General features: G+C 67.1%; 50 protein-coding genes and 1 tRNA gene (1 of these 51 only partly in view). 29 read left to right on the forward strand and 22 right to left on the reverse strand.

Annotated features, from left to right (window positions below):
- The first annotated feature begins 98 nt into the window (after positions 1-98).
- The 5 genes from yacG (at position 99) to PMI02_RS15915 (ending at position 6,515) form a co-directional block, all read left to right on the forward strand.
- Positions 99-290, forward strand: a complete 192-nt coding sequence (gene yacG, locus PMI02_RS15895) for a DNA gyrase inhibitor YacG (protein WP_007684666.1) — start codon at positions 99-101, stop codon at positions 288-290.
- Positions 291-411: 121 nt separating this feature from the next.
- Positions 412-487, forward strand: a tRNA-Phe gene (locus PMI02_RS15900).
- 232 nt (positions 488-719) lie between these two features.
- Complete coding sequence (locus PMI02_RS15905) at positions 720-1,895, forward strand: efflux RND transporter periplasmic adaptor subunit (protein ID WP_052025616.1); 1,176 nt, start codon at positions 720-722, stop codon at positions 1,893-1,895.
- A gap of 7 nt (positions 1,896-1,902) precedes the next feature.
- Positions 1,903-5,103, forward strand: a complete 3,201-nt coding sequence (locus PMI02_RS15910; protein ID WP_007684669.1) for an efflux RND transporter permease subunit — start codon at positions 1,903-1,905, stop codon at positions 5,101-5,103.
- Entirely contained in the window at positions 5,100-6,515 is a 1,416-nt protein-coding gene (locus PMI02_RS15915) for an efflux transporter outer membrane subunit (RefSeq protein ID WP_007684671.1), read from the forward strand. Before PMI02_RS15910 ends, PMI02_RS15915 begins: the two co-directional genes overlap by 4 nt.
- Before the next feature lie 37 nt (positions 6,516-6,552).
- On the opposite strand, the gene PMI02_RS15920 is transcribed toward PMI02_RS15915, so the two are convergent.
- From PMI02_RS15920 to PMI02_RS15930, 3 genes are all read right to left on the reverse strand, one after another.
- Positions 6,553-7,596, reverse strand: coding sequence for a dihydrodipicolinate reductase (locus PMI02_RS15920; RefSeq protein ID WP_007684673.1), 1,044 nt, complete (start codon positions 7,594-7,596; stop codon positions 6,553-6,555).
- Positions 7,597-7,723: 127 nt separating this feature from the next.
- Positions 7,724-9,946, reverse strand: a complete 2,223-nt coding sequence (locus tag PMI02_RS15925) for a TonB-dependent receptor (protein ID WP_007684675.1) — start codon at positions 9,944-9,946, stop codon at positions 7,724-7,726.
- Between the two features lie 140 nt (positions 9,947-10,086).
- Positions 10,087-11,772, reverse strand: a complete 1,686-nt coding sequence (locus tag PMI02_RS15930; RefSeq protein ID WP_007684677.1) for an MFS transporter — start codon at positions 11,770-11,772, stop codon at positions 10,087-10,089.
- 240 nt (positions 11,773-12,012) lie between these two features.
- On the opposite strand from PMI02_RS15930, the gene PMI02_RS15935 reads away from it, so the two are divergent.
- Positions 12,013-13,266, forward strand: a complete 1,254-nt coding sequence (locus PMI02_RS15935) for an acetyl-CoA C-acetyltransferase (protein WP_007684679.1) — start codon at positions 12,013-12,015, stop codon at positions 13,264-13,266.
- A gap of 23 nt (positions 13,267-13,289) precedes the next feature.
- Positions 13,290-13,790 (forward strand): MarR family winged helix-turn-helix transcriptional regulator, encoded by a 501-nt coding sequence (locus PMI02_RS15940; protein ID WP_007684681.1) that lies wholly within the window; start codon positions 13,290-13,292, stop codon positions 13,788-13,790.
- Positions 13,791-13,921: 131 nt separating this feature from the next.
- On the opposite strand, the gene PMI02_RS15945 is transcribed toward PMI02_RS15940, so the two are convergent.
- The gene (locus PMI02_RS15945; RefSeq protein ID WP_007684683.1) at positions 13,922-14,230 is read right to left on the reverse strand and encodes a hypothetical protein; all 309 of its coding nucleotides are present in this window, start codon (positions 14,228-14,230) and stop codon (positions 13,922-13,924) included.
- Between the two features lie 336 nt (positions 14,231-14,566).
- Between PMI02_RS15945 and PMI02_RS15950 the strand changes: the two genes are divergently transcribed.
- From PMI02_RS15950 to PMI02_RS15975, 6 genes are read left to right on the forward strand one after another with little or no spacing between them, the layout of a single operon-like run.
- On the forward strand, positions 14,567-15,796 hold the full coding sequence (locus PMI02_RS15950; RefSeq protein WP_007684684.1) for a CaiB/BaiF CoA-transferase family protein: 1,230 nt from the start codon (positions 14,567-14,569) through the stop codon (positions 15,794-15,796).
- A gap of 36 nt (positions 15,797-15,832) precedes the next feature.
- Positions 15,833-17,059 (forward strand): CaiB/BaiF CoA-transferase family protein, encoded by a 1,227-nt coding sequence (locus PMI02_RS15955; protein ID WP_007684686.1) that lies wholly within the window; start codon positions 15,833-15,835, stop codon positions 17,057-17,059.
- Positions 17,060-17,115: 56 nt separating this feature from the next.
- On the forward strand, positions 17,116-17,406 hold the full coding sequence (locus tag PMI02_RS15960; RefSeq protein ID WP_007684688.1) for a hypothetical protein: 291 nt from the start codon (positions 17,116-17,118) through the stop codon (positions 17,404-17,406).
- Positions 17,407-17,440: 34 nt separating this feature from the next.
- Positions 17,441-18,940 carry a class I adenylate-forming enzyme family protein gene (locus PMI02_RS15965; protein WP_007684690.1) on the forward strand — a complete coding sequence of 500 codons (1,500 nt, stop codon included), beginning with the start codon at positions 17,441-17,443 and terminating at the stop codon, positions 18,938-18,940.
- Positions 18,924-20,126, forward strand: coding sequence for a CoA transferase (locus PMI02_RS15970; protein WP_007684692.1), 1,203 nt, complete (start codon positions 18,924-18,926; stop codon positions 20,124-20,126). Before PMI02_RS15965 ends, PMI02_RS15970 begins: the two co-directional genes overlap by 17 nt.
- Complete coding sequence (locus PMI02_RS15975) at positions 20,120-21,544, forward strand: amidohydrolase family protein (RefSeq protein WP_007684694.1); 1,425 nt, start codon at positions 20,120-20,122, stop codon at positions 21,542-21,544. The genes PMI02_RS15970 and PMI02_RS15975 overlap by 7 nt, the downstream gene beginning before the upstream one ends.
- On the opposite strand, the gene PMI02_RS15980 is transcribed toward PMI02_RS15975, so the two are convergent.
- Positions 21,479-22,183, reverse strand: a complete 705-nt coding sequence (locus tag PMI02_RS15980; RefSeq protein ID WP_238539096.1) for an enoyl-CoA hydratase/isomerase family protein — start codon at positions 22,181-22,183, stop codon at positions 21,479-21,481. The two genes, PMI02_RS15975 and PMI02_RS15980, sit on opposite strands and share 66 nt — an antisense overlap.
- Before the next feature lie 585 nt (positions 22,184-22,768).
- Between PMI02_RS15980 and PMI02_RS15985 the strand changes: the two genes are divergently transcribed.
- Positions 22,769-23,584, forward strand: coding sequence for a helix-turn-helix domain-containing protein (locus PMI02_RS15985; RefSeq protein ID WP_007684697.1), 816 nt, complete (start codon positions 22,769-22,771; stop codon positions 23,582-23,584).
- Positions 23,585-23,651: 67 nt separating this feature from the next.
- On the opposite strand, the gene PMI02_RS15990 is transcribed toward PMI02_RS15985, so the two are convergent.
- Positions 23,652-24,992 carry an amidohydrolase family protein gene (locus PMI02_RS15990; RefSeq protein WP_007684700.1) on the reverse strand — a complete coding sequence of 447 codons (1,341 nt, stop codon included), beginning with the start codon at positions 24,990-24,992 and terminating at the stop codon, positions 23,652-23,654.
- 57 nt (positions 24,993-25,049) lie between these two features.
- Positions 25,050-25,796, reverse strand: coding sequence for a DUF2889 domain-containing protein (locus PMI02_RS15995; protein WP_007684702.1), 747 nt, complete (start codon positions 25,794-25,796; stop codon positions 25,050-25,052).
- Between the two features lie 345 nt (positions 25,797-26,141).
- Here PMI02_RS15995 and PMI02_RS16000 point away from each other — a divergent pair, with 345 nt between their 5' ends.
- The 3 genes from PMI02_RS16000 (at position 26,142) to PMI02_RS16010 (ending at position 32,056) form a co-directional block, all read left to right on the forward strand.
- Complete coding sequence (locus PMI02_RS16000) at positions 26,142-28,325, forward strand: acyl-CoA dehydrogenase (protein ID WP_007684704.1); 2,184 nt, start codon at positions 26,142-26,144, stop codon at positions 28,323-28,325.
- A 13-nt stretch (positions 28,326-28,338) separates the two neighbouring features.
- Positions 28,339-29,160 (forward strand): enoyl-CoA hydratase/isomerase family protein, encoded by an 822-nt coding sequence (locus tag PMI02_RS16005; protein WP_007684705.1) that lies wholly within the window; start codon positions 28,339-28,341, stop codon positions 29,158-29,160.
- 61 nt (positions 29,161-29,221) lie between these two features.
- Complete coding sequence (locus tag PMI02_RS16010) at positions 29,222-32,056, forward strand: pitrilysin family protein (protein ID WP_007684707.1); 2,835 nt, start codon at positions 29,222-29,224, stop codon at positions 32,054-32,056.
- On the opposite strand, the gene PMI02_RS16015 is transcribed toward PMI02_RS16010, so the two are convergent.
- Positions 32,057-32,935 (reverse strand): oxaloacetate decarboxylase, encoded by an 879-nt coding sequence (locus PMI02_RS16015; RefSeq protein ID WP_007684709.1) that lies wholly within the window; start codon positions 32,933-32,935, stop codon positions 32,057-32,059.
- A gap of 91 nt (positions 32,936-33,026) precedes the next feature.
- Complete coding sequence (locus PMI02_RS16020) at positions 33,027-33,704, reverse strand: HAD-IA family hydrolase (protein ID WP_007684710.1); 678 nt, start codon at positions 33,702-33,704, stop codon at positions 33,027-33,029.
- A 60-nt stretch (positions 33,705-33,764) separates the two neighbouring features.
- On the opposite strand from PMI02_RS16020, the gene glmU reads away from it, so the two are divergent.
- Positions 33,765-35,159 carry a bifunctional UDP-N-acetylglucosamine diphosphorylase/glucosamine-1-phosphate N-acetyltransferase GlmU gene (gene glmU / locus PMI02_RS16025; protein ID WP_007684712.1) on the forward strand — a complete coding sequence of 465 codons (1,395 nt, stop codon included), beginning with the start codon at positions 33,765-33,767 and terminating at the stop codon, positions 35,157-35,159.
- A 62-nt stretch (positions 35,160-35,221) separates the two neighbouring features.
- Here glmU and PMI02_RS16030 read toward each other — a convergent pair whose 3' ends face one another.
- Positions 35,222-35,929 carry a tetratricopeptide repeat protein gene (locus PMI02_RS16030; RefSeq protein ID WP_157222551.1) on the reverse strand — a complete coding sequence of 236 codons (708 nt, stop codon included), beginning with the start codon at positions 35,927-35,929 and terminating at the stop codon, positions 35,222-35,224.
- Positions 35,930-36,182: 253 nt separating this feature from the next.
- Here PMI02_RS16030 and PMI02_RS16035 point away from each other — a divergent pair, with 253 nt between their 5' ends.
- From PMI02_RS16035 to PMI02_RS16060, 6 genes are all read left to right on the forward strand, one after another.
- A complete protein-coding gene (locus PMI02_RS16035; RefSeq protein ID WP_007684718.1) occupies positions 36,183-37,013 on the forward strand; it encodes an AIM24 family protein in 831 nt (276 codons plus the stop codon).
- Between the two features lie 117 nt (positions 37,014-37,130).
- On the forward strand, positions 37,131-37,532 hold the full coding sequence (locus PMI02_RS16040; protein WP_007684719.1) for a ribbon-helix-helix protein, CopG family: 402 nt from the start codon (positions 37,131-37,133) through the stop codon (positions 37,530-37,532).
- Positions 37,529-37,909, forward strand: a complete 381-nt coding sequence (locus tag PMI02_RS16045) for a PIN domain-containing protein (RefSeq protein ID WP_007684723.1) — start codon at positions 37,529-37,531, stop codon at positions 37,907-37,909. Before PMI02_RS16040 ends, PMI02_RS16045 begins: the two co-directional genes overlap by 4 nt.
- Before the next feature lie 18 nt (positions 37,910-37,927).
- Positions 37,928-39,751, forward strand: coding sequence for a glutamine--fructose-6-phosphate transaminase (isomerizing) (gene glmS / locus PMI02_RS16050; RefSeq protein WP_007684724.1), 1,824 nt, complete (start codon positions 37,928-37,930; stop codon positions 39,749-39,751).
- 63 nt (positions 39,752-39,814) lie between these two features.
- Positions 39,815-42,178: a bifunctional diguanylate cyclase/phosphodiesterase gene (locus tag PMI02_RS16055; protein ID WP_007684726.1), complete on the forward strand. Its 2,364-nt coding sequence runs from the start codon at positions 39,815-39,817 to the stop codon at positions 42,176-42,178.
- Positions 42,179-42,534: 356 nt separating this feature from the next.
- Entirely contained in the window at positions 42,535-43,482 is a 948-nt protein-coding gene (locus PMI02_RS16060; RefSeq protein WP_007684728.1) for an MBL fold metallo-hydrolase, read from the forward strand.
- A gap of 24 nt (positions 43,483-43,506) precedes the next feature.
- On the opposite strand, the gene purQ is transcribed toward PMI02_RS16060, so the two are convergent.
- On the reverse strand, positions 43,507-44,184 hold the full coding sequence (gene purQ, locus PMI02_RS16065) for a phosphoribosylformylglycinamidine synthase subunit PurQ (protein WP_007684731.1): 678 nt from the start codon (positions 44,182-44,184) through the stop codon (positions 43,507-43,509).
- Complete coding sequence (purS, locus tag PMI02_RS16070) at positions 44,184-44,420, reverse strand: phosphoribosylformylglycinamidine synthase subunit PurS (RefSeq protein WP_007684732.1); 237 nt, start codon at positions 44,418-44,420, stop codon at positions 44,184-44,186. Before purS ends, purQ begins: the two co-directional genes overlap by 1 nt.
- A 183-nt stretch (positions 44,421-44,603) precedes the next feature.
- Between purS and PMI02_RS16075 the strand changes: the two genes are divergently transcribed.
- Both PMI02_RS16075 and PMI02_RS25960 read left to right on the forward strand, forming a co-directional pair.
- Positions 44,604-45,509, forward strand: coding sequence for an SDR family NAD(P)-dependent oxidoreductase (locus tag PMI02_RS16075; protein ID WP_007684734.1), 906 nt, complete (start codon positions 44,604-44,606; stop codon positions 45,507-45,509).
- 79 nt (positions 45,510-45,588) lie between these two features.
- Complete coding sequence (locus PMI02_RS25960) at positions 45,589-46,257, forward strand: DUF4328 domain-containing protein (protein ID WP_007684735.1); 669 nt, start codon at positions 45,589-45,591, stop codon at positions 46,255-46,257.
- 25 nt (positions 46,258-46,282) lie between these two features.
- Here PMI02_RS25960 and PMI02_RS16085 read toward each other — a convergent pair whose 3' ends face one another.
- The 5 genes from PMI02_RS16085 to PMI02_RS16105 form a co-directional block, all read right to left on the reverse strand.
- Positions 46,283-47,011, reverse strand: a complete 729-nt coding sequence (locus tag PMI02_RS16085) for an EF-hand domain-containing protein (protein WP_007684736.1) — start codon at positions 47,009-47,011, stop codon at positions 46,283-46,285.
- 45 nt (positions 47,012-47,056) lie between these two features.
- Entirely contained in the window at positions 47,057-47,437 is a 381-nt protein-coding gene (locus PMI02_RS16090) for a DUF2794 domain-containing protein (RefSeq protein ID WP_007684737.1), read from the reverse strand.
- Positions 47,438-47,442: 5 nt separating this feature from the next.
- On the reverse strand, positions 47,443-48,177 hold the full coding sequence (epsC, locus tag PMI02_RS16095) for a serine O-acetyltransferase EpsC (protein WP_007684738.1): 735 nt from the start codon (positions 48,175-48,177) through the stop codon (positions 47,443-47,445).
- Positions 48,178-48,262: 85 nt separating this feature from the next.
- Positions 48,263-48,910, reverse strand: coding sequence for a hypothetical protein (locus PMI02_RS16100; RefSeq protein ID WP_007684739.1), 648 nt, complete (start codon positions 48,908-48,910; stop codon positions 48,263-48,265).
- Positions 48,911-48,923: 13 nt separating this feature from the next.
- Positions 48,924-50,210 carry a hypothetical protein gene (locus tag PMI02_RS16105; RefSeq protein ID WP_007684740.1) on the reverse strand — a complete coding sequence of 429 codons (1,287 nt, stop codon included), beginning with the start codon at positions 50,208-50,210 and terminating at the stop codon, positions 48,924-48,926.
- Positions 50,211-50,280: 70 nt separating this feature from the next.
- Between PMI02_RS16105 and purM the strand changes: the two genes are divergently transcribed.
- Both purM and purN read left to right on the forward strand, forming a co-directional pair.
- The gene (purM, locus tag PMI02_RS16110) at positions 50,281-51,384 is read left to right on the forward strand and encodes a phosphoribosylformylglycinamidine cyclo-ligase (protein ID WP_007684741.1); all 1,104 of its coding nucleotides are present in this window, start codon (positions 50,281-50,283) and stop codon (positions 51,382-51,384) included.
- Positions 51,377-52,339, forward strand: a complete 963-nt coding sequence (gene purN / locus PMI02_RS16115) for a phosphoribosylglycinamide formyltransferase (RefSeq protein ID WP_007684742.1) — start codon at positions 51,377-51,379, stop codon at positions 52,337-52,339. Before purM ends, purN begins: the two co-directional genes overlap by 8 nt.
- Positions 52,340-52,342: 3 nt before the next feature.
- On the opposite strand, the gene PMI02_RS16120 is transcribed toward purN, so the two are convergent.
- From PMI02_RS16120 to PMI02_RS16135, 5 genes are all read right to left on the reverse strand, one after another.
- Complete coding sequence (locus PMI02_RS16120; protein WP_007684743.1) at positions 52,343-52,588, reverse strand: hypothetical protein; 246 nt, start codon at positions 52,586-52,588, stop codon at positions 52,343-52,345.
- Between the two features lie 97 nt (positions 52,589-52,685).
- Positions 52,686-52,826, reverse strand: coding sequence for a hypothetical protein (locus PMI02_RS27220; RefSeq protein ID WP_007684745.1), 141 nt, complete (start codon positions 52,824-52,826; stop codon positions 52,686-52,688).
- A gap of 131 nt (positions 52,827-52,957) precedes the next feature.
- Positions 52,958-53,380, reverse strand: coding sequence for a nucleoside-diphosphate kinase (gene ndk / locus PMI02_RS16125; RefSeq protein WP_007684747.1), 423 nt, complete (start codon positions 53,378-53,380; stop codon positions 52,958-52,960).
- A 127-nt stretch (positions 53,381-53,507) separates the two neighbouring features.
- Complete coding sequence (locus tag PMI02_RS16130) at positions 53,508-53,945, reverse strand: DNA polymerase III subunit chi (RefSeq protein ID WP_007684749.1); 438 nt, start codon at positions 53,943-53,945, stop codon at positions 53,508-53,510.
- 23 nt (positions 53,946-53,968) lie between these two features.
- Positions 53,969-55,432 carry a leucyl aminopeptidase gene (locus PMI02_RS16135; protein WP_007684752.1) on the reverse strand — a complete coding sequence of 488 codons (1,464 nt, stop codon included), beginning with the start codon at positions 55,430-55,432 and terminating at the stop codon, positions 53,969-53,971.
- 95 nt (positions 55,433-55,527) lie between these two features.
- On the opposite strand from PMI02_RS16135, the gene PMI02_RS16140 reads away from it, so the two are divergent.
- Positions 55,528-56,901: the 5' portion of an LPS-assembly protein LptD gene (locus PMI02_RS16140; RefSeq protein WP_007684753.1), read on the forward strand. It continues 1,002 nt past the right edge of the window; only the first 1,374 of its 2,376 coding nucleotides appear in the window; it begins with the start codon at positions 55,528-55,530; the stop codon falls past the right edge of the window.

A 56,901-nucleotide genomic window follows, 5' to 3' on the forward strand; every position in this document is an offset into this window, starting at 1 on the left:
TGGCTTGCCCAGCTCGCCCGCCGCTCGGGCCGCGCGCTGCGCTGGAACGAGGATCGCACCCTTGCGCTCGGCGGCGGATTCGCGCAGGCGATCACGTCATGACGATATCCGGACGCAAGTGCCCCATCTGCGGCAAACCCCGCTCGGAAGAGCACACTCCCTTCTGCTCGAAGCGCTGCCGCGACCGCGATCTGCTCCAGTGGCTGCAGGACGGCTATGCCCTGCCCGGTCCCCCGGCCGATCCGGACGTCGATCCCGACGCCTTTCCGGGCAATCCACAGGACGATTGAAATTTCGCCCCCTTATTGAAATATCATCGTCATTAGGGGGTTGCCAAGGCGCGCCGCCTTCGTCATAGGCCCGCTCCACCAACCGCTCGCCGGTCCTTTCGGGGGCCGCAGCCGAAGCGATGCCCGGGTAGCTCAGTTGGTAGAGCATGCGACTGAAAATCGCAGTGTCGGCGGTTCGACCCCGTCCCCGGGCACCACTTTCCCTCCTCGGTCACTCTTCTCCGCACGGCGGCAATTCGCCAGTCACCCGCCACGTCGGGCCGTGCATCGACGTCGGGATGGGCCATTTGACGCATGGTCGCAAATTGTCGCACCTGCGAAATGTGCCCTTGCGAGGTTGCCGCATTGCTTCAATAGGACGAAGCAAGACCCAAGAAGGCGTGCGAATTGAAAATCCTGTCCCCTAATGCCCTCCGCGTGCGGCATCGCATGCGCTTGCCTCTGCTCTTGCTGGCAGTGGCAACCCTTTCTGCGTGCTCGGGCGAATCGGGCAAGGATCAGGGCGAGAAACCCGCCGCCGCCGTCGGCTACATCGTCGCGGCGACGAGCACCGTTCCCGTGGGCGTCACTCTCAGCGGCCGCACCGTGGCCTTCGAGACCTCCGAAGTCCGCCCGCAGGTGACGGGCGTGATCCGCAAGCGCTTCTTCACCGAAGGCAGCCTGGTCAAGGCGGGACAGCCACTGTTCGAGATCGACCCGAGCCTCTACCGCGCCGCGGTGAACCAGGCGCAGGCGAACCTGTCCAGCGCCCGCGCCTCGGCCGAGGCCGCCTCCGTGAAGGCCGATCGCTACCGCCCGCTCGCGGACATGGAAGCCATCGCCAAGCAGGACTACACCGACGCCCTGTCCGAAGCGCGCGTCGCCAAGGCCGCGATCGCCCAGAATGCCGCGACGCTCGACACCGCGAAGATCAACCTGCGCTTCACCACCGTCCCCGCGCCGATCAGCGGCCGCATCGGCCGGTCGCTGATCACCGTCGGCGCCCTCTCCAGCGCGACGCAGGCCGATCCGCTCGCGGTGATCCAGCGGATGGACCCGATCTACGTCGACATGCAGCAGTCCGCCAACGAACTCACCGCTCTGCGGCGCAGGCTGGCCGAAGGCGGCGTGCTTCCGGGTAGCACCGACGTGCGCCTGCAGCTCGACGGCGGCACGATGTATCCGCTGACGGGAACCGTCCAGTTTTCCGAAGTCACGGTCGACCAGACCACCGGCACCGTCACCCTGCGCGCCCGTTTCCCCAATCCGGACGGCGCGCTGCTGCCCGGCATGTTCGTGACCGCCATGTTCAACCAGGCGTCCGATCCCAACGCGATGCTGATCCCGCAGAACGCCGTCCAGCGCGACTTCGATGGAAGCGCCTACGTCATGCTGGCGGGAGCGGACGGCAAGGCCGTGCGCCGCAAGGTCACCGCCGAGCGCACTTACGGTGCCAGCGCGGTCGTCACCGGCGGCCTCAGGAAGGGCGACAAGGTCATCGTCCAGGGACTGAACGGCCTGCGCCAGGGCGCGGCCATCAGGGCCGTCCCCAGCACTTCCGAGCAGCAGGTAGCTCCTCCGAAGGGCGACCAGGCCGCTGGCGGCGCCGCGAAGAAGGGCGGCTGACCCTTACATGTCGCGGATATTCATCGACCGTCCGATCTTCGCCTGGGTGCTGGCGATCATCGTCATGCTCGCGGGCCTCGGCGCGCTCAACTTCCTGCCCAACGAGCAATACCCCGACATCGCGCCGACCCAGGTCAACATCCGCGCGAACTACCAGGGCGCCTCGGCCCAGACGATCGAGAATTCGGTCACCCAGATCATCGAGCAGCAGCTGACCGGCATCGACGGCCTGCTGTACTTCAGCTCCTCGTCGAGCAACCGCGGCCAGGCCAGCATCAGCGCCGTCTTCGCCAAGGGCACCGACCCCGACATCGCGCAGGTCCAGGTCCAGAACAAGGTGCAGTCGGCTCTCCCCCGCCTGCCCCAGACGGTGCAGGCGCAGGGCGTCACCGTCACCAAGTCGAACCCCGACCAGCTCCTGCTCGTCGCGGTCTACGACGAAACCGACACCCGATCGAACCAGGACGTGTCGGATTACCTGACCTCGAACATCCAGGACCCGCTCTCGCGCGTGCAGGGCGTCGGCGACGTCAACGTGTTCGGCGCACCGCACGCGATGCGCATCTGGCTCGACCCGCGCAAGCTCGCGGCGGTTGCACTGATGCCGAGCGACGTGACTTCCGCGATCACCGCGCAGAACACCGAGGTCGCCGCCGGCGAAGTGGGCGGGTTGCCCGCACCGGCTGACCAGGCGATCAACGCCGTCGTCACCGCCGGATCGCGCCTGCAGACCGAGGCGCAGTTCCGCAACATCGTCCTCAAGACGAACCCCGACGGCTCCACCGTGACCATCGGCGATGTTGCCCGCGTGGAGATCGGCGCGGAGAACTACAGCTCGGTCAGCCGCGTCAACGGCCATCCGGGCGCGGGCATCTCGATATCGCTGTCCCCGGGCGCCGACGCGCTCGCCACCGCCGAGGCCGTGAAGGCCAAAGTCCAGGCGCTGGCGACCGACTTTCCCGACGGGGTGAAGTACATCTACGGCAGCGATTCCACCGAATTCATCAAGCTCTCGGTCGAGGAGGTAGAAAAGGCGCTGTTCGAGGCGATCGTCCTCGTCGTGATCGTCATGTTCGTGTTCCTGCAAAGCTGGCGCGCCACGCTGATCCCCGCGATCGCGGTCCCGGTCGTGCTGCTGGGCACTTTCGCGATCTTCTACATCGCCGGATTCTCGATCAACACGCTGACACTGTTCGGGCTCGTTCTCGCCATCGGCCTGCTCGTCGACGACGCCATCGTCGTGGTCGAGAACGTCGAGCGCCTGCTGGAAGAAAATCCCGGCATGTCCCCGCGCGAAGCGACCATCAGGTCGATGGAGGAAATCCAGACCGCGCTCATCGCGATCGCCCTGGTCCTCTCGGCGGTGTTCCTGCCGATGGCGTTCTTCGGCGGCTCGACGGGCGTCATCTACCGTCAGTTCTCGCTGACCATCGTCGCGGCCATGGTGCTCTCGGTGCTCGTCGCGCTGATCCTCAGCCCGGCGCTCACCGCGACCCTACTCAAGCCCAAGGTGCCCGAACACGAGCGCGAACCCAACTGGATCGAGCGCAAGCTCCCCTGGCTGGCGCGCGGGTGGGAGAAGTTCCACGTCTGGTTCAACACCGGCTTCGAGCGCATCACCGACTCCTACGGCCGCCAGGTCGAACGCGTGGTCGAACACAAGTGGCGCTGGCTGGGACTGTTCGCGATCACCTGCGTCGCCACCTTCTTCATGTTCCAGCGCCTGCCCACCGGCTTCCTCCCCAACGAGGACCAGGGCAACATCATGATCCAGTGGCGCCTCCCCGCGGGCACGCCGCGCGCGCGCACGGAGGAAGTGCAGCGCCAGGTCGAGAAGTACTTCATGACCTACGAAAAGAACAATTTCGCGGGCATGTTCACGATCTCCGGCGGCGGCCAGGGCGCGGCCGGCCAGAACAGCGGCCAGGGTTTCGTCAATCTCACCGACTGGTCGCAGCGCACCGATTCCAAGGACAGCGCCGACGCCATCGTCAAGCGCGCTGCCGGTGCGTTCCGTAACCTGCGCGACGCACAGGTATTCGCTCTCGTGCCCGGCTCGGTGCGCGGCCTGGGCACGTCCTCCGGCTTCACCCTGGAGCTTCAGAACGCCAATGCGCTGAGCACCGACAAGTTCGCCGAGGCCCGCGACAAGCTGCTCGCTGCCGCCAACGGCAACCCGCAGCTCTCGGGCGTTCGCCTGAGCAACCTGCCCGACGTGTCGACCCTCAAGATCGACACGAACACCCGCGCGCTCACGGCCTACGGTCTGACCCCGGCGAACGTGAACTCGACGCTGTCCACGGCCTGGGGCGGCTCCTACGTCAACGACTTCATCGACAAGGGCCGTGTCAAGCGCGTCTACGTGCAGGGCGACGCCCAGTTCCGTTCGCGACCCGAGGACCTCGCACAGTGGTTCGTGCGCGGCTCGGGGGGCCAGATGGCGCCGTTCTCGGCGTTCTCGACGATCGGCTGGTCCACCGCGCCCAGTTCGACCTCGCGCTTCAACGGGCTGCCGGCGTTCGAGTTTTCGGGTGACGCGGCATCGGGCGTCAGCTCGGGCACGGCGATGAACGTCATGGAGCAGCTCGCCTCCGACATTCCCGGTGTCAGCGTTGCGTGGGCTGGTTCCTCCTATCAGGAGCGGCTGTCATCGGGTCAGGGCCCGGTGCTTTACGCCCTGTCGCTGCTCGTGGTGTTCCTGTGCCTCGCCGCGCTCTACGAGAGCTGGTCGATCCCGGTCGCCGTCATCCTCGTCATTCCGCTCGGCCTGCTGGGCGCGATCGCCTTCGTGACGCTGCGGGGGCTCGAGAACGACGTCTATCTCCAGATCGGCCTGCTGACCACGATGGGTCTCGCCGCCAAGAACGCGATCCTCATGATCGAGTTCGCCGAACAGGCCGAGCGGCAAGGCAAGCGCGTCATCGACGCCGCGCTAGAAGCCGCGCGCATCCGCCTCCGCCCGATCCTGATGACCAGCTTCGCGTTCATCTTCGGCGTGTTGCCGCTGGCGATGGCGACCGGAGCGGGCGCCAACAGCCGCGTCGCCATCGGCACCGCGGTCGTCGGCGGCATGCTCACCGCGACGCTGCTGGCGATCTTCTACATCCCGCTGTTCTTCGTGATCGTGCGCCGAAGCGTGCGCGACGGTCTCGCGAAGGCCCGCGAGAAGCTGCGCGAACGCCGTGAGCGTTCGGGAGACCCCGCATGAACCGCATTTCGCGGCTGCTGACCGCAGTGCTCCCCGCCCTCGCCCTGGGCGCCTGTTCGCTCGCGCCCAAGTACGTCGCCCCGACCCCGCCGGTGCCGACGTCCTGGCCGGTCGGCGATGCGTACCTGACGCAGAGTGAAGCCTCGCTGCCGCTGGTGTCCTACGAGGACGTGTTCCGCGATCCTCGCCTGCAGGCGCTGGTCGAGCAGGCGCTGGCGAACAACCGCGACCTGCGCGTCGCGGCCGCCAACCTCGCCGCGGCGCGCGCGCAGGTCCGTGTCACGCGGGCCAACCAGTTCCCCGCAGTGGGCGTGAGCGGCTCGGCCACCGACAACGAAACCGGCGGCGGTTTCGGCCAGAACGGCATGAACTATTCGTTGCAGGGCGGTATCTCGAGCTTCGAGATCGACCTGTTCGGCAGGCTCGCCAACGCCACGCAGGCCCAGCGCGATACCGCGTTGGCCACCGAAGCCGCAGCGCGCACGGTACGGCTCGGCCTCGTCGCCGACCTCGCGCTGGCCTGGGCGACATACGCCGCCGATCGCGATCTGCTGGCGATAGCCCAGTCCACCGCCGCGATCTCGATGGACACCGTGCGCCTTTCGACCGCCCGCCTCAAGGGCGGGGTCGCGCCGCGCACCGAACTGCGGCAGGCCGAGCAGGTGCTGGAAACCGCCAATGGCGACGTCGCCTCGCAGAAAGCGCTGCTGGCGCAGGACATCAACGCCATCCGCCTGCTGGTCGGCGCCGATTTCGACCAGTCGCTGCTCCCTGCCGGTATCGATGAGGTCAATGCGAGCCTGTCAAAATTGCCCGCCGGCATGGACACCCAGGTCCTCCTGCGCCGCCCCGACGTGGTGCAGGCCGAATACGAACTGCGCGCCGCCAACGCCGACATCGGTGTCGCCCGGGCAGAGCTGTTCCCCACGATCTCGCTGAGCGCGCTGATCGGTTTTGCCAGCACCTCGATCTCCTCGCTGTTCGACGGCGCTTCGCGCACGACGACGCTGGGCGCCGATGGCAGCTGGTCGATCTTCAACGCCGGCGGCCGCACCGCCAACGTCGAGGTCAGCAAGGCCCAACGCGACGCCGCGTTGGCGACCTACGAAAAGGCGATCCAGAGCGCGTTCAGCGAAGTGGCCGACGCGCTCGCCGATCAGGGCACTCTCACCGAGCGCCTGCGCGCGGCATCGGCGTTCACCTCGGCCGCGCAGGATACTGCGCGGCTTACCGAGGCGACTTACCGCCGCGGCATCGCCAGCTCGCTCGACAACCTCGACGCCCAGCGCAGCCTTTATTCGGCGCGCCAGGCCGAGATCGCCGTGCGACTACAACAGGCCGGCAACCGTGTCGCATTGTACCGCGCGCTCGGCGGCGACCAGGCCACGGCGCCGGCGGACCGCCCTCGGTAACAGACGTCCCTGGCCCGGCCGGGGACGTCTTCGCGCTTCAACCGTAGAGCGGCACGATCTGCGGCAGATCCACGGTGGTGCGGATGCCCGGCGCGGCGGCACAGACGGCCGGGATCGCGTTGATCGGCCGGTGCGCCGTCAGCCCCGGTGTATAGGCCGCGTAGTCCTCTTCCGAGACCGGGAAGTAGATATCGACCTTCACCGGCGTGTCGCCCTCGGTAGTGATGCGCCAGCCGGATTCGCGCAGCGCCCAGTCATGCTCGATATCGGCGGTCACGTACCAGTTCGCGCGGAAGCGCAGGACGGCACGGCCCTTATGTTTGCAGGTGATCGTGGTACGCATGGCGCCCACCGTGCCCGCCGGGACCTTGCCCGCCGCAATGTCGAGGTCCTGCTTCGTGGGTGACAGTTCGCCCACCGCCTCGATCTCGTCGCAAGGCAGGCCGATGGCCTCGGCGATCTGCGAGAGCGAGCTGCCGAAGTCACCCTTGAGATGCTCTGCGCGGCGCTGGTCGAACGGGGCCATGGGCGCGGCGAAGCCCATGATGTGAAACAGCATGTCGGGCGAATTGCGGCTGGACACATCGGCGTATTCGTCGATCGTCAGCAGCCCGTGCTCGCGCTGGAGCGAGAGCAGCGGGATCGCCAGCGCTTCGGTGACGAAGCCGGGGCTCGAGCCGGTCGAGTATATGGAGGTGCCTCCCTTGGCACAGGCTTCCTCGATGCGTGCACGTCTGGCGGCGTCCATCATCGGCGGGTAGTGGAAGTCGCCGCGCGTGGTGACCACGTTCTTGCCCGAGGCAAGCAATGCGCAAAGCGCGTCGTAGTCGGTGCCTTGCGGCATGAACAGCACGCAGTCGGCATCGAGCGCGACGATCTCGTCGAGCGAGTTGGTCGCCTTGACGCCCGTATCGCCGCCGGTGCCGGCCAGTTCGCCCGCATCCTTGCCGACTTTGTCCGGCGAACTGACCCATAGACCGACCAGTTCCATCCGAGGATGCTCGATCACCGTGCGCAGCGCGCGGCTGCCGACGTTGCCGGTCGCCCACTGGACGACGCGCCAGGTCTTGTCTTGCGCCATGTGCTCTCTCCCTTTTCCCATACGACAAGCGCCGCGCCGGGCGTCCCGGGCGGCGCTGCCTTTGCGTCATTTGCTCAAGCGCGCCGACGCCGGGCAATCCCCGCGTGGGAACGCCCGGTGCGGCACCTCAGAACTTCACGCCCGCTTCGATGCCGTAGGTCGCCGGCTTGTTCCAGTTCGCGCCGATGCCGAAGCTGGAGTACTGGGCCTGCGTCAGATAGCGGCTGTTGGTGACGTTGTCCCCGTAGAGCGCGACGTAGAACTTGTCGCTCGGGGCGCTCCACTGCGCGCGCAGGGCCAGGGTGGCGTAGCTGCCCTGCTCGAACTGGATGCCCGAGGGGCCGAAGAAGAACTTCGAGGAATAGAACAGGTTGCCCGAAAGCGCGAGTTCGCCGCCTGCCAGGTCCGTCTCGTAGCGCGAACCCAGGAAGGCGGTGAACTCGGGCGTGCGCTGCATCGTCACGTCCTCGAGCGTGGTGGGGGCCACGACGAAGGTCACGCCGCTGGCGGCGCATCCGGCTGCGGTCGCCGGATCGAGTTCGGCGCAGCGCACGTAGACAGGTGCATCGTTGAACTTCTTGTAGCGCGCATGGACCCAGGCAGCGCCCGTCGAAACCTGGAACGCCGGCGTGATCTGGTAGCGGGCCGAGCCTTCGAGGCCGTAGATTTCGGAAGTCGCGGCATTGATGATCTCGGCAGTACCGGTGCGGAAGATGGAGACCTGCAGGTTCTTGTAGTCGTAATAGAACGCCGCGCCCTCGAACGAGAGGCCCCTCGCCTCGTACTTGAAGCCCACTTCGTAGGCGTTCACGTCCTCGGGCTTCACGTCGTTGCAGGTGTAGTTGGTCAGCGCGATCTGGCACGAGCCGCCGACGTCCGAGATCGCCGCCTTGTAGCCCTTGGTGAACGAGGCGTAGATGCTGGTCTGGTCGGTCGGCTTGTAGCGCACGACGACGCGCGGGGTCAGCTTGTTGTTGGAGATGTCCGGCACCGGCATTTCCACCGCAGTGAACTGCTGGTTCCAGTACGCATCGACGATCTTGTCCTTCGAGTACCGCGCGCCGGCCGTCACGAACAGTTGCGGCGTGATCTCGTAGGTGGCGTCAAGAAAAGCCGCATAGCTCTTGACCGTCGTGCTCGAGCCGCCGAGCCGGATACGCGAATTGGCGTCGTTGCCGAAGTTGTCGAGGTAGGTGAGATAGGTGTCGGTGTTCTCGAAGTAGAACAGCCCGGCAGTCCACTGCAGCTTGGGCCCCGCCTTCGAGGTCAGCAGCAGTTCCTGGCTCCAGGTCTCGTTGATGTTGGGGAGGCCGAGCTGGAAGATGTCGGCGCCCGAATAGTCGAGATCCTGCGACGCGTTGGCTTTTTCGCTCCGATACTGGCTGTAGGACGTGAGGTTCGCGAAGCCGATGTCGGCGGTGATGGTTCCCTGGACGACGTCGCTGTTCGAGCGGAAGAATTCGCCGACGGAGCCGGTGGTGATCTTGTTCTTCGCGGTCGTGAACGGACCCGCGAAACCGCCGAAAGGCGCGCCGAGGCCGAAGTCCTTGGTGTCCAGCGACGAGGCCAGCAGCGGCGATGGGTCGTCGGTGGAGCCGTGCTTGTAGCGCAGCAGGACTTCCACGTTGTCCGAAAGCTCCGCCTTCAGGCCAAGGCGCACCGACCAGTTCTCATACTCGCCGACGCGCTTGCCGGTCACGGCTTCGTGCTGCCAGCCGTCACCGTGACGATACTGCCCTTCGACGCTCAACGCCACGCGATCGGAGATTACGTAGTTGGTGAAGGCCTCGGCGCGGGCCTCATTATAGCGGCCGTAGCTGACGCGGCCTTCGAAGCTGTTGCCGTTGGTCGAAGGCTCGCGCGTGGAGACCAGGATCGCGCCGCCCGTCGTATTGCGGCCGAACAGCGTGCCCTGCGGTCCCTTGAGGACCTGGATGGAGTCGACGCTGATGAGATCGAAGTCGGCCGCCAGCGGGTTGGGCGAATAGAAACCATCGACGTAGATGCCGACGTTGCCGCCGCCGCCCGAGGTGGTCACGGCTGTACCGATGCCGCGAATGGTCGGCTGGAAGAAACCGCCCGCGAAGTCGAACCGAAGCGCAGGGGTCACTTTGCCGATGTCGGCGAGCTGCTGGACGCTCGCGGTCTCGAGCGCTTCGCTGGACAGGTTGGTGATCGAGATCGGCACGTCGACTTGCGCTTCGGCGCGGCGCTGTGCGGTCACGATGATCGCGCCTTCGTCGACCGAGGCGGCGTCCTGCGCCTCAGCCTGCGCGAAGACCGGCAACGGCGCCAACGCCGACAGCCCGACCAGCGCAAAGACGGACGCACAATTCCTTGTGTTTTTCATGGCTTTCCCTCCCAGGATATCTTTTGCCGCCTCTTATACGGAGGCTTTGGCTCAGTTCCAGAAATGAACTGGACAGGTGTCAAAATATCGCAACGGCAGATTTACGCAACCGTTCTTGGGAACGCCGTACTCGCAGCACCTCAGGGGGCGATGTAGCCGATGGTCTCCTGCTGCGGATCGTAGGATTCGGCCTTCCAGCGCACCGATCCGAACGGCCGTTCGAGCCGGCGGCGCACGCGCCGACCGTGGTGGCTGCGGTTGAAGCCGTCGGCCTGGGCTTGAATGTCGAAGTCCGACTGGGTATAGCGGCCGCGCATGCGCAGGTAGTCACCCCAGGTCGGGCAGTGGTAGCGCTCGGTCCAGAGCGCCGGGTTCTCGATGTCGCGCGCGATCGTCCAGTCGAAGGCGCCGATGCGTTTGCGAACCTTCTGCATCGTCGTCATGACCGCGTAGAATTCGCGGGCACGGTCGGGATCGACGTCGTATTCGACTTCGACCACCACCGGTCCCGAGCGCAAGGTCAGCGCCAGCGATGCCGCGGGTTCGTGGCCGATCTCGACCGAGTCCATGTCGGCCTCGGGGTCCTTGGCGACGGGCAGCAGCACGCCCAGCAGCGAACTCGCTCCCACCGCGATGCCCGAGGCGACGAGCGCGAAGGCAACGTCGTGCGAGGCGGCGACGACGCCCCAGGCCCACGCTCCGATGCCCACACCAGCGGTGATCGCCGAGGAGAACAGCGAGAGCGCCCGCGCTGTCACCCAGCGCGGCGCGGATAGCTGGACGGTCACGTTGAGCATCGCCACGGTCAGAATGTTGCAGGCGCCGACGACAAGGAACGCGATGCAGCTCAGCACGAGCGAATGGCTGAAGCCGATCAACACCAGCGCGATTCCGGTGCCAACGGCGAACAGGCGCAGCGCCCACTCGGTCGAGATGGCAGCGCGGATCTGGGCAACGAACAGCGCTCCGGCCACCGCTCCGACACCCTGCGCGCCGAGCAGGATGCCGAAGGTCGCGGCATTGCCGGCGAGCAGGTCCTTGGCGATCAGCGGGGCAAGCGCAGAGGCTGTGGCGGTGGTGAAACCGAACACCATGACGCGCAGCAGCGCCGTGCGCACCGAAGGCGCATGCAGTGCGTAGCGCGCGCCGGTCAGGATAGCGCGGTCGATGCGCTCGGGCGGCAGGCGCGAGGGCACATGTTTGCGCTGCCAGAAGAAGAACGCGGTCAGCAGCGGAATGTAGAGCAGCGAGGTCATGCCGAACACGGCCTTGACCCCGTAGAGCACGACGATGACGCCGCCCAGCGCCGGGCCGAAGCTGCGCGCGACGTTGTAGCTGATCGTCCCCAGCGCCACCGCCGCCGGCAGGTGCCCGCGCGACACCTGCTCGGGGATCGACGCCTGCCAGGACGGCGAGAACAGCGCCACGCCGCCGCCGATGAGCACGCAGAAGCTCAGCAGCACCCACGGCGTCGTCAGGCCCAGGAACGTGATCGTCGCCAGCACCGCCGCGCTGATCGCGCTGAAGGCGAGGCCCGTCATCGCGATCCGGCGGCGGTCGAACATGTCGGCTATGGCCCCGGCCGGGAGCGTCACCAGCATCAGCGGGATCATCATCGCCGTCTGCACCAGCGCGACCATGCTGGGGGAGTTGCTCAGCCGGGTCATCTCCCACTGAGCGCCGACGCCCAGGAACAGCTGCCCGAAGTTCGAGAACAGGCTGGCTATCCAGATGTTGCGGAACGTGCGTTCCCTCAGCGGCGCGAATGCCCCGCCGCCGGCGTCGTCCGCCCTCGGCTCCTGCTTGGCCCCTGCACTGCCCGCCATGGCCACTTCGTCCCTTGTTCTCTTGTTGGCCGACGATCTTGTCCGCCGCGCAGCCCCCGTCAAGCCGGGCATCGCGAAGACGATCGATTGACGTGGAGGACCGCCATACCAATATACTAACCAATGTTAGCAATCGCCGCGGCGATAGGGTCCGGGCGCCCGATTGCAATTCGCCGGGTGCCCCCGCATGACCCTCTCAAAATGGCGCTTTGCCGCGCGATCGAACTTCAGGAGACCCTTGTGACCGAAGCCTACATCATCGATGCCGTGAGGACCCCGCGTGGCCTTGGAAAGATGGGCAAGGGCGCGCTCTCGCAGATGCATCCAGAGCATCTGTCCGCCACGGTCCTCGCCGCGCTCAAGGAGCGCAATGGCTTCGACACCGCCGAAGTGGACGACGTGATCTGGGGCGTGTCTGCGGCGATGGGCCAGCAGGCGGGCGACATCGGGCGCATGGCCGCGCTCGACGCGGGCTACGACGTCAAGGCCGGCGGCGTCACTCTCAACCGGTTCTGCGGATCGAGCATCACCTCGACCAGCCTCGCCGCCGCGATGATCAAGTCGGGCATGGCGGACCTCATGGTTTCGGGCGGCATGGACATGCTCTCCTACGCCAACATGTACGGCATGAAGATGCGCGAGGCCGGGCTCGGCAGCGCCGGCATGGGCGCGGGCAACCCCCGCCTCCAGGCCAAGCATCCGCAGTCGAACCAGGGCGTCGCCGCCGACGCGATCGCCGCGATGGAAGGCATCACCCGCGAGGAACTCGAAGCGCTCGGCGTCGAAAGCCAGCGCCGCGCCGCGCTCGCCATCGCCGAGGGCCGCTTCGACAAGTCGACCATCGTGGTCAAGGACGACGAGGGCAACGTGATCCTCGACCACGAGGAATATCCCCGCCCCGAAACCACCGCCGAAAGCCTGGCCGGCCTCAAGCCCGCGTTCGAGATGTTCTACAACATGCCCTCGGCGCCCGGCGGCAAGACTTATGTCGAACTGATCAACCAGGTCTACCCTGACGTGGAGATCAAGCCGATCCACCACGTCGGCATTTCCTCGGGCGTGGTCGATGGCGCCTCGGCGATCCTGCTGGCGTCCAAGGACTATGCCGATGCGCATGGCCTCAAGCCGCGCGCGCGCATCGTCGCCATGGCCGAAACCGGCGACTGTCCGACGCTCATGCTCAATGGCCCCGTACCTGCAACGCGCAAGGTCCTCGCCAAGGCGGGCCTGACGGTCGACGACATCGATGTTTTCGAGGTGAACGAAGCCTTTGCCGTCGTCGTGGAGAAGTTCATCCGTGACCTTGGCCTCGATCGCGCTAAGGTCAATCCGAACGGGGGCTCCATGGCGCTCGGCCATCCGATCGGCGGCACCGGCGCGATGCTCATCGGCACTGCGCTCGACGAACTTGAACGGACCGGCGGGCGTTATGGCCTCATCACCATGTGTGCGGCGGGCGGCATGGCCCCGGCCATCATCATCGAGCGCGTCTGACGGCGCCCAACAAGGAGCAATGCGTGGCCACCGAGGCGGATAATACGACGACGGACAAACCCGCGGGCAAGATCAGCGACCCGTTCAACATGCGTGACGAAAGCCCGACGCGTCAGGTCGGCCTGCGCATGACCATCGTCGCCCGGCTGCAGCGCAACAACTTCGACCGCAAGGTCGCCGCTCTCAATGTCACGCGTTCACAGTGGGCGATGATCGCGATCGTCGCCCGGTATCCGGGCTCGACCCAGCGCACCATCGCCGAATACCTCGAGATGTCGGAGGCTTCGGCCGGCCGCCTGATCGACCGGCTTTGCGCCGACGGCCTGCTGGAACGCCGCGACCGCCGTGACGATCGCCGGGCCCGCGCCGTCTACCTGACCGAACAGGCCAAGCCCCTGCTCGACCAGCTCGGCGTAATCGCCTCCGAGAGCGAGAAGCGCATGTTCGCGGGCTTCTCGGACGAGGAAGTCACGCAGCTGCTCGATTTCATGACCCGAATATACGAGAACGTCAGCCGCGGCTGACGACCAAAGGCGCCCAGGGCAACGGCTCGGGGCGCCTTTTTTGTGTGCGCCAAACGCGCGCGTCAACGGTACAAACGAAAAGGGCGGCGCCATCGGCGCCGCCCTTCGTCTTGAGAGGTAACTCGCGAGGCTTACTTGGCCGCAGCGATTTCCTTCTTCGACAGCGACGAGGTCACCTTGCCGGCGACGTCGCTCAGGCTCGAAGCCGGAACGGTCACGAGGCGGCCGTTGAGGATCACCTGCGGGTTGCCCTCGGCAGTGACGCGGTAGATCGGCGCGATGCGGTAGCCGTCGGCGGCATAGAGCATCTTGCCGGCGTTCAGGGCAACCGGCGACGCGGCTTCTTCGGTGGCTTCACGAACCTGGGTGGTCTCGGCGAAGGCAACAGCCGGAACAGCGGCGATGGTGGCGAGGGCGAGGATCGATGCAAACTTCTTCATGGTGTGTCTCCGAATCTGCGAGCCTGGGGTAGGTGGTCTCTGGAACTTACTAAGCTAAGTTAGTATCTCGTCGCGCAAGGGTCAATTGCAATTGTTGCAAGTTTACGCGCGCTTTCATCAACGTTATCGCTGCTGCGTAAACTCCCGTCTGCCGCTCTGCTGGCGAGGCCCGGAATGGCGGATAACCGCGCCCTTTCGGCCATGATCGTCCGCACGATGGGGTCGCCGGTTGATCCTCCCCGGCTTTGCGCGCACATCGAACGGACACGCGGAAATGGCCGTAAAGCGGGCCGTTGACGAGAAATCACAAAGATAAAGACTAGGGACTGGCAGCAGATGTCGACAAAGGTCATGGAGGGCGTGCGCGTCCTCGAAGTCGCACAGTTCACCTTCACGCCCGCCGCCGGCGGCGTGCTGGCCGACTGGGGCGCCGACGTCATCAAGATCGAGCATCCGGTGCGGGGCGACACTCAGCGCGGGTTCCTCAACATGGGCGGCGTCACTCTCGACCCGCTGCGCCACACCCTGTTCGAGCACCCAAACCGCGGCAAGCGCAGCGTCGGCATCGACCTGTCCACGCCCGAGGGTCAGGAAGTGCTCTACGAACTCGCCAAGCAGTGCGACGTGTTCCTCACCAACTACCTCCCGCAGGTGCGCCAGAAGAATAAGTTCGACGTCGAGCACATCCGCGCCGTCAACCCGAACATCATCTACGCCCGCGGCTCGGCGCTGGGTAACAAAGGCCCCGAGCGCGAGATCGGTGGTTTCGACGGCACCTGCTTCTGGGCGCGCAGCGGCGTGGCCTATTCGATGACGCCCGAGGAACTGGGCGCTCCGCTCTCGCAGGGCATCCCCGCGTTCGGCGATTCCATCGGCGGCATGTTCATCGCCGGCGGCATTTCCGCGGCGCTCTATCATCGCGAGAAGACCGGCGAGGCGACCGAACTCGACGTCTCGCTGCTGAGCACCGCCGCCTGGGCTTCGGGCGCGCTGATTGCGCAGGTCGCGGAGACCGGCGTGCTCACCCGCAACCCGATGCCGGGTTCGGGCGGCGCGGCGCGCAACCCGTTCATGGGCAACTACCAGACGAGCGACAACGGCACGATCAACCTCTGCACGATCTCGCCCACCGGCCACATCGCCAGCCTGTTCACCCACCTCGGCGTGCCCGAGGCGGCCGAGGACCCCCGCTTCTCGGAACCGCGCGCACTGTTCGAGAATGCCGGCGCCGCGAGCGACATCCTCGTCAAGGCCTTCGGCGCCCAGACTTTCGAATATTGGCGCCAGAAGCTCAAGACCTACTCGGGCCAGTGGGCGCCGGTGCAGAGCTTCCACGAACTGCTGACCGACGAGCAGGCCAACGCCAACGACATGATCTTCGAGGTCGAGGGCGCCGATGGCGGCGCCCCGCTGAAGCTGGTGCGCGGGCCGGTGCAGTGGAACGGCGAAGCGGTCGAAACCACCCGCTCCCCCCAGGCCTCAGAGCATACCGAACTGGTGCTCATGGAAATGGGCATCGAGTGGGACAAGATCGAGGAATGGAAGGCCAAGGGCGCGATTGCCTGAGGCTTTCGCCGCACCTTTGAGAAGGCAAGACCGCACATGAAGCAGGTGATGAAAGGCGTCCGGGTGCTCGAAGTCGCCCAGTTCGTCTTCGTCCCTGCGGCGGGTGCGGTGCTGGCCGAATGGGGCGCCGACGTCATCAAGGTCGAACATCCCGTGCGCGGCGACACCCAGCGAGGGATGCTAACGATCGCCGGCGCCAAGCTCGATCCCGTCGTGAACCCGATGCTGGAGCATCCCAACCGGGGCAAGCGCAGCATCGGTATCGACGTCGGCACTGAGGAAGGCCAGGCGCTCATCTACGAACTGGCGAAGACCGCCGACGTCTTCCTCACCAACTACCTGCCCTCGGCCCGGCAGAAGCTGAAGATCGACGTCGAGCACATCCGCGCCGCCAATCCGGACATCGTCTACGCGCGCGGCACCGGCTATGGCGACAAGGGCTCGATGCGCAACCGCGGCAGCTTCGATGCCACCGCGTTCTGGATCCACTCGGGCCTCGGCGACGCGCTGACCCCGCAGGAATTCGAAGTCCCGCTGACCATGGGCGTCGGCGGCCTCGGCGATTCCATCAGCGGGATGTACCTCGCCGGCGGCATCGCGGCAGCGCTCTACAACCGCACGCAGACCGGCGAGACTTCGGAGGTGGACGTGTCGCTGCTGAACAGCGCGATGTGGTCAATGGGTCAGGTCGTCGCGCCTTACCTGCACACCGGCAAGCAGATGCGCGTAGGGATTCCCAAGACCGGAGGCGCGGCGGTCAACCCGTTCATCGGCCATTTCCGCACGCAGGACGGCCGCGTGATCAGCCTCTTCATCATGGTTCCCGGACCGTACATAGCCGACACCTTCACGCACCTTGGCGTGCCCGAGGCCGCCGAAGACCCGCGCTTCGCGGACGCCCTCTCGCTCATGGCCAACAGCGAGGCGGCGAGCGCGATCATCACGCAGGCCATCGCCGCCCGGACCTTCGCCTACTGGTGTGAGCACCTCAAGACCATGCGCGGCCAATGGGCCGCCGTTCAGACCCTGCTAGACCTCGGCGACGATGCGCAGGCCATCGCCAACGACAGCTTCATCGAGGTAGACCCGATCGACGGTTCCGCCCCCATGCGCATCGTGCGCAGCCCCGTGCAGTTCGACCACGAAGCCTTCGCAACGTCGCGCGCACCGCAGCTATCCGAACATACTGAGACGGTATTGCTCGAACTGGGCCTTGAATGGCCCGAGATCGAGCGCCTAAAACAGTCCGGTGCCATCGCGTAGAAAAACGCAGCGCCCAGCCGGACATGACGCACACACGAGAGACAAGGAAATCTGAGATGAAGCCTGGAACCCGCCTGAAGAGCGCCGCCTGCGACACCGAGGTCATGGTGATCCGCGCCGCCGACGGCCAGATCGAATGCGGCGGCTCGCCGATGGGCGAGGCCAAGCCCGCCGAGGCAGCGCCGCTGGCCGCCGATTTCTCGGCAGGCACGCTGATGGGTAAGCGCTACGTCGATGCCGACGGTAAGTACGAACTGCTCTGCGTGAAGCCGGGCAAGGGTTCGCTCTCGGTCGACGGGACCGCGCTTGTCGTCAAGGACGCCAAGCCGCTTCCTGCTTCCGACTGACCTCCCCTCTTCCCGACAGGCACACCGAAAACCGATGAACATCGCTCTCCTTCTCGAAATGGCCGCCGAGGCCACCCCCGACCGCATCGCCCTCGTGTGCGACGGCAAGCGCTGGACTTACGGTGACCTCCTCGCCGCCGCGCGCGGGAGCTTCGAGCTGATCCAGGAAAGCGGCGCCGAATACGTTGCGCTGCTCGACGAGAGCAGCGAGGCGGCGGTGATCGCGGTGTTCGGTGCTGCCCTGGCCGGGGTTCCCTATTGTCCGCTCAACTACCGCCTGCCCGACGCGGACCTGGCCGCCCTCCTCGGCCGCATCTCGCCCGCGCTGGTGATCGGCGACGAGGAGCGCGTGCTGCGCATCGCGGGTGACCAGGACCACACCGTCCTGGCGCGCGAGGAGTTCACGCTCAAGGCGCAGGAAACCGTACCGGGCGACGACGCGCGCGAATACGATCCCGGCGAGGGCGTGGCGATCCAGCTATTCACCAGCGGCACCACCGCCGCACCGAAGGCGGCGATCCTGCGCCACGCGAACCTCATAGGCTACATCCTAGGCACCGTCGAATTCGCCAGCGCCGATGAGGCCGACGCCGCGCTCGTGGTGGTTCCGCCCTACCACATCGCCGGCATCTCGGCGCTGCTGTCGTCGATCTACGCCCAGCGCAAGATCGTGATGCTGCCCAACTTCTCGCCCGAAGGCTGGCTCTCGCTGGTCGAGGGCGAGACGGTCACCAACGCCTTCGTGGTGCCGACGATGCTCGCGCGCATCGTCGATGCCATGGAGAAAGGCGTCACCGCCCAGACCGATAGCTTGCGTGCCATCGCCTACGGCGGCGGCAAGATGCCGCTCGAAGTGATCCACAAGGCACTCGAACGCTTCCCGGCCGCCGGCTTCACCAATGCCTATGGCCTCACCGAAACCAGCTCGACCGTCGCCCTGCTCGGCCCCGAGGACCACCGCGAGGCGCTCGCTTCCGACGACCCCAAGATCCGCGCCCGCCTTACCTCGCTGGGCAAGCCGATCCCCACGATCGAGATGGAAATCCGCGGCGAGAACGGCGAGGTCCTGCCGGTGGGAGAGCCCGGCGAAATCTACGTGCGCGGCGACCAGGTCTCGGGCGAGTACAAGGAAAAGAGCGCGCTCGACGCGGCTGGCTGGTTCCCCACCCGCGACGCCGGCTTCATGGACGAGGACGGCTACCTCTTCCTCTCCGGCCGCGCCGACGACGTGATCGTGCGCGGCGGCGAGAACATGTCGCCCGGCGAGATCGAGGACGTGCTGCTCACCCACCCTGCCATCGCCGACGCCTGCGCCTGCGCGATCCCCTCGGTCGAGTGGGGCGAGACGGTCGGCGTGGCGCTGGTCACCCGCGAAGGCCATTCCACACCGGGCGAAGCCGAACTGAAGGAACTCGTTCGCTCGCGCCTGCGCTCCTCGCGCGTGCCTGAGCGGATCGCCTTCGTCGCCGAGCTGCCCTACAACGAAATGGGCAAGCTGCTGCGCCGCAAGGTCAAGGATGTCCTTGCCGACTGACGCCGCTCCCGGCCCGGCGATCCCGCTGGCGCGCTGGACCCAGAGGCAGCTCGACGCGATGGGCACCGCACACGGCGTCACGTTCCCCGACGGCGCGACGCTGATGGGCGAGCGCGGGTCGAACGGCGGCTACGTCATCGCCGGCAGGACCTCGGCTGGTCTCGGCGGCAGTCGGCTGATGCCCACGCGCGACGGCGGCTGGTTCGCGCTCACCCTGATCCGCGACGTGGACCGCGAACTGCTGCCCGCGCTGTTCGGCGAGGCTGACGTGGACGGTGACGACTGGAATGCGATTGCTGCGGCCGTGCTGCGCCATGACTGCGCCGACCTCGTCGCCACCGGCCGCACCCTCGGCCTGCCGGTCGCCTCCGCCGACGAGACGCCTGCATCACCTCCGACCGAAGTCCTGCTGCGCGGCGAGCGACGCGAACGCCCCGCCGGGCACCGCCCGCTGGTGGTCGACCTCTCCGCGATCTGGGCCGGGCCGCTGGCCGGGCACCTACTGTGGCAGACGGGCATGGAAGTGGTGAAAGTCGAAAGCCCCACCCGCCCCGACCTCATCCGCCGCGACGATCCGGCGACCTTCGACCGCATAAACCAGGGCAAGGCGAGCCTCCTCGTCGACTTCGCACGAGATGCCGAAAAAGCCGCGCTCGTTGCCCTCATCCGCCGCGCCGATGTTGTGATCGAATCCTCCCGCCCACGCGCCTTGCGGCACCTCGGTATCGACGCCGAAGCGCTAGTGCGCGAGGTGCCCGGCCTCGTCTGGCTCTCCGTCACGGGTCACGGTGCGTGCGGAGAGGCGGCCAACTGGGTCGGCATCGGCAACGATTGCGGCGTGGCCGGCGGGTTGTCGCGCGCCATGGCCGACCTGACCGGCGAGATCGGCTACGTCGGCGACGCCATCGCCGATCCCCTCACCGGCATCACCGCCGCGCGCGAGGGCCTTGCCGCCTACCGCAGCGGCGCAGCCCAGCGTATAGGCCTGTCGATGAGCGCCATCACCGCCCGAGCCCTGGCCGAGGAACGCGCCCACGACCGCGCCGAAATCGACGCCGAACTGCGCGCGTGGGGATCGTCGGTGGGGGGCCCGTTCCCCTACGCGGCACCACGCCCGCTGCATGCTGAAGTCCGCCCCATCGGCGCAGACACCGCCCGCTATCTCGGCGAGCCCGCGCAGTGTTGATCCGCGACGCCGAAGTGGAGGGACAGCGCCGCGATGTCCGCGTCGAAGGCCATCATATCGCCGCAATCGGTCGCCTCTCCCTTCGCCCCGGCGAACCCGTTATCGAGGCATGCGGCGGCGCCCTGCTCCCTGGCCTGCACGACCATCACATCCACCTCGCCGCCGTCGCCGCCCGGCGAAGCTCGGTGCAATGCGGCCCGCCCGAGGTCACCGATGCCGAGGGCCTCGCCCGCGCTCTGCAGGTGCCCGGCAGCGGCTGGCTACGCGCCATCGGTTTCCACGAGAGCGTCACAAGCGGGCAACTCCCGGATGCCGCGACCCTCGACCGAATGGTCCCCGAGCGCCCACTACGCCTGCAGCATCGCACGGGCCGGATGTGGCTGCTCAACTCCCGCGCGCTCGACGAACTACTCGCCGTCGCCCCCCCACCGCCGGGCCTGGAGCACGAAGGAAACCGCTACACCGGTCGCCTGTTCGACGAGGACGCATGGCTGCAGCAGGCGCTCGGAAGCGTGCCCCCCGACTTCGCCGCAGTCAGCGCCGAACTGGCCCGTTTCGGGGTGACCGGCGTGACCGACATGTCGCCGCGCAACGACCCGGTGATCGCCCGCCATTTCGCGCAGCAACGAGCGGAAGGTCGGCTGCTCCAGTCCACCGTTCTCGCGGGCGCTCTCGCTATGGCCGACGCGCCGCAGTCCGGCTGGCGCCTTGGGCCGTTGAAACTGCACCTCCATGAAGCCGCCCTGCCCGACTTCGACGAGGCGCTCGCCTTCGTGCGCGCCGGCCATGCACAGGGGCGCGCGCTGGCGGTGCACTGCGTGACCGAAGTCGAATTGGTCTTCACGCTCGCTCTGCTCGATGCCGCCGGGAGCCTGCCGGGCGACCGCGTCGAGCATGTCTCCGTCGCCTCGCCGGAACTTGTCGCGCAGATGGTCAACCTCGGCCTGCATGCATGCGTCCAGCCGCACTTCATCGCCGAACGCGGAGACCGCTATCTCGCCGACGTCGAGCCGCAGCATCACGGCGACCTCTACCGTCTGCGCACACTGCTCAAGGCCGGGTTGGCGCTCGCAGGAGGCAGCGACGCACCCTACGGCAGCGCCGATCCGTGGCGCGCCATGGCCGCCGCCGTCAGCCGCACCACGCCAATGGGTGCAGCCATAGGCCCCGAAGAAGCGCTTACGCCCGAGCAAGCCATGGCACTCTATCTCGCCGATCCGCTCGATCTGTCGCGCCAGCGCCGCATCGCGCCGGGCGAGCCCGCGGACCTCTGCCTGCTGGACAGGCCGTGGGCCTCGGCACGATCCCGGCTCGACAGCGGCGACGTGGCCGTCACCATCGCCAGCGGACGCCTAGTCCACCAGCGCGTCGATCAAACCCCATTCGAGCGCCTGGCGCGCGCCGATTCGCCGGCCTGACAGGACCATCAGCGCGGTCCGCTGGCGCCCGATCCGCCGCGTCAGGGAGACGCAGCCGCCGGCACCGGGAATGATGCCCATCGCCAGCTCGGGCAGCTGGAACCACGAGCGGCGCGTCGCCGTGATACGGCTGGCGAAGGCGGCGAGTTCGAGCCCTGCGCCGATGCAGGCCCCGTCGATCTCCACCGCGAACCGGTCGCCGCAGCGCGCCGCCTCGCGCGCCGGGAGCGTCCGGCAGCGGATCATGTGCGCGGTAGCCGGGTCGCTCGTGGTGCCGAACTCGGAAAGATCGGCGCCGAGGCTGAATGCCTTGCCCCTCGCCCGCAGGGTGATCCGCGTGATCGTCGGGTCCATGTTCACGAGGGCGAACGCCTCGTGCAGTCCATCGCGCATCGAGCGGTCGATGGCGTTGCCGGCCTCGGCCCGGTCGAGCACCGCGACCACCTCGTCGCCCTCCCGCGACAAGATTACCTTGCCCGGATCGAATGCCGCCGGCACCGCGGGCCGCTTCGCGATCCAGTCCTTGTGCCCGGCGCTTCCCTGGAGGGTCGCATAAGCAAACGACTCGGCCGTCAGTCCGTGTTCGACCGAAAGCGAGGGTAGCGCTCGCAACAGCTGTACGAGAGTCGCGGCTGCCATCGGGAAGGCAGTCGCAGCACTTGCGAGCACTTCTGCACAAAAGGCCGTATCGACTACCGTATCCAACTGGGACGCGAGGGCATGCGCACGATCACCGATTCCCACAACGGGCCACGGCGGCAACGGACCGGCCGTGAAATGGTGCGATGCAGTATCGAGGTCAATGAACGCCATCGGCTCGGGCCACCGAAATCCCGTCATTCCGGCTGGGGCAAGGTCGGCGACCGATACCGTCAATCCTGCGCAATCCATGGCTTTCCCGCTTAACTCCAGCCGATTCCGTTCATCGCTGGAAAGGCATGGCCCGGCACAAGTCCGTTGACCAGCCCCGACCTTGCTCGTCACACTCGCGGGGGTGGTGGAAGGAGCCGGGAACGGCCTGATCGCGCCTTGTGGAGACTGCGGGCCGGCCCTCCAACTTTCCTCAAGTCGTATACAAAAGAGTCGCTTGATGAACAGGAGTGTTGATGCTAACCCAAGTGAGCAAAAAACGAGAATGACTCAGTTATCTGGTCGTCGAATCGGGAATTGAGGCGGGCTCGGCAGAAGCGAGTTCATCAACCAAGCAGAGGGAGGAGAGACCTCATGTCTGGAAAGACGTCATCGTCATCGAACAAGGCAAAGATCGCGCGGCGGGTCATCGAGGTACTGGAGTACTTCGACGACGCCCACCGGGAAGCGACCGTCATGGATATCGTCCGTCGCTACAACCGCCCGCAGTCGAGCACGTCGGAGCTGCTTTCGAGCCTGGTCGAACTGGGCCTGCTTCACAAGGATCCCTACTCGCGCGCCTACAGCCTGACGCCCCGCGCCGCGCTGATCGGCACGTCCGGCCAGCCAGAGTTGGTGCGTGACGGGCGCATCGTGCGCCTCATGGACCGCCTCGTAGCGCAGACCGGCCTTTCGGTCGCGCTGCACTCGATGGTCGGGCTCGACGCCCAGATCGTCAACTGGCGCCATGGCCCGCGCGCCCTCGCCGCGACCCGCGAACTCGCGGGCGGCGTCAAGGAACCGCTCGCCCGCAGCGCCGCCGGCTGGCTGATGCTGTCCACCGTGGCGCGCCAGCGCTGCGAAGGCATGGTCCGCCGCCTTAACGCCGAAGCCGAAGAGCAGGGCAAGTTCGCCTTCTCGGAAATGATGGCCCGGATCGACGCGTGCCGTGAACCGCGCCACCTGTTCGGCCCGGCCGGTTTCGGCACCGGCGCCGATGCGCTCAGCGGCCTCGTCCCGCGCCAGCCCGACGGCCACCCGCTGGTCATCAGCGTGGTCTACGGCAAGGACGACAAGGTGAACCCCGAGGCGCTGTTCCAGTGCCTGCGCGACGCCATGATGGCCTGCCTGCCCGACCCGGCACCGCAGCACCCGCAGTCCTCGGTCGAGCAGTTCTCGCACGCCGCCTGACCAGTTCCAAAGACCCAACGGGAAAGGGCCTCGCGAGACATCTCGCGGGGCCCTTTCTTTTTTCTGCTTAAGCCTCCTGCCCGGCCATGCGGCTCATGCGATCCGCGTCTTCGTGGCGCATGAACATTTTCATGATGTCGCCCGACGTGACCGGCCGGACGTCGCCTTCCTCGAGCGGACGCTCGCCCAGCGACGACTTGGGGGTAATATCGACCCCTTCCGCCTTGGCCTTGGCGCGCAGGGCACCGACCGTCAGGTCCGCCTTGGCGTGGTGCTGGAACGGATCGAAGCGGAACCAGCGCATGGCGTTACCATGGGTGATCTTGTCGATCTGCGCGTCGGTCAGGTGGTTGATCGTCGGCCACAGCCGCTCGGGCACTTCGGGCCAGAGCGTGTCGGAGTGAGGGTAATCGCACTCGTAGGCGATGTTGTCCTCGCCGATGAACTTGACGTTCTGCAGGCCGAAGGCGTCGTCGATGAAGCAATTGAGGAAGTGGCGCTTGAACATCTCGCTCGGCTTCAGGTGCTGGAAGCGCGAGTTGGTCCAGTACTTGTGGCGCGAGTTCGAAAAGTCCGCGCGCTCGGTGAAGTAGGGCACCCAGCCGATCGAGCCTTCGGACAGGGCGATGCGCATGTCGGGATACTTGTGCAGCGCCTCGAGCTGCAGCCAGTCCGATGCGGCATAGGCGATGGTCATCGGCATGGTCGAGATCCACGCCTCGATCGGCGTCTCCATCGAGGCATGCGGCGCCGGATTGCCGCCGCCGATGTGGATGCAGATCGTCATGTCGAGGTCGGTGATCGCCTTGTAGAACGGATCCCAGTATTCATTGTGGATGCTGGGCAGGCCCTGGCACGTCGGGTTCTCGCTGATCGAGACGGTGTGGCAGCCCTTGTCGGTGACGCGCTTTAGCTCGGCGATCGTCGCGTCCATGTCCCATGTGGGGAGGATGGCGCAGGGGATGAAGCGGCCCGGATGGGCGCCGCACCACTCGTCGATGTGCCAGTCATTATAGGCGCTGACGTGCTTGACCGCGAGCGCCTTGTCGGGGACGCGGTGGAGGCGGCCGCCGGCGAAGTCGAACACGGATCCAAAGTTCAGCGAGGCGGCGATGCCGTTGACGTCCATGTCCTTGACGCGCTCATCGACCATGTAGACGCCCTCGCGCAGCTGGTCGAGCGAGGTCGGCTCCATGCCGTATTCCTCGAAGGGACGACCGACGACGGCGTTCAGCGCCACCGAGGCGAAGCTCTGGCCCTGGTACACCCATACGTCCTTGCCGTTCTCGTCCTTGACCATCCTGGGCGCGGATTCGAGCAGGTCGCCGGACAGGTGGTTCTTGAACATGTCGGGCGGCTCGCTGATGTGATCATCCACGCTGATGATCACCATGTCGTTCATTTCCATCTCTCGTCTCCCATCTGCGGCGGTTGATGCCGGTTGTTCTTCCCCGGGTTCTTCTTGTTAGCTTCGACTGAGCTCAAACCTTTCACGCAGGCCATCGAGCGGGCGCATTGCGCCGGAGCTGAAGTCCTTCGTCGGCGCCGCCTTCTCGGCGTGCTCCACGTTCCCGGGCTGCATGGTAAAGCAACTCGGACGGTGAAACAGCGCGGCATGTTTGTCCGTGTCGGACAAGGTGCGACCATGCGCGACGAGGCCCGCCCACTGGAGCATGCGGGCCGCCTCCTGCGGCGCCCCGGACAGCCCGCCGATCCAGTCGCGCAGGGTCAACAGCGACTGGCCCGTGAGCGCCTCTGGTTCGGTCAGCATCCCGTCCTGCTCGGTCCAGCGCTGGACCGTGGCGCCGTTGCGGCGCACTTCGAGGATCCGCTCACCGCGGCACGGATCGCTGACGGCAAAAGTGTATTCGCTCGGCCCCGTGTCTCCCGCATGGGCCGCGGCGAGCACGGCAAGGTCGTGAAGGTGGGTGCAGTTCGCCTGCTTGTCGCGCCGCGCCGTGACTTCGGCCAGAGGCAGGCCGATGAAGGTATCGCGCAGCACGCGCTCGGCGCCGGGGCAGGTCGTCCAGGGGATGCGGTCCATGTAGGCGTCGATGCCCGTGACCCGCTCGCCGGCGTGACGAAGCTCGACCACCATTGCGTGCAGGTCGTCCTCCAGCAGCGCCCGTATCCGGCCGTCGCCGGGTTCGATGCGGATGACGCGCCGATAGCCGGGCACCGTGAACACGTCGGGAACGGCGCAGGCGATCATGCGAAGCGCCGGGCGCACGGGAGGCCAAAGTCGGGCAATGGACGGATCACCGCGCTCCTCATTTCATGGCTGCACCGGGATAGCGCAGACTATCCTTGTCGCGGCCCGCTTGCCATACGGCCCCGCCCTCAGAGCCAGCCATCGCATGTGCGATTGCACTCCCCGAACGGGAACTTGCGCCTTGCCCCGCGAGGTGCCGGGGCCTGCCCGAAAACGCCTTCCGCATCGCGCCCGCGATTGCCGTGGAAGGTGGATTGAACGCCCCTGCGACCTGTGTTCAGGACCGTAGGTGAAGCGCACCTGCGTAAGCTGAGCCGACAACGATAAGCCCCGGGAAAGTCTGCCATGAACTTCGACCTCACCGACGAACAGGAAATGATGCGCGACACCTTCGCGCGCTTTCTCGACGAGCATTCCAGCACCGTGCGGGTCCGCAAGGCGCAGGAGACCGATGGCTTCGACCAAGCGCTGTGGAGCGGCCTCGCCGACCTGGGCGCCTTCGCGATGCGCGTGCCAGAGGATGCCGGCGGCATGGATCTGGGCCTGTTCGATGCGGCGCTGCTGATGGAGGAGGCCGGCCGCACGCTGGTCTCCGGCCCGCTCGCCGAAGCGCTGGTCGCGACGAGGCTGCTGGGCCAGCTCGGCGGTCAGAACGACCTGCTCGAAGCAGCGATCGGCGGTGAGACGGTGGTGACCATCGCCATGCACGACGTGGCCGACAAGCCGGTGCAGTGGATCGCCGGCGGAGCGGTGGCAAAGGCCGTTGTCGCCCGGCGCGGGTCCGACATCGTGCTGGTGACGGTGGCCGGCAAGGGCGAGGCAAACCTCGCAACCACGCCGATCGCCGAAATCGACCTCGGCGCCGGTGGGACCACCGTGCTCGCCTCGGGCGAGGAGGCGCTTGCCCTGTTCGCCGCCGCGCTGGAGGAGTGGAAGCTTTACATCGCCGTCGGCCTTTCCGGCATCGGGCGCCAGGCGCTCAAGATGGCCGCCGAATACGCAGGCGAGCGCAAGGCCTTCGGCCAGCTCATCGGCACTTTCCAGGGCATCTCGCACCCCCTCGCCGACCTGCTGTGCGACGTGGACGGCGCGAAGTTCCTCGCCTGGAAGGCCATCCGCGACATCTACGATGCTTCCGACGAAGCGGGCGCGACGATCTCGCTCGCCTACTGGTACGCCTGCGACGCCGCCGCCCGCGCGGTCGCGCAGGGGCTGCACACCTTCGGCGGCTTCGGCCTGTCGAGCGAGTACGACATCCACCTCTACAACCTGCGCGCCAAAGGCTGGCCGCTGGTCGCCGGCGATCCCGCTCTTGCGCTGGAAGAAGCCGGCCGCCGCCTCTACGCCGGTGAAAAGGCCGCCCTGCCCGCCTCCGGCGAAGTCCCGCTCGACTTCGACCTCGGCGACGAGGCCCGCGCCGTCTGCGCCGAGATCGCCGAGCTGTTCGCCACCAAGGTGACGCCGGAAATGAAGGCGAAGTTCCACTATTCCTGGGAAGGCTACGTCCCCGAAGTCCACAAGATGCTGGCCGAGCACAGCCTGCTGTTTCCCGGCCTGCCCGAGCACCTCTCGGGCCGCAACATCACGCCCTATGCACGCATCGCCGCGATGGGCGAGATGGAGCGTCAGGGCTACAACACCCCCGGCGCCAACGTCGCGGCCATGGTCGCGATGATGATCGACAAGTACGGCAGCGACGAACTCAAGGCCGAGGTTCTGCCGAAGATCACCGGCGGTGACGTGCTGTGCTCGCTGGGCTATTCCGAACCCTCCTGCGGCTCCGACGTCTTCGCCGCGCAGTGCAAGGCCACGCAGCAGGAAGATGGCTCCTGGCGCATCGACGGCACCAAGATGTGGACCAGCGGCGCCAACCTCTCCAGCTACGTGCTGATGCTCACGCGGACCAATCCCGACGTGCCCAAGCACAAGGGCCTGACGATGTTCATCGTGCCGCTCAAGACCGAGGGCGTCACCGTCCAGGCCGTCCACACCTTCCAGGACGAGCGCACCAACATCACCTTCTACGACGGCGTGGTGATCCCCGATTCGTGGCGCCTGGGCGAAATCGACGGCGGCGTGAAGACGATGAGCGCCGCGCTCGAACTGGAACACGGCGGCGGCTTCTCCAAGGTCATGAAGGCGATGATCGAGGCGGCCGAAGCGCTGACCGAGGACCTCGGCATCACCGGCGAAGTGCGCACCCAGTGCCGCCTCGCCCGCAGCGTCGCGCACCTGTGGATCTCGGACATGCTGACTTACCGCGCACAGTGGTCGAGCGTGGAGAAGAAGCCCAACTTCGGTTTCGGCCCGATGTCGAAGATGTACTCGTCCGAGAAGTTCCTCAGCGACAGCCGCGACCTGCTCGACCTGACCGCGCCGGTTTCACTGTCCAAGCGCGAAGGGCCTGCCGGTTTCCTCAACCAGTGCTATCGCCATGCCGCCGGCACGACGATCTACGGCGGCACCAGCGAGGTGCACCGCTCGATGGTCGCCGAACGCGGGCTGGGCCTGCCGCGCACGCGTGGTTGATGGGGAAATAAAGATGACCGAAGAAGCGCCGCACCTGCTGACCGAGGAGACCGACGGCATCCTCATCGCCACTCTCAACCGGCCGGACAAGCTCAACGCCATCAGCCGGGAGATGATGGACGGGCTGACCGAGGCCGTCCTGCGCCTGCGCGAAACGAGCGAACTCAAGGTCATGCTGATCCGGTCCGCCGGGCGCTATTTCAGTTCGGGCGCGGACCTGCGCGGCGGCAATCGCAACATTCCGTCGCTGGCCAACGTCGCCGCCAACACCGCGAGCAAAATCCGCGAGAACCACCGCCTCAACCTCAACAACATGCAGCAGTTGTGGGACGAGATGGAGCACGTGGAAAAGCCCATCGTCGTCGCGCACCATGCGATGTGCGTGGGCGGCGGGCTGGAAATGAGCCTATCGTGCGACTTCCGGCTCGCCGCGAAAAGTGCAGGATACGCCTTCCCCGAGGGGCTGTTTGGCGTACTCCCCGCGTCCGGCGGCGTTTCGCGCCTGACGCGGCTGTGCGGCCCGCACTGGGCGCGCTGGCTCATCATGGCGAACAAGCCCGCCAGTGCCGACATGGCCTTCACCATGGGCCTCGTCCACCAGGTATACGAAGACGAGACGTTCGAGGCTGAAGTCATGGATTTCTGCCGTCATCTCGCCAAGCAGAACGGCGAGCAGATGGGCGCCGCCAAGGTCGCGATCGACCTCTGCGCAGAAGTCGGCCGCGATTCCTCGCGGCACGTTGAGCGCATGGCCAACAGTGCGCTGATGCTGAATCCCGACTACATCAAGGGCATGGAAGCCTACCTCAAGGGCGTGGGCGGCAAGGGCAAGTAACCGGGCGCCGCGGTCCCACGCCCCTTGCCAACCCGTACGCATCGGGGCACTCCTTGCCCCGATGAGAGGTTTCCTGATTGCGACCCTGCTCGTGCTGGCGCCCTTGCCGCTGGCCGCGAAGGACCGACCCGCCCAGAGCGACACGGCCTGGGCTTTCGAGCACAGCGACGTTCCGCTCGACCGCGACTTCCGCTTCGGCCGGCTCTCCAACGGGCTGCGCTACGTCATCCGCCACAATGCCACCCCCGCCGGCACCGGCATCGTGCGTATGGATGTGGAAGCCGGATCGCTGGACGAGACGGAACAGGAACAGGGTTTCGCCCACTTCGTCGAGCACATGGCGTTCAACGGCTCGGCGCGCGTACCCGAGGGCCAGATGATCCCGCTGCTCGAGCGCGAGGGGCTTGCCTTCGGGGCCGACACCAATGCTTCCACCGGGTTCGACCGCACGCTCTACAAGCTCGATCTGCCCCGCGCCGACCCGGCCCTCCTCGACACAGCGCTCATGCTGATGCGCGAAACGGCAAGCAACCTGACGATCTCCCAGGCCGCGATCGACCGGGAACGCGGCGTGGTGCTCGCCGAAATGCGCGATCGCAACTCGTGGTCGCTGCGCAACACGATCGGCTCGACCAAGTTCTTCTACCCCGGCGCGCGCTATGCCGAGCGCTTCCCGATCGGCACGACCCAGACCCTGAACGCCGCCACGGCGGCCACCCTGCGTGCCTTCTACGAGCGCGAATACGTCCCCTCGCACGTCACGCTGGTGATCGTCGGCGACTTCGATGTCGACGCGGTCGAGGCCGGGATCGTGCGCCACTTCAACGACTGGAGCGGCGCCTCCGCTGAACCCCAGCCGGATGCCGGCCCCATCCTTCCCAAAGACCGGGACCGCGCTGAAATCTATCTCGACCCGGCGCTGGCCGAGCGTGTCACCGTACAGCGCAACGGCAAGTACCGGGACGAACCCGACAGCATCGCCCAGCGCCGCGAAGGGCTGCTGCGCTCGATCGGATACGATATCGTCAACCGCCGCCTCCAGCGTCTCTCGCGCACGGCCGAGCCGCCGTTCCGCGGCGCCGGCTTCGGCACCGGCGATGTGTTCGAGGCAGGGCGATCGACCCGCCTGATCATCGACACCGTCGACGGCAAGTGGCGCGCCGGGCTTGACGCGGCCGGACGCGAATACCGGCGCGCGCTGACCTACGGCTTCCAGCTCGGCGAAGTGGCCGAGCAGGTCGCGCAGATCCGCACGGCGCTCGCCAATGCCGCGGGCTCTGCCGCGACGCGCAGCAACGCCGCGCTGGCGCAGCTGGCGCTCTCGCTTGTCGATGACGAGCTGGTACCCTCCACCCCGCAGTCCGCCCGCGACCGCTTCGAGGCTTTGGCGCCGCAGATCACGCCGACGGCCGTGCTCGCGGCGATGAAGCGGGAGGCTGTGGCGCTGGACAAGCCGCTGATCCGCTTCCAGGGGCGGCGGGCACCCGATGGCGGCGAGGCCGCGCTGCGCGAGACGTGGCGCAAGGTCACGCATGCGAAGATCGCCCGCGAAACGACCAGCGCCGCCACGCAGTTCGCCTACACCGACTTCGGAAAGCCGGGCGAAGTGGTGAGCGACGCCCGCACGCCCGACCTCGGCATACGGGAGGTCCGTTTCGCCAACGGCGTCATGCTCAACCTCAGGAAGACCGATCTCGAAACCGACCGCGTGCGCGTCAGCCTTGCGATCGACGGCGGCGACCGGCTCTCCACCCGCGCCAATCCGCTGGCGAGCGAGATGACGCCGTACCTCGACGAAGGCGGCCTTGCCCTGCACAGCCGTGATGATCTCGATTCGATCCTGGCCGGGCGGACGGTCGGGTTCGGGCTTTCGCGCGGGGCGTCCAGTTTCGATTCGCAGGTCGCCACCACGCCGCGCGATCTCGAACTGCAGCTCCAGCTGCTCACAGCGCTGGTGACCGCTCCCGGCTACCGGCAGGAGGGCGAGGTGCAGTACCGGCAGCAGATCAACAACTATTTCGCGCAGGCCCGCGCCACGCCGGGTTCGGCGCTGCAGGCGGACCTCGGCGCGATCCTGTCGGACGACGATCCGCGCTTCAGCCTGCAGAAGGTGGAGGATTACAGGCAACTCACGTACGCGCGGCTTCAGACGGATATCGGCGACCGGCTGCAACATGGCGCGATCGAGGTCGGCGTGGTCGGCGACATCGATGAGGACCGGACGATCGCCCTCGTCGCCGCGACGCTGGGTGCCTTGCCCGCGCGCGAACCCGGCTTCCGGGACTACGACGACCAGCCCGCCCGCCCCTTCACCAACGATCGTAAGCCCCGCGTGATCCGGCATACGGGCCCCGCAGACCAGGCGCTGCTGCGGATCACCTGGCCAACGCGCGATGATAGCGACCCGGTGGAGACGCTGGCCCTCGAGATGCTGGAACGGGTCATGCGGGTCGAGCTGACCGACCAGCTGCGCGAGGCGCTGGGCGAGGCCTACTCGCCCTCCGCGTCGAGCTATCTTTCGCACGAATGGAAGGGCTACGGCACGTTCACCGTCAATGCTTCGGTCGAAGTCTCCGAAGTGCCTGCGACCCGCGCCGCGATCCGGCAGGTGGTGAGCGAACTGCGCTCCGCTCCAGTGAGCGATGACATCCTTCGCCGCGCCCGCCAGCCGCTCGTCGAGGGATTGCAGAACGCGCTCAAGAGCAACGGTGGCTGGATGGCGCTGGTCGACCGCGCCCAGACCCAGCCCGATCAGATCGAGCGCTTCGAGCAGGCCAAAGGCCGCCTCCTGGCCCTCACCCCGGCGGACGTTCAGGCGATGGCGACGCGCTACCTCGCGCCCGATGCCGGGCTCGAGGTGCTGGTACTGCCGGAGGGCGTCGCAGCCCCGAAGTGATCACCGTGCGTGGTTGGGCCTCGTCGGTTTGCCGGTCCGCTCAGCCCAGTCGACGATGAGTTCGTCGTAGAGGTTCTGGTCGATCAGGTCGTACTTCTCGGGGAAGTTGGTGAAGGCGCTCATGGCGCTGGCGACGCCGCCCGTCTCCATCAGTTCGCGCGCCATCTTGAGATGGTTGACGGCCGCCGAGACCCAGCCCCACCCGGTCGACAGCGTGAACCGAGTATCCGGCAGATTGAAGCCGAGCGTGCAGACGGGGATCTTCACGTGGGGGATCACCTCGGCCTGCTGCTCCGGCGGCGCGCTGGCGAAGACGATCGCGTCGGCGCCAGCCTCGACGTAGGCATGGGCGCGGCGGATCGTCTCCTCGATCGAGCCGGTGCCCCCGCCGCCGTTAGCGCTGGTGTAGAGTTCGTCGCAGCGCGCGATGATGACAAGCCCCGAATCGCCCCGCGCCTTCACGCCCGCCTCGATCCGGCACTGCATCTCCTCGATCGAGCACAGGCCGTTGACGTGATTGGAGTGCTTGGGATTGACCTCGTCCTCGACGTGATAACCGGCGATCCCGGCGGCGACATACATCTTCGTCAGGCGATAGGCGTCGGCCACGGTCTCGCCCAGCGTGTCGGCGTCAGCGATGAGCGGGATGGACATGGCCTGGGCGATGCGACCGGCCTGGTCGATCTGCTCGATCTGGCTGAAGCTGCCGTTGTCCGGCACTGCATAATGGAACGCCGAGCAGGCATGGCCGCCCAGATAGGCCGCCTTGAAGCCGACATGCTCGACGATGCGCCCGGTCAGTGCGCTATAGGCTTCGGCGGCGACGAAATGGTCGCCGTTCTCGATCAGTGCGCGCAGCTTCTCACCCGGTGTCGGCATCGCTTCGTCTCCCTCTTTTGCAAGAGGGCTCGCACGGTCGCCGGATGCTGGCAAGCGTGGCCACTTGGCCCGCGCGGTTATCGGGTGGGCGTTACGCTCCCAGGCGCTCCAGCGCCGGGATCAGTTCGTCGAAGTGCCCAATGACGGTTGCCGCGTTCAATTCTTCGGCCGAGAAGTCGTTGAAGCCGAAGCCGACGACGATGCAGGGCAAGCCCGCCGCCGCCGCCGCCCGGGTATCGTAGGTCGTGTCGCCGACATACGCTGCCCTGCCCCCGCCGCCGCGTTCCAGCATCAGTTCGATCAGGTCGGGACGCGGCTTGGCGCGGCCGGGGCCGAGCGTGTCGCCGCCGATGACCGTGTAGAAGCGGTCGGACAGGCCAAGCTCCGCGAAGATCTTCACTGCGAAGCGTTCGAGCTTGTTGGTGACCACCGCGATCCTGACGCCCCTCGCCGCCAGCTCATCGAGCATCGCCTCGCCGCCCGGGAAGTGCCGAGTCTCAACCGCGATGTTGGCCTCGTAGTAGGCGAGTAGCGCGTCGTGCAGTTCCTCGAACCGCGCGTCGTCGACCGCGCCGCCCGTGGCCAGCATCGCGTTGGCGAGCATCTTGCGGGCCCCTCCGCTGACGAAGCCGCGCACTTCCTCGACCGGGACCGGGCTCCGGCCCTCCAGCGAAAGCGCGTGATTCACAGCGTGGGCAAGGTCGCCGAGACTGTCGAGCAGGGTTCCGTCGAGGTCGAAACCGACGATTTCAAAGGGAAATGAGGTCATCCCCGCTGCAGTGGCGGCTTGGTGTGGAAACCGCAACAAATTGCTGGCAGGAGTGGACCCATGACTTCTGCCAGTACGCCCGTCGCCCAGGCCCCTCTCGCCGCCCCGCTTGCCATCGTAGTTCTCGCCGCCGGCAAGGGCACCCGCATGAAAAGCGAGCTGCACAAGGTTCTCCACCCGATCGCCGGGCGGCCAATGCTCGAACATCTTCTGGCGAGCGCGCAGGACCTCGCCCCGGAGCGGCAAGTCGTCGTTGCGGGGCACGGGCGCGAGCAGCTGGAAAAGGCGCTCGGAATGCGCGCGACGATCGCGGTGCAAGAGCCGCAGCTCGGCACGGGCCACGCGGTGCAGCAGGCGGAAACGGCGCTGGCAGGCTTCGACGGCGACGTACTGATCCTCTACGGCGACGTTCCCTTCGTGCGCGCCGATACTATGCGCGCGATGATCGAGCGTCTCCACGCCCCCGACGCCCCCGCCGTCGTCGTGCTCGGATTCCAGCCTTCGGACCCGCTGCAGTACGGCCGCGTGCTCGCCCACGACGACGGGCGGATCGCGATGATGGTCGAGTACAAGGACGCCACCGACGAGCAGCGCGCTTGCCGCCTCTGCAATTCCGGCCTGATGGCGGTGAAGTCGGCGGACCTGTTCGACCTGCTCGCCAAGGTCGGCAACGAGAATTCCCAGGGCGAGTATTACCTCGTCGACATCGTCAACATCGCCACGCTCGAAGGCCGGGCCTGCGCGGTCATCGTCACCGACGATCCGGACGAAGTGGGCGGCATCAACAGCCGCGGCGAACTCGCCGAGGCGGAAGGCCGGTGGCAGGCGAAGCGCCGCATCCAGGCCATGGCACAAGGTGCGACGCTGATCGCGCCCGAAACCGTATTCTTTTCGTGGGACACCCGGATCGGCCGCGACGTCACCATTGAGCCCAACGTGGTGTTCGGTCCGGGCGTCACCGTCGCCGACAATGTAGTGATCCATGCATTCTCGCACCTCGAAGGCGCCACGCTGGAAAGCGGCGTCGCCATCGGTCCCTATGCTCGCCTGCGCCCCGGCGCGGTACTCAGGGCCGGGTCCAAGGTCGGCAACTTCGTCGAGATGAAGAACGCCGTGCTGGGCGAAGGCGCCAAGGCCAACCACCTGACCTACCTTGGCGATGCGACCGTGGGAGCCGGCGCCAATATCGGCGCGGGCACCATCACCTGCAACTACGACGGCTACTTCAAGCACCAGACAGTGATCGGAGAGCGCGCCTTCATCGGCTCCAATAGCGCGCTGGTCGCGCCCGTGAAGATCGGCGCCGATGCCATCGTCGCCGCCGGCAGCGCGGTGACGCGTGACGTGGCGGACGGCGAACTGCGCCTCGTGCGCGGCGAGCAGCTGGTCAAGCCCGGCTGGGCCGACCGCTTCCACGACGCGATGAAGAAGAAAAAGGCCGAGAAGGAAGACTGAGGGGCCAAGCCCGTCATATCCGCGCCGCGCCGGTTGTCACCGGGCGCGGCGGGGTACCGGTATCAGGAACCGATCGCCTTCTTGCGGGCAATGTTGCCGAGTTCGGCGACGGCGATCTCGCTTTGCGGATCGTATCGCAGCGACTGTGTGTAAAGCGCCTTCGCCTCGTCGTACTGGCCCATCGCGGCCTTGTTGAAGCCCATCCCGCGCAGTGCACGCGCTGCAACGGATGCGTCGGGACCGGTGGTCGACTTGTCGACGATCGACCACGCGCGGGCGAAACCATCATAGCTCGCCTGCCAGTCGCGGCGGGATTTGAAGAGTTCGGCATATTCGTTGGCGAAATGGGCATTGGTCGGCGCCATCTGCGCTGCCTTGCCAAGTTCGGCTTCGGCGAGATCGCCCCGGCCGAGGTCGATCAGCGCGAAACCTTTGCCGAAGTGCGCGTCGCAGACCGCCGGATCGATCGTGGCGGAAGCATCGCCGGCTGCGCCGTCGCCGAGGCGGCAGAGCCGAGGCCGGGTGTCACCGGCAAGGTGCATCTGGCCCTGCGCGATCACCTTGTCGAACAGCTTGACCGCCTGTTCCTGCTTGCCGCGGCGGATGAGGTTGAAGCCCTGCTTCACGTCCGCGCCTGCATCGAACTTAGGGGCGTCGAATTTTGGAGCAGCGCGTTCGAATGCCGCCGCGACCAGCGCAGCCGGAGCGATCGCGACCGCGGAGGAATGCTCCGCATCGGCCGAACTGGCCTGCGCCGATCCTGCGAACATCAGAGAAACCGCCCCTGCCAGGGCAATCAGTGCTGTCGACGCAATTCTTGCGTTCATCCGTGATTTCCTCTCCCAGAACACCGTTGCCGCACCGGTCTGTGCCGGGGCTTTTCTAACGGGCCAATCGTCGGCCAGTGTTCGTTGAACGGTGAAGAATATCCGACCGGTGCGGTTTGACAAGTCGCCTTGCCGAAATCACACCGTCGTTCATCGCATTCGCCCCCGAAACGGGCTCAATACACGGAGATTATGGATGGCAAACAGTCCCTGGAGCCACAGCCGCAGTTCCTCGATCGCCGACGACGTCGACTTCGAGATCAAGGGCCAGGAGCTTCAGTTCGTCGAGATCGAACTCGACCCCGGCGAAAGCGCGGTGGCGGAAGCCGGGGCGATGGTCTGGAAGGACGCCGCGATCGACATGACCACGGTCTTCGGCGATGGTTCAGGCGACCAGGGCGGCGGTTTCATGGGCAAACTGCTGGGCGCGGGCAAGCGCCTCGTCACCGGCGAGAGCCTGTTCACCACCGTCTTCACCCATCGCGGCTCGGGCAAGGCGCGCGTCTCCTTCGCCGCACCCGTCCCCGGCGCGATCCTGCCGATCAAGCTCGACGACGTCGATGGCCAGTTGATCTGCCAGAAGGACGCCTTCCTGGCGGCGGCCCGCGGCGTCTCGATCGGCATTCACTTCCAGCAGAAGATCATGACCGGCCTTTTCGGCGGCGAAGGTTTCATCATGCAGAAGTTGGAAGGGGACGGCTGGGTCTTCGTCCAGATGGGCGGCACCGTGATCGAGCGTGAGCTTCGCGCCGGCGAGGAACTGCACGTCGACACCGGGTGCGTTGCCGCGATGACCGCCGGAGTCGGGTTCGACGTGATCCGGGCCGGGTCGGTCAAGTCGATGATCTTCGGCGGCGAAGGCGTGTTCTTCGCCCGCCTGCGCGGCCCCGGCAAGGTCTGGATCCAGTCGCTGCCGTTCTCGCGCCTCGCCGGCCGGATGCTCGCCGCAGCAGGTTCGCGCGGCGGCCAGAGCCGGGGTGAAGGCTCGCTGCTGGGCTCGCTGGGCAACATGCTCGACGGGGATTGATGACGAAGACGTAATGCGCGGGACAGTGCGTGGTCATCGCCGAGCATGCACTGTCCCCGGCATGGCTCAAGACCCATCCACCTTGCCAGTGATATCACGATATGATATCGCGATATCATGACGCGCATCCTGGCAGACCTTCCCGATGAGGACATCCGCTGGCTCGACGCGCGCGCCGCCGAACTTGGCAAGTCACGCGCCTCGGTCCTGCGCGAGGCCGTCAGCGCCTATCGCGCCGAGGGTTCGCAGGACTGGATCGACCGGGGTTTCGGCCTATGGAAGGACCGCACCGACATCGGCGACGCCGTCGAATGGCAGCGCCGCGAACGGGCGGCGACGGCCCGGCCCTGGGACTACGACTACGAGGAAGTGCGGGCCGAATTCCCCGACCTGTTCGACAAGGTCGATGATCGTGAACATGAGCACTACCGTAAGGTCATGGGCGCTGATTCCTTTTCCCCGCGCGTGCCGAAACCGGACGTCCCCCAGAGTGATGCCGGGGCGAAACCTGCCTCGTGACGAGCTTTGCGTTCGACGCCAATATCGTGATCGACGCGCTGGGCGGCATCCCGGATGCGCGGGTCGAAATGCGCCGCGCCGTTAGCATAGGGCGACGCCTGTGGATCAGCCGCATGGCCTGGATCGAAATCATGTCAACGGGTGACGGGCCGCTGCTCCAGCGGACCGAGGCTTTCCTGTCGGGCTTCGCCATCGACGAGGTCGACGAGGAAATCGCCACCCGCGCCGCGTCCCTGCGCCGGGAGCGCCCGCGCCTGCGCTCGCCCGATGCCATAATCCTCGCCAGCGCGATCGTGCGCGGGCGCATCCTGGTTACACGAAATACCAAGGATTTTCCGGCAAGCATGCCGGGCATCCGCGTCCCTTATACCCTCTAAGATAAGGCATACCCTCTCATGTGTGGCATCATCGGCATCGTCGGCAAGGAAGACGTGGCGGACCGCTTGGTCGACGGACTGCGGCGCATGGAATACCGCGGCTACGACAGCGCCGGCGTCTGCACGATCTACGACGGCCAGCTCGTGCGCCGCCGCGCCGAGGGCAAGCTCCTCAATCTCGTCAAGGAACTGGCGCGCGATACCGCACCCGGCCTGACCGGCATCGCCCACACACGCTGGGCCACCCACGGTGCACCGACCGCGGCCAATGCCCACCCCCACGCCACCGCCGAACTGGCGCTCGTCCACAACGGCATCATCGAGAACTTCAAGCCACTGCGCGAAGCCCTCGAATCGCGCGGACGCACGTTCGAGAGCCAGACCGATACCGAAGTCGTCGCCCACCTCGTCTCCGAGCAGGTCGAAGCCGGTCTATCGCCCGAGGATGCGGTCAAAGCCGCCCTGCCCCAGCTTCGCGGCGCCTTCGCGCTGGCCATCGCCTTCCGCCGCTTCCCCGACATGCTGATCGGCGCCCGCCTCGGCTCTCCCTTGGTGGTGGGCTACGGCGAGGGCGAAATGTATCTCGGCTCGGACGCCCTGGCGCTCGCGACGCTGACCCAGCGCATTACCTACCTCGAAGAAGGCGACTGGGTCGTCATCACCCGCGAGGGCGCGCAGATCTACGACGCGGAGAACAATCCGGTGACGCGCGAGATCGTTGCCTCGGGCGCATCGGCCGTCGCGATCGAGAAGGGCAACTACCGCCACTTCATGCAGAAGGAGATCTTCGAGCAACCGACCGTGGTGGCCCAGACGCTGCGTTCGTACCTGCGTCAGGTAGACCAGTCGGTAGCTTTGCCGCAGATCGACTTCGACCTCGGCGCGATCAAGCGCATCACCATCGTCGCCTGCGGCACCAGCTACTACGCAGGCATGGTCGCCAAGTACTGGATCGAGACTTTCGCCCGCCTGCCGGTCGACATCGACGTGGCCTCCGAGTTCCGGTACCGCGACCCGGTGCTCGAGGACGGCGGCCTGGCCCTCTTCATCTCGCAGTCGGGCGAGACGGCCGACACCCTTGCTGCGCTGCGCCACTGCAAGGCGGCCGGGCAGACGATCGCCGTCGTCGTCAACGTGCCGACCAGCACCATGGCGCGCGAGGCGGACCTGCTGCTGCCCACCCATGCCGGGCCGGAAATCGGCGTCGCCTCGACCAAGGCGTTCACCTGCCAGCTTGCCGTCCTCGCCGCACTCTCCGCGCATCTGGCGGTCAAGCGCGGCCGGATGGACCGCTCGGAGGAGATGGAGGTCGTCCACCATCTCCTCCAGACCCCGGCCAGCCTCAACGCCGCGCTTGACCACGACGAGGAAATCGCCGCGATGGCACACCTCATCGCCCCGGCGCGCGACGTGCTCTACCTCGGCCGAGGCCCGGACTATCCGCTGGCGCTGGAAGGCGCGCTCAAGCTGAAGGAGATCAGCTACATCCATGCCGAGGGTTATGCCTCCGGAGAGATGAAGCACGGTCCCATCGCGCTGATCGACGAGGCAGTGCCGGTCATCGTCCTCGCGCCCTCCGGCCCGCTGTTCGAGAAGACCGTCAGCAACATGCAGGAAGTGCGCGCGCGCGGCGGCAAGGTCGTGCTGATCTCGGACGCCGAGGGCATCGCCGAGGCCGGCGAAGGCTGCATCGCCACGATCGAGATGCCGCGCGTCCACCCGCTGATCGCCCCGCTCGTATACGCGGTCCCCGTGCAGCTGCTGGCCTACCATGTCGCCTGCGTGAAGGGCACCGACGTCGACCAGCCGCGCAATCTCGCCAAGAGCGTGACGGTCGAATAGGCGCCGTTCCCTGTGGCCAATACTTAACTTAGCCCTAACTCTTTTTCCGTTACCTCTTGGCGCGTGAACACTGCCGCGCCCGCCAGCAAAGCCCTGCCGAGAGAACTGCCCGTTCTCGCCGTGCTGGGCCTGTCCGATCCAGCGGACGGCGACTGGTCGCGGCTGCGCGGCCTGCAATACGCGACGCTGCGCCGGACGACACTGGCGCGGATCGCGGTGCATGAGGTTGCGGCTCTCGCAGCGGCGATGCTGGTGTGGGAAAAGATCGCCCTCACCGCCATCGGTGCCTGGCTGGTCCTCATCGCGGTGACGCAGTGGCACGGTTACCGCGTCGACCGCTCGCTTGCGGATGCCGACCGCCGCCGGATCTCGCGGGACGAGGTGAAGGCGCAGCTGGTCGGCTCGATCGGCAACGGCCTTGCCTGGGCGCTCCCGCTAGGGGGGCTGGGCCTGTTCATCGATCCGCAGACGCAGGTGAAGGTCTGGACGGTGCTCGCCATGCTGATGGCCGCGTCGGTGATCCTTATTCCGGCGGTGCCTGTCGCCACCCTGACTTTCTCGGCCATCGTCGGCGGGTCGGCAGTGGCGCATTTCCTGCTTACGGCCAGCTATGACATGGCCGCGATATCGCTGCTGTTCATGGGGATCGTCGTCATCGGCGCGATCGAGGGCGCGCGGCGGTACATGGGCGCCAAGATCGCCGAGGCGGGCATGGTGGAGAGGGACGAGGTCGTCTCCCTGCTCCTGCGCGAGTTCGAGGAAGGCCAGGCGGACTGGCTCTGGCAGATCGATACCGGCCGCCGCGTCCGTTCGGTTTCGCCGCGCTTCGCCTACGCGCTCGACCGCGAATCTGCCGAGGCAGAGGGCGTGCCGCTCGTGCAGCTCATCGCTGGCCCCGCCTGGGAGACCGGCCAGTTCCCCACCAGCCTCCACGACCTTGCCGAGCGGCTCAAGCGGCGCGAGCACTTCTCCAACCTGCTGGTGCGGGTCACCATCCGCGGACAGGCCCGCTGGTGGGAGCTCTCCGGTACCCCTCGCATCAACGAGCACGGCGTCTTCGAAGGCTTTCGCGGCGTCGGTTCGGACGTGACCGAGGCGCGCGAGAATTCCGACAAGATCGCCTGGCTCGCCCGTTACGACACCCTCACCGGCCTGCCCAACCGCATGATGGTCACCGAGACGTTGGGGACGGCGCTCCAGCAGGCCGATAAATGGCGCACGCGCTGCGCCTTCCTGATGATCGACCTCGACCGGTTCAAGGCGGTGAATGACACCCTCGGCCATCACGTCGGCGACCAGCTGCTCGCGCGGGTATCCGAGCGGCTCAAGGAGCAGATGAGCGAGAACGAGCTGTGCGGGCGTCTCGGCGGCGACGAGTTCGCCATCGTCGTGCGCGACGCCTCCGACCTCAGGCATGTCGAGCAGGTGGCCCGGCGCGTCATCCAACGGCTGTCGCAGCCCTACGAGATCGACCACAACACCCTGTTCGTCGGCGCCTCGATCGGTTCCGCCGTGGGGCCGCGCGACGGGTCGAGCGTCGAGACCCTGATGCGCAACGCCGACCTTGCACTCTACCGCTCCAAGGACATGGGCGGCAACACGCACTGCACTTACGAACCCGCGCTCCACGCCCATGCCGAGGAGCGCCGCAAGCTGGAATTCGCGCTGCGCCGCGCGCTGGAGCAGGACGAGTTCCACGTCGTCTACCAACCCGTCGTCGACGCGACGAGCGAGAGCGTGGTCAGCTTCGAGGCGCTGCTGCGCTGGAACAATGCCGAGCACGGCGCCGTCAGCCCCGCCAAGTTCGTGCCGCTCGCCGAGGACACCCGGCTCATCGTGCCGATCGGCGAATGGGTCCTGCGCGAGGCATGCCGCGAGGCGACGAACTGGCCGACGCATGTGCGGGTCGCGGTCAACGTCTCGGGCGAGCAACTGCTCGACCAGCACTTCGTCTCCAGCGTCGTGACCGCCCTGTCCGCCAGTGGGCTGCCCGCCAGCCGCCTCGAGATCGAGGTCACCGAGAGCATCTTCCTGCGCGACGCCAGCCTCGCCCGCGCAGCGCTGGAGCAGATCATGGCCCTGGGCTGCGCGGTGGCGCTGGACGACTTCGGCACCGGGTATTCCTCGCTCGGATACCTGCGCAAGCTGCGGTTCTCGACGATCAAGGTCGACCGCTCCTTCGTGCAGGGCGCTGCAACCGGCAATGCCGAGAGCCTGGCGATCATCCGCGCCGTGGTCGCCATGGCCGACAGCCTCGGCATGTCGACCACCGCCGAAGGCGCCGAGACCGAGCAGCAGGTGCAGGTCATTCGCCAGCTCGGCTGCCGCAAGATCCAGGGCTACTTCTTCGGCCGCCCGATGTCCGCCAAGGACGCCGGTGCCCTGTTCCGCAGCCAGGCGTACCTTTCCAAGCAGAACGTCGCCTGACTCCGCAAGGCGACACAGGTTTACACGGTTGACACGGTCCAGGAGCGAAACTGCCGATCTGGACCCCGGAAGTGTCGCCTTGCGCCGAAAAAGTGTCGCCTTGCGCGCCGAAAGTGTCGCCTTGAGCGCCGAAGGTGTCGCCTTGTAGGTTACAGGTGTCGCCTTGCGCGGAAAAAAGTGTCGCCTTGTGAGTGACACCTGTCACGCTGCAAAAGGCGAGGTGGCGAGGGAGGAAACCAGCGGGCCGGGTCATCCAGCGGATATACCGCGGCGCGGTCCATGTAGGAAAGCGCGGCCTGCCTGTCCGAACCCGACAGAACGTTTGCCAAACGCGCCGCAACGCATAGTCTGGCCCCATGCAGCCAGCCTCCACCGCCCGCCCCTGCGCGACCATCGCTCGCGCTCTCCTCCCGCTCGGCGCGGCCGCACTGCTGGTCGGCGCCGCGCCCGCGCCGAAACCCCTCCACTTCGACCACTGGATCGACGGCACGGCGGAAAGCGAGCCCGAGATGCAGGTCCAGAAGATCGACGCCGACACCTTCGTCATCCGCCAGTCGGTCCGCACCAACTTCGAGGCGCCTTTCCTCTACCTCCTGTTCGGCAAGGACCGCGCCCTGCTGATCGACAGCGGCGCCGGCGGGCTGAAGATCCGCCCGGCGATCGACCGGCTGATCGGCGAATGGCAGGCCAGACACGGCAACCGCGCCATCGACCTCGTCGTCGCGCACTCGCACAGCCACGGCGACCATCACGAAGGCGACGACGAATTTCGCGCTCGCCCCCGCACCACCGTCATCGGCCTCGCGCCCCAGCAGGTCGCCAGCTTCTTTCAGGTGAAGGACTGGCCGCGCAGCACCGGCAGCATCGACCTTGGCAAGCGCGTGCTCGACGTGATCCCGACGCCCGGCCACGAGCCGGCGCACGTCATGGTTTACGATGCCCGCACGAAGCTGCTGTTCTCCGGCGACATGCTCTATCCCGGAAGGCTCTACGTGCCGCTCGACAAGTTCGGCGATTTTCGCGCCAGCGCCGACCGGCTGGCCGCCTTCGCGGCGACCCATCCGGTCCGGGCGCTACTGGGCGCGCATATCGAAATGACGACCACGCCGGGCCAGGACTATCCGATGGAAGCGCCGACCCATGTCTCGGAACGCGCCCTCCCGCTGGCGCCCTCGGTGATCGGCGAACTTCAGAAAGCCGTGGACGGGGCGGCGGACAAGGCCGCCAACGGAGGCCCCGCACCAACGATCGACCGGCACGCCGACTTCATCGTCTACCCACGCCCGCCAAGACCGGCTGCCTGACGGATTTCGGCTACCGAAGCGGCGTCAGGCCCCCACCAGTCCCCGGATCGCGCTTTCGAATAGGCCGCGCCCGTCGGTGCCGCCGTGGGTGGTCTCGATGGCGCGCTCGGGGTGCGGCATCATGCCCAGCACGTTGCCCGCATCGTTGAGCAGGCCGGCGATCGCACGGGCCGAGCCGTTGACCTCCTCGGCATAGCGGAAGGCGACACGGCCCTCGCCCTCGAGGCGGTCGAGCGTGGCTTCGTCGGCGAAGTAGTTGCCGTCGTGATGGGCGACCGGGATGCGGATCACCTGCCCGGCTTCATAGGCCGAGGTGAACAACGACTGCGCGTTGGCGACTTCCAGCGCGACCTCGCGGCAGACGAAGTTCAGGCCGGCGTTGCGCAGCAGCGCTCCGGGGAGCAGTCCGCTCTCGGTCAGCACCTGGAAACCGTTGCACACGCCGAGCACCGGCACGCCGCGCTCCGCGGCGGCGACCACGGCCTTCATGATCGGCGAGCGCGAGGCGATCGCGCCGCAGCGCAGGTAGTCGCCGTAGGAGAAGCCGCCCGGGACGGCGATGAAGTCCAGTCCGTCGGGCAGTTCGCTGTCGCCGTGCCAGACGCGGTGGGGCGCGGTGCCCGACACCTTCTCCAGCGCCACCGCCATGTCGCGGTCGCAGTTCGAGCCCGGGAAGGTGATGACGGCGGAGGTGAAGGCCATCAGGCGGCCACCTTCTCGATGCGGTAGTTCTCGATCACCATGTTGGCGAGGAGCTTGCGGCACATGTCGTCGATCGCCTCGTCCGAGACGCTGTCGGCCACGTCGAGTTCGAACAGGCGGCCGGCGCGCACGTCGTTGACGCCCGCGAAGCCGAGGCCCTCGAGCGAGTGGTGGATCGCGCGGCCCTGGGGATCGAGGACGCCGGGCTTGAGGCTGACGTGGACGCGGACTTTCATCGCAGGGCCTTTCGGTGGCGCAGATTCGTTCGGAGCGCCTATGACTCCTGAGGGCCTTCGAAGCAAGTCGCAGGCGTCCGTGACGGGACGGGAACGCGAAGGAATGCCCGCCATTGAACGCTCGGGCCCAACCTGCCATCTGATCGCAGAGGCCGGTTCGGCCCAGACGGAGTTTCAGATACGATGACCATCTCCTTTGCCGGACAGGTCGCGGTGGTCACCGGCGCGGGCAATGGCCTGGGCCGGGCCTATGCGCTGGAACTGGCGCGGCGCGGAGCGAAAGTCGTCGTCAACGACCTCGGCGCCGCGCGCGACGGAACCGGCCATTCCGAGGCGGCGATGGCCGTGGTCGATGAAATCCGCGAGGCCGGCGGCGAGGCGATGGCCGACGGCGGCGACGTCTCCGACTATGCGCAGATGGAGCAGATGGCCGCGCGCGCGAAGGAGGCATGGGGCGGCGTCCACGTCCTCGTCAACAACGCCGGCATCCTGCGCGACCGCACCTTCGCCAAGATGGACCCGGCCGATTTCGAACTGGTCGTGCGCGTCCACCTGCTCGGCAGCGCGTTTGCCACCAAGGCCGTGTGGGACACGATGCGCGAGCAGAACTACGGCCGCGTGCTGATGACCACCTCGTCCTCGGGCCTCGGCGGCAACTTCGGGCAGGCCAACTACAGCGCCGCGAAGGCGGGCGTGCTGGGCCTCGCCCGCACTTTGCGGCTGGAGGGCGCCAAGTACGGCATCCGCGTCAACTCGATCTCCCCGACGGCCGGCACGCGCATGACCGCCGACATCTTCCCGGACGACGCCTACAAAGCCTTCGAGCCCGAAAACGCCGTGCCCGCCGCGATTTTCCTCGTCTCGAAGGACGCCCCCACCGACGCCATCGTCGCGGCGGGCGGCGGCGTTTTCCAGGGCGCGTGGATCACCATCAACGATGGCGTGCTACTCCCCGAAGGCCAGCGCAGCGCGGAGGATGTCGCCGCAGCCTGGTCCGCCATTTCCGATCGCACGGGCGCCCACGTCGTCGAAAACGGCATGGAGCAGGCCCAGCACGCGCTGGCGATGCTGCTGAAAGCGCAGGACTGAGACGCGGCGCTATCCCGGTTGACGTAAGCGCGAGCGGCGGGCAGCTTGGCTCCCGCAGCATTCGGGGGAAAGCCGCAGCATGGACTATCTTTCACGGCGCGACAGTTCGCGCCTGCTCACCATCGCGCGCGTCACGCAGGTGTTCATCTGGATCTACGTCGCCGTCTGGGCCGTGGAAGCGCTGGCGAACGCCTGGTCGCTCAGCATGATGCTGTCCAACGGCTTCGGCCGGCCGACGTTCATCGTCCTGGCCGTGCGCGGCCTCGCCATGATGCTCGGATCGCTGGTGTTCCTGCCTACGGCGGTGCTGTTCCTGATCTGGTTCCACAAGGCGATCGCCAATCTCCACGAGGCCGGCCTCGCTGGCCTGCGGGCGCGGCCGGGCTGGACCGTGGGCAGCTTCTTCGTGCCGGTCGCCAACCTCTTCGTGCCGTTCCGCGCCATGCGCGAGTTGTGGAACCGCAGCCACGGCGAGGACGAATGGCAGGCCGAGGGCGCCGTCGGCGATGTCGGCATATGGTGGACATGCTACCTCGCAGGCACCCTGCTGGTCGCTTTCGTCACGGGCACCCGCTTGTTCAACCTCCTCACCAACGCCGTGGTCATGACACCGCGGGGGGTGCACGAGATGCTGAGCCTGTGCGGCACTGGCATGTGGTGCGTGTCCGGCGTGTTCCTGGCGCGTATCGTCGGCAAGGTGAGCCAGGCCCAGCAGTCGCTGTCCGACGACCGACTGACGTTCATGTAAGCGGGCTCGGTCCCGCCGCCTGACCTCAGCGCGGCGGACCGCCCGGAGGATCGCCGCGCCCGCCCGGGCCGCGTCCGCCGGGACCGCCTGCGGGGCGCAGTTCCTGCGGCGAGAGTTCGCCGTCTCGGTCCTTGTCGGCCTCGTCGAAGTGCCTGCCTTCGTAAGCCAGCAGTTCCTCGAGGCTGACGCCGGCGTCGTAGTTGGTGTTGGCGCTGGCGATCACGGTGCCGTTCAGAGGCTCGATCATGGCGGCGATCACGTAGCCGTCCTCGCCTTCCGGGCTGGGCATGATGGCATCGGCGACCGGGCCATTGCGGTCGCCGGAGGCCTGCGCGTCGCTCGATGCGACCGAGCCCATCTGCTTCTGCCAGACCATGAACTCGGCCGGGGAAACATTGCCGTCGCGGTTGGTGTCGACCGCCGCGAAGCGCGCGCGGATGGTCGCCTCGCGCCGTGCATCGACGACGCCGTGCAGTTCGGCTATGGTCACGGTGCCGTCCTTGTTGGCGTCCGCCTCGCGGAACATGCCGGTGACGAGCTTGTCGAACTGCTTGCGCTTGACCGCCTTGGGCGGGCGCGGGGGCGTGGGGCGCCCCTCGCCCGGCCCTTCGCCGCCGCCCATGTCACCTCCCATGCCGCCGCCTCCCATGCCTCCCATCCCGCCGCTCATGCCGCCCGGCATGTCCTGGGCCAGAGAGGCGGATGAGACCAGCGACAGCGAGGCCGCGACGACAATCAGGGATATCTTGCGCATCAGGCCGCTTTGCACTCTCGTTTTGCAGGAAGATTTCAGGTCAGCTCAGTCCTCGACGACCTTGAGCAGCTTGCGCTCCAGCGGACTGAGCACGTTGGACAGGTCGTGCCCGCGCTTGAGCACCTGGCCGACTTCGCCGAACAGCGTCCACATGCCCTGCTTGCCGCGCAGTGCCGGGCGTTTCTCGATGCGGGCCTGCGGGCGTTCGGCAGAGCGGCGGAAGGCGCTGAAACTTGCCGCCTCCCGCGCGAAGTCCATAGCGTAATCGCGCCACAACCCGGCGGCGACCATGCGCCCGTAGAGGTCGAGGATGCGCTGGAGTTCCATCCGGTCGAACCCGACCTGCAACGGCCCGGTGCTGCGTCCGCCGGGAAAGGCGACGACGCTTCCGGTTATCGAACTGCTACCCTGCGGACCTGCTGCCATTCAGTTCAGATGCCCTTCAACACCGGCTCGCCAGCTCGTTCGGAAACGCGCTCCTGCTGCTCGCGCTCAGCCAGCAGGGCTTCGACACGGGCACCGAGGCGGGCGACCTGCTCCTCCAGCTCGTCGATCCGCTGCTCGCTATGGCCGCGCTGTCCGCCTACGGGCTCGCAAGGTTCTTTGCAGGGGGTGCCGTAGGGCATGAAGTCCTTGGCGTAAGTTTCCGCCTTCACGAGCGTGGAGCGGGCCTTGACGCCGATCATCGTCGCACCCTCGGGCACGTCCTCGGTCACCACCGCGCTGGCGCCGATGCGCGCGCGGCGGCCGATCGTGACGGGTCCGATGATCTGTGCGCCCGAACCGACGATCACGTTGTCGAGCAGTGTCGGGTGGCGCTTGCCGCCGACGCCGTTGGTGGGGTTGGAGCCGCCCAGCGTCACGCACTGGTAGATCGTCACGTTGTCGCCGATGATCGCAGTCTCGCCGATCACGGTGAAGCCGTGGTCGATGAAGAAGTTTCTCCCGATCTCGGCGCCCGGATGGATGTCGATCGCGGTCAGGAAGCGCGAGAGATGGTTGACGACGCGGGCAAGGAAGAACAGGTCGGCGCGAAACAGCGCGTGCGCGATGCGGTGCCAGAATACCGCCCATACGCCGGGATAAAGCAGCACTTCCCAGCGCGAACGCGGTGCGGGATCGCGCGCGACGATGGAATCCAGGTAGCGGACAAGATTACCCAGCATTGCCCGAAACTCCCATCAATCGGCCCTGTTTGCAACTCTCGTGCGACATCGTTGCCCTCATGGCGGCCCTCACGCCCCCGAATGTCTAAGCCAGGCCGCCGCCTTTAGTCTCAATCAGGGCGTCGCGCCAGATGGCCATGGTGGGCGCCGCCTTGCGTTCCAGACTGAGCCTGTCGATCGCGGCGACCAGATTTTCCACGCCTAGGTGGCTACGGGTACAACGTCCTGCAAGGTATTGAGTTGCCGAGTCGTCGAGAACCAGCCCGCGCATCTCGGCGTGTACCTCGATCAGCGCTGCCAGCATGTCGTCGTCGGGCTCGCCGATCTCGAGGTCGAGGGCGGCGCCGAGGCGCGAGGACAGGTCGGGCAGAGCGACGCGCCACCGGGCGCCCTCGCCTTCCGCTCCATCGGCTTCATCGGCGCCCGGCGCGAAGCGGCGATCGGCGACGATCAGCAGCGGGCGGCCGCTTTCCTGCGCGCGGTTCCAGCGGTGGAACAGCTCGGCCTCGTCCATGTCCTGCGCGTCGTCGATCACGTCGACCGCCCCGGACGCGCCGAACCAGCGCGCCAGCAGCGACTTGCCTGAACGCGGCGGGCCGGAGAGGATCGCGGTGTGGAACGGCCACTTGCCGGGCTCGAGCAGCGCGTCGACCACGCCCGCGTTCGCCGTGCCGACGACGATGCGCGGAGGACTGTCGCTCGCGGCGGACAGCGGAAGGGCGATCTGCCTCATCGCGAAGGCAGCCCTAGCGGCTGATCCTCAGCGCGCCGCCCCCGCTGGACACCTTCCAGCCCTGCGCGCGCAGGGCCGAGGCGAGGCGCTCGGAGCCTCCGGCCACCGTCACCCGCATGACCGAGGTGCCGCCGATGGCGAGGCTGACGGTTGCCGCGCCCTGGACGCCCGGCACACCGCGAACGGCGGCCAGCGCCGCGTCGACGGCGGCGGCATCGGGCGTCGCGAACTGGACGGTGACGGCCTCGGTCGGCGCGCCGGTCACGTCTTCCGGGCGGATCGTGGGGGCCGGGAGCGGGATGACCGGAGCCAGGTCCTCGTCACCCTTGGGCATGAGCTTCTGGCGCAGTTCCTCGAATGCGCGGTCGAGCGCGGCGCCGCCGGCAAGGATCGTCGGGTCGGGACGCAGCTGGCCCTGCATCAGTGCGTCGCGGTAGAGCCCGTCGATCCGCGCGACAGCCTCGTCCATCATGCGCGGCAGTTCAGCCTCGCTCGCCGCGGTCATGGTGAAGCTGCCGAGGAAGGTGTTGTCCGGGCCGTAGCGCGCGGTGAAGGTGCCGTTGATCGGACCGCCGGGCCACTGCCTTTCGAGCCGCGCGACGGGGCTCACCACGTCGGACGCCTCGAACTGCCCGAGCACGGTGCGCCACCACAGGCGGCTGCGGCGACCGGCCTGACCGGCGGTGAGGATCAGCGATTCGCCGCCCGAGCCGGTCGGCCGCACATAGTCGACCGGGCTGGTGGAGGTCTGGAACTCGGCCCAGGCGCGCTGCCACGGACCGCGAACCTCGAAGACCTGCCGCACACCGCCCGATTGCAGCACCGGGATCAGCAGCAGCGGCGCCGAGCGCGGGCCTACACCGGCGGCGCTGCCGGCGCCCCCCACGTACTGCCCGGCCTTGGCCTTGTCGAAGATGACCCCGAGCGTGGCGATGTAGCGGTGCGGTCCGACCTGTTCGTGGCCGATGACCACCGAGGAGACCATCGCATCGATCGATTCGATCGGCATGTCCGGCCCGCCCAGCTTCTTCCAGGCTTCCTTCTGCGCCTGCTTCCACCCGGCGATCCGCGCCTCCGCCCCGGTCTTGCCGGTGACGTCGACCTGGATGCCGTTGACCTGGATGTCCTCGGAATTGGCGAGCGGGGCGATGCCGCGGTCGCCTTCGATCTGGGCGATCAGCTGCGCTCCCCCCAGCGCGGCGAGCGCGAGCAATGCCGCTCCGCCCCACGCGAAGGCAGTTTTCCTGGACGGACCCTTGCGGGCAGCCCGCGGGATTTTTGGGGAGATCGTGAACGCCATTGTCGAAACCGGGGGCCTTTTGCCCAAACGGCGATGGAAATCCAAGCCACAAAGCGCTAGGCGCGCCGACATGTCCGACGATAACTCTCCGAAGAGCTATAGCTACGAGCAGGCAGGCGTCTCGATCGCCGCCGGAAACGCGCTGGTAAAGGCCATCGCCCCGCTCGCGAAATCCACCGCGCGTCCGGGCGCAGACGCGGAGCTTGGCGGCTTCGGCGGCTTCTTCGATCCGCGCGCGGCGGGCTACAAGGACCCGCTGCTGGTCGCCGCCAACGACGGCGTCGGCACCAAGGTCAAGCTCGCGATCGACCACGACCGGCACGACCAGATCGGCATCGACCTGGTCGCCATGTGCGTCAACGACCTCATCGTCCAGGGCGCCGAGCCACTGTTCTTCCTCGACTATTTCGCCACCGGCAAGCTGGAAAGCGGCATCGCCGAGCGAGTCGTCGCCGGCATCGCCGAGGGCTGCAAGATCTCCGGCTGCGCGCTCATCGGCGGCGAGACCGCTGAAATGCCCGGCATGTATGCGGCAGGCGACTACGACCTCGCGGGCTTCTGCGTCGGCGCGGTGGAGCGCGGCGAGCAGCTCACCGGCGACAAGGTGGCTTCGGGCGACGTGCTGCTGGGCCTAGCCTCGTCGGGGGTGCATTCGAACGGCTACTCGCTGGTCCGTCGTCTCGCCGAAGACAAGGGCTGGAAGCTGAACCGCCCCGCCCTGTTCGACTCCGACACGCTGCTGATCGACGCGCTGATCGCGCCTACGCGCATCTACGTGAAGAGCTTGCTGCCGTTCATCCGTGCCGGGCGCATCCACGCCCTCGCCCACATCACTGGTGGCGGCTTGCTCGAGAATATCCCGCGCGTTTTGCCCAAGGGCCTCCACGCGCGAATCGACGCCGACGCCTGGCCCCAGCCGCGACTGATGGCGTTCCTGCAGGCGCAGGGCCACATCGAGCCCGCCGAAATGGCCCGCACCTTCAACTGCGGCATCGGCATGGTCCTCGCTGTGGCAGCGGGCGAAGCCGCCGCGCTCAAGACCGAGCTGGAAGCGGCGGGCGAGACGGTCTTCGTGATCGGCGCGATCGAACCCGGCGAAAAGGGTTGCACCGTACAGGGCTCGGCCGAGGCATGGTCCGCGCGCGAGGCATGGGAAGCAGTCCACCTTGGCTGAGGCTCGCCCTCGCCAGAAGGTCGCCGTCCTGATCTCGGGCAGCGGCACCAACATGGCCGCCCTGCTCTACGCCAGCCGGGCGGCCGACTGCCCCTACGAGATCGTGCTGGTCGCCGCCAACGACCCCGAGGCGAAGGGTCTGCGCCTTGCAGAAGCCGAGGGCGTCGCGACTTTCGCGCTCAGCCACAAGGGGATGAAGCGCCCCGAACACGACGCGGCGATGGACGCCGCGATCCGCGCCAGCGGCGCGCAGTGGGTGGCGCTCGCCGGCTACATGCGCATCCTGACGCCCGAGTTCGTCGGCAAGTGGGAAGGCCGGATGGTCAACATCCACCCCTCGCTCCTGCCCAAGTACACCGGGCTCCACACCCACGACCGCGCGATCGAGGCGGGCGACAGCCACGGCGGCGTCAGCGTCCATCTGGTGACGGCGCAACTGGATGACGGCCCGGTCCTCGGCCAGACGCCGGTCGCCATCCTGCCCGGCGACACCGCCGACACCCTCGCCGCACGGGTGCTGATCGCCGAGCACCAGCTCTATTCGCGCTGCCTCGCCGACCTCGTCACCCGCGAGACGAGCCCCGAATGGCTGCTCCGGCGCGTGCGCGAGCGAGCCATGGCCCAGCCCGAGGCGGAGGAAACCACCAGTCACGGCATGGCCTGTTTCGGCATCGTGAAGGGCAAGAAGTTCGCCTATTTCAGCGCCGACCACCATGGCGACGGCCGCGTGGCCCTGCTCGTCAAGATCAGCGGACCCGAGGAACAGGCCATGCTGATGGAGCAGGACGAAGAGCGCTACTTCCGCCCCGCCTATTTCGGTGATGGCTGGATCGGCATCCGCCTGGATCTCGGCGATACCGACTGGGACGCGGTTGCCGACTGGCTCGCCCGGTCGTGGCGCGCGGTGGCGCCGAAGAAGCTTGCCGCGCTGATGAACGCCGCCGACGGCTTCTGATCTTCAGACCTCGCTGTAGTCCACCTGGGGCCGGCTTTCGCGCGTGCCGCGGTAAAGCTTGGCCGGGTCCTGCGGGTCGCCGGCGATCATGACGTGGTCTTCGTGGACTTCGACCAGGGTGCCCGCGAAGGGAAAGCCTTCGAGGCTGCCGTTGACGCGGAAGCTCACGGTGTCACCGATCTTGAAGGTCTTCTCGTCGAAGTTGAATTCGAAGGGGCAGCTTTCGCTGGCTTCGCCCATGCCTTGCATCGTGCTTCTCCTTTGCGGGGCATCGTACAGCAGCGATCCAGGGTGGATCAAACCCAATCGCAAGAGATGGGCAGCGCCGCGCCGATATCGCGCCGGATCAGTGCGAGGAGAGCGGCGCCGCGTGCGCTTCCATCGGGTTCAACCTCGTCGGCGCGTTCGTGCCCGATGCGAGCGACACGAGGACGGCACCCAGGAACGACAACGAAGCGGCTATCATGATAGTCTTGCCCATCGACATTCAGCCCCCTGAACGAGGCCCACATCCGGACCTGCGGCGGGGCTTACCGTCGCCGGACGAGTCGCTGCAAAGAAAAAGGCCGCCGAAACCGGCGACCTTCGTCCTTGTTACAGAGATTTAATCCCCGCGCTTCAGCCGACCAGTTCTTCCGGCTTGAAGAAGTAGGCGATCTCGATCGCGGCGTTCTCTTCCGAGTCCGAACCGTGGACCGAGTTGGCTTCGATCGATTCGGCGAGTTCCTTGCGGATCGTGCCGGCATCGGCGTTCTCGGGGTTGGTGGCGCCCATGATGTCGCGGTTGCGCTTCACGGCGTCCTCGCCCTCGAGGACCTGGACCACGACCGGGCCCGAGATCATGAACGAAACCAGGTCGTTGAAGAAAGGACGCTCGGCGTGGACGGCGTAGAAGCCCTCAGCCTGCTCCTTGGACATCTGGATGCGCTTCGAGGCGACGACGCGCAGGCCGGCTTCCTCGAGCATCTTGGTGACCGCGCCGGTCAGGTTGCGGCGGGTGGCGTCGGGCTTGATGATCGAGAAGGTGCGGGTGACGGCCATGGGACGGTTCCTTGCAGATACGGTGCGTGAATGTTGCGCGGGCCCCTAGCCGGGTTTGCGGGAAGCGGCAAGTCGAGTGTCGAGACGGTCACGCCGCCGTACCCGTCGCGGCGCGCACCGACGGCCGTCAGCCCGCCTGGACCCAGCGGCCGCCGTCCTGCTTCCAGTAGAAGTGCTCGACGCCCTCCCGCGCGCGCAGGTCGCGCCAGACCTGGCGGGCGTGCTGGACCGTTTCGTCGTCGAACAGGAAGAAGGTGCGCGCGAAAGGGCTCGCCCCCTCGCGCCACCGGCCGTCGGCGATGGCGAGAAAAGTCGCGCCGTTGGCCGGCTCGGGCGTCTCCGAGAGAAGGATCGGCTGGCGCTCCTCGTGCCCCTCGCCCGCCTGGCCGTGGGCGAGGAAGGTCTCCGGCCCCAGCGACCACAGCGCGCGCGAGATACGCTCGCGCTGCTGCGGATCGCCCGAGACGACGAGCAGGCGCGAACCGTCCGAGACCACCTTGCGGGCGATCAGCGGCAACGCCGCCTCGGCGGGGTCGCGGCTCAGCTGGTAGAAGTCCACGCGCACGAGCCGCTCCCCCGGATTGCCGATCAGGCTTCGAGGGTGTCGCGCACGAAGCGGTCGAGCAGGCGCACGCCGAAGCCCGAGGCGCCCTTGTCCCAGGTCGCGCCGGGCTTGTCGGTCCACACGGTGCCCGCGATGTCGAGGTGCGCCCAGGGCGTATCGTTCTCGATGAAACGAGCCAGGAACTGCGCCGCCGTGATCGAGCCGCCGGAGCGCGGCCCGACGTTGCGGATGTCCGCGATCGGGCTGTCGATCATCTTGTCGTAGGCCGGGCCCATCGGCATGCGCCACAGCCGGTCGCCCGAGGCATCGCCGGCCGCATTCAGCTGCGCGGCGAGATCGTCGTTGTTCGAGAACAGGCCGGCGTATTCATGCGCCAGGCTGAGGATGATCGCGCCGGTCAGCGTGGCGAGGTCGACGATCTTGGCGGGCTTGTATTCGCGCTGCACGAAAGTCAGCGCATCGCACAGGACGAGACGCCCTTCGGCGTCGGTGTTGATGACCTCGATGGTCTGGCCCGACATCGAGGTGACGACGTCGCCGGGGCGCTGGGCGTTGCCGTCGGGCATGTTCTCGACGAGGCCGCACAGGCCGATGACGTTGGCCTTCGCCTTGCGGAGCGCGAGCGCGAGCATCGTGCCCGCCACCGCGCCGGCGCCGCCCATGTCCCACTTCATGTCTTCCATGCCGGCGGCCGGCTTGATCGAGATGCCGCCGGTGTCGAAGGTCACGCCCTTGCCGACGAAGGCCACGGGCTTCTCGCCCTCGGGGCCGCCCAGCCATTCCATGACGAGGATGCGCGCGGGCCGCACCGACCCCTGCGCGACGCCGAGCAGCGAGCCCATGCCGAGTTCGCCCATCTCCTTGTCGTCGAGCACGCGAATCTTCAGGCCGGTGCCTTCCATGCGCGCCTTGCAGCGCTCCACGAAGCTCTCGGGATAGATGATGTTGGCGGGCTCGGTGACGAGTTCGCGGGTGAAGGAAACGCCTGCCGCAATGGCCTGCTCGACTTCCCACGCCGCCTCGGTGCCTTCCGGCGCGCCGACCACGGTGATGTCGGTCAGGCTCGGCCTCGCGTCGGGCTTCAGCTTGGTGTGGTACACGTCATGGCGCCACGAACGCAGCACCGCGCCCAGCAGCGCGCCGGCAGCTTCTTCAGCGGTGAGGCCGGCGCCGGTCAGGTCGAGCGTCAGCGCGGTCTCGCCGCTGGTCAGGTACTTGGCGACGACGGACGCGCCCGCGCGCTCGATCGCGCCCTTGCGGTCCTTGGCCGAAGCCTCGCCGATGCCGGCTAGCGCCACGCGCACGACTTGGCCGCCGCGATCCACATATCCCTCGAAGACCTGCCCCGCCTTGCCCGAGAACCGTGCCATCTTCGCACCACCTGCCAGCACCGGCTCGATGTCGGCGGGCACCGCGTCCTGGTTTACGAAGCGGGCAACGAGGCGTGCAGAAGTGTCGGCAGCCGCGTCAAGGAACTGGATCTTCATGGATTCTCCTGGATTTCCCCGGTGAAGCGCCGATGTTGTGCGCTTCACCGCATGACTGGATTGCAGTTAGGCACAGCCGGTGCGATAGGCAAGCCATGCTCCCCGCCGCGCAGATTCCGCTGCAAGCCCCTTACCGTGTCCTGGCCCGCAACGCGGCCCTTACCCCGGATAGCCGCTTGCGACCCCTCTCGCTGCGTGCGCTGGCCTTCGGGATCGTCGCGGCTCCGCTGCTCTGGGCCCTGCCCGGCGCGGCCCTTGCGCAGGACCTCTCGCGTCCGGTCGAGGCCATCCCGATCGAAGGCGCACCGCCGGCCCCGCCCGCCACGCCCGCCTCCGCCGACGCCGAGCCCGTCGCCTTCGAGGCGAACGAAGTGACCTATGCGCAGAACGACGAAAAGGTCACTGCCGAGGGCAACGTGGTGCTGCGCCGCCGTGACGAGAAGGGCAACGTGCAGTCGGTCCGCTCCGACGCGGTGACCTGGGACCGCAACACCGGCAAGATCCTCGCCACCGGCAACGTGCGGCTCGTCGACCAGGACGGCAACCAGCTCTACACGGAAAGTGTCGAGCTGACCGACGAGCTGAAGACCGGCATGATGGAGAACATGCTCCTCGTCATGCGCGAGGGCGGACGCATGGCCGCGCTCAAGGGCGAGCGCATCGCCAACGGCGACGTCATCCTCAACCAGGCGGCCTACACAGGCTGCGACGTCACCGACGACGCCGGCTGCCCCAAGAAACCGACGTGGCGCATCGTCGCCAAGCAGGTGATCTATTCCGACGCGCAGAAGCAGGTGCGCTTCAAGGATGCGCGGATCGAACTGTTCGGCCTCGTCCAGCTGCCGCTGGTGGGGCTGACGATCAGCACGACCGGCGGTTCGGTCTCGGGCTTCCTGGTGCCGGACATCCGTTCGAGCCCGTCGAACGGCTTCGAGCTGGCGCAGTCGTACTTCTGGAAGATCTCCGAGAACCGCGACCTCACCGGCACGCTTTCGGCCTTCACCGAATCGGCGCCGATGGGCCAGATCGAGTATCGCGCCCTCACCGACAACGGCGCCTACCAGATCACCGGTTACGCCACCGCCAGCAGCAAGATCCCGATCTTCGGGGGAACCGACACCACGCCGGACGGCCAGAGGGCATTTCGCGGCTACCTCTTCGCCAACGGCCGCTTCCAGCTCGACGAGAACTGGAGCGTCACCGGCTCGATCCGCCGCTCGACCGACCGCACCTTCCTGCGGCGCTACGACATCAGCCGCGACGACCGCCTGCGCTCGATGATCGAGGTCGAGCGGATCGATCAGGACAGCTACCTTTCGATCGCCGGCTACAACTCGCAAACGATGCAGTCGGACCGCGCGCAGGGGCAGATTCCCTACGCGCTGCCGGTGATCGACTATCGCCGCCACTTCGCCGACCCGATCCTGGGCGGCAAGATCGAGACGCAGCTCAATACCCTCGCCATCACC

This window comes from Novosphingobium sp. AP12 (assembly GCF_000281975.1).
In the GTDB taxonomy this organism is placed as follows: Bacteria; Pseudomonadota; Alphaproteobacteria; order Sphingomonadales; family Sphingomonadaceae; genus Novosphingobium.

Excerpts from the sequence above, each read along its gene's own strand:
- PMI02_RS16090 (WP_007684737.1), bottom strand. The coding sequence starts at position 47,437 with ATGGCAGCAGGTCCGCAGGGTAGCAGTTCGATAACCGGAAGCGTCGTC.
- PMI02_RS15910 (WP_007684669.1), top strand. The coding sequence starts at position 1,903 with ATGTCGCGGATATTCATCGACCGTCCGATCTTCGCCTGGGTGCTGGCG.
- glmU (WP_007684712.1), top strand. The coding sequence starts at position 33,765 with ATGACTTCTGCCAGTACGCCCGTCGCCCAGGCCCCTCTCGCCGCCCCG.
- PMI02_RS16060 (WP_007684728.1), top strand. The coding sequence starts at position 42,535 with ATGCAGCCAGCCTCCACCGCCCGCCCCTGCGCGACCATCGCTCGCGCT.
- PMI02_RS16030 (WP_157222551.1), bottom strand. The coding sequence starts at position 35,929 with ATGTTCGCAGGATCGGCGCAGGCCAGTTCGGCCGATGCGGAGCATTCC.
- PMI02_RS25960 (WP_007684735.1), top strand. The coding sequence starts at position 45,589 with ATGGACTATCTTTCACGGCGCGACAGTTCGCGCCTGCTCACCATCGCG.
- purS (WP_007684732.1), bottom strand. The coding sequence starts at position 44,420 with ATGAAAGTCCGCGTCCACGTCAGCCTCAAGCCCGGCGTCCTCGATCCC.
- PMI02_RS15995 (WP_007684702.1), bottom strand. The coding sequence starts at position 25,796 with ATGATCGCCTGCGCCGTTCCCGACGTGTTCACGGTGCCCGGCTATCGG.
- PMI02_RS16135 (WP_007684752.1), bottom strand. The coding sequence starts at position 55,432 with ATGAAGATCCAGTTCCTTGACGCGGCTGCCGACACTTCTGCACGCCTC.
- yacG (WP_007684666.1), top strand. The coding sequence starts at position 99 with ATGACGATATCCGGACGCAAGTGCCCCATCTGCGGCAAACCCCGCTCG.
- PMI02_RS15905 (WP_052025616.1), top strand. The coding sequence starts at position 720 with ATGCGCTTGCCTCTGCTCTTGCTGGCAGTGGCAACCCTTTCTGCGTGC.
- PMI02_RS16020 (WP_007684710.1), bottom strand. The coding sequence starts at position 33,704 with ATGACCTCATTTCCCTTTGAAATCGTCGGTTTCGACCTCGACGGAACC.
- PMI02_RS15960 (WP_007684688.1), top strand. The coding sequence starts at position 17,116 with ATGAAGCCTGGAACCCGCCTGAAGAGCGCCGCCTGCGACACCGAGGTC.
- purM (WP_007684741.1), top strand. The coding sequence starts at position 50,281 with ATGTCCGACGATAACTCTCCGAAGAGCTATAGCTACGAGCAGGCAGGC.
- PMI02_RS16040 (WP_007684719.1), top strand. The coding sequence starts at position 37,131 with ATGACGCGCATCCTGGCAGACCTTCCCGATGAGGACATCCGCTGGCTC.
- ndk (WP_007684747.1), bottom strand. The coding sequence starts at position 53,380 with ATGGCCGTCACCCGCACCTTCTCGATCATCAAGCCCGACGCCACCCGC.
- glmS (WP_007684724.1), top strand. The coding sequence starts at position 37,928 with ATGTGTGGCATCATCGGCATCGTCGGCAAGGAAGACGTGGCGGACCGC.
- PMI02_RS15965 (WP_007684690.1), top strand. The coding sequence starts at position 17,441 with ATGAACATCGCTCTCCTTCTCGAAATGGCCGCCGAGGCCACCCCCGAC.
- PMI02_RS27220 (WP_007684745.1), bottom strand. The coding sequence starts at position 52,826 with ATGTCGATGGGCAAGACTATCATGATAGCCGCTTCGTTGTCGTTCCTG.
- PMI02_RS15950 (WP_007684684.1), top strand. The coding sequence starts at position 14,567 with ATGTCGACAAAGGTCATGGAGGGCGTGCGCGTCCTCGAAGTCGCACAG.
- PMI02_RS16120 (WP_007684743.1), bottom strand. The coding sequence starts at position 52,588 with ATGCAAGGCATGGGCGAAGCCAGCGAAAGCTGCCCCTTCGAATTCAAC.
- PMI02_RS15920 (WP_007684673.1), bottom strand. The coding sequence starts at position 7,596 with ATGGCGCAAGACAAGACCTGGCGCGTCGTCCAGTGGGCGACCGGCAAC.
- PMI02_RS15930 (WP_007684677.1), bottom strand. The coding sequence starts at position 11,772 with ATGGCGGGCAGTGCAGGGGCCAAGCAGGAGCCGAGGGCGGACGACGCC.
- PMI02_RS15985 (WP_007684697.1), top strand. The coding sequence starts at position 22,769 with ATGTCTGGAAAGACGTCATCGTCATCGAACAAGGCAAAGATCGCGCGG.
- PMI02_RS16000 (WP_007684704.1), top strand. The coding sequence starts at position 26,142 with ATGAACTTCGACCTCACCGACGAACAGGAAATGATGCGCGACACCTTC.
- PMI02_RS15915 (WP_007684671.1), top strand. The coding sequence starts at position 5,100 with ATGAACCGCATTTCGCGGCTGCTGACCGCAGTGCTCCCCGCCCTCGCC.
- PMI02_RS16075 (WP_007684734.1), top strand. The coding sequence starts at position 44,604 with ATGACCATCTCCTTTGCCGGACAGGTCGCGGTGGTCACCGGCGCGGGC.
- PMI02_RS16015 (WP_007684709.1), bottom strand. The coding sequence starts at position 32,935 with ATGCCGACACCGGGTGAGAAGCTGCGCGCACTGATCGAGAACGGCGAC.
- PMI02_RS15980 (WP_238539096.1), bottom strand. The coding sequence starts at position 22,183 with ATGGCAGCCGCGACTCTCGTACAGCTGTTGCGAGCGCTACCCTCGCTT.
- PMI02_RS15925 (WP_007684675.1), bottom strand. The coding sequence starts at position 9,946 with ATGAAAAACACAAGGAATTGTGCGTCCGTCTTTGCGCTGGTCGGGCTG.
- PMI02_RS16010 (WP_007684707.1), top strand. The coding sequence starts at position 29,222 with ATGAGAGGTTTCCTGATTGCGACCCTGCTCGTGCTGGCGCCCTTGCCG.
- PMI02_RS15955 (WP_007684686.1), top strand. The coding sequence starts at position 15,833 with ATGAAGCAGGTGATGAAAGGCGTCCGGGTGCTCGAAGTCGCCCAGTTC.
- PMI02_RS16100 (WP_007684739.1), bottom strand. The coding sequence starts at position 48,910 with ATGAGGCAGATCGCCCTTCCGCTGTCCGCCGCGAGCGACAGTCCTCCG.
- PMI02_RS16105 (WP_007684740.1), bottom strand. The coding sequence starts at position 50,210 with ATGGCGTTCACGATCTCCCCAAAAATCCCGCGGGCTGCCCGCAAGGGT.
- purQ (WP_007684731.1), bottom strand. The coding sequence starts at position 44,184 with ATGGCCTTCACCTCCGCCGTCATCACCTTCCCGGGCTCGAACTGCGAC.
- PMI02_RS16035 (WP_007684718.1), top strand. The coding sequence starts at position 36,183 with ATGGCAAACAGTCCCTGGAGCCACAGCCGCAGTTCCTCGATCGCCGAC.
- PMI02_RS15970 (WP_007684692.1), top strand. The coding sequence starts at position 18,924 with ATGTCCTTGCCGACTGACGCCGCTCCCGGCCCGGCGATCCCGCTGGCG.
- PMI02_RS15945 (WP_007684683.1), bottom strand. The coding sequence starts at position 14,230 with ATGAAGAAGTTTGCATCGATCCTCGCCCTCGCCACCATCGCCGCTGTT.
- PMI02_RS16005 (WP_007684705.1), top strand. The coding sequence starts at position 28,339 with ATGACCGAAGAAGCGCCGCACCTGCTGACCGAGGAGACCGACGGCATC.
- PMI02_RS15990 (WP_007684700.1), bottom strand. The coding sequence starts at position 24,992 with ATGGAAATGAACGACATGGTGATCATCAGCGTGGATGATCACATCAGC.
- PMI02_RS16085 (WP_007684736.1), bottom strand. The coding sequence starts at position 47,011 with ATGCGCAAGATATCCCTGATTGTCGTCGCGGCCTCGCTGTCGCTGGTC.
- epsC (WP_007684738.1), bottom strand. The coding sequence starts at position 48,177 with ATGCTGGGTAATCTTGTCCGCTACCTGGATTCCATCGTCGCGCGCGAT.